The organism is Ochrobactrum sp. PL_is501, assembly GCF_055816895.1.
This window is the reverse complement of record NZ_JBVPGR010000024.1, coordinates 1-57369: the sequence shown is the minus strand read 5'-3', so window position 1 is coordinate 57369 and position 57369 is coordinate 1. Positions and strand designations below refer to the sequence as shown.

At 55.5% G+C, this 57369-nt stretch carries 55 protein-coding genes and 2 pseudogenes (1 of these 57 only partly in view); 37 read left to right on the top strand and 20 right to left on the bottom strand.

Translation table 11 applies throughout. From position 1 onward, the window contains the following. The 5 genes from AC0TOF_RS02590 to AC0TOF_RS02570 form a co-directional block, all read right to left on the bottom strand. On the bottom strand, positions 1 to 2891 hold the 5' portion of the coding sequence (locus AC0TOF_RS02590) for an efflux RND transporter permease subunit (protein WP_473767105.1). 289 nt of this gene lie to the left of the window's left edge; 2891 of the gene's 3180 nt are visible here — the first part of the coding sequence; it begins with the start codon at positions 2889 to 2891; its stop codon lies beyond the left edge, outside the window. Then, the gene (locus AC0TOF_RS02585) at positions 2888 to 4147 is read right to left on the bottom strand and encodes an efflux RND transporter periplasmic adaptor subunit (protein WP_473767104.1); all 1260 of its coding nucleotides are present in this window, start codon (positions 4145 to 4147) and stop codon (positions 2888 to 2890) included. Before AC0TOF_RS02585 ends, AC0TOF_RS02590 begins: the two co-directional genes overlap by 4 nt. 476 nt (positions 4148 to 4623) lie before the next feature. Then, positions 4624 to 6162 carry a multicopper oxidase family protein gene (locus AC0TOF_RS02580; protein ID WP_021586653.1) on the bottom strand — a complete coding sequence of 513 codons (1539 nt, stop codon included), beginning with the start codon at positions 6160 to 6162 and terminating at the stop codon, positions 4624 to 4626. A 106-nt stretch (positions 6163 to 6268) separates the two neighbouring features. Then, a complete protein-coding gene (gene copM / locus AC0TOF_RS02575; RefSeq protein WP_021586652.1) occupies positions 6269 to 6667 on the bottom strand; it encodes a CopM family metallochaperone in 399 nt (132 codons plus the stop codon). Positions 6668 to 6680: 13 nt separating this feature from the next. Further along, positions 6681 to 6902, bottom strand: a complete 222-nt coding sequence (locus tag AC0TOF_RS02570) for a heavy-metal-associated domain-containing protein (RefSeq protein ID WP_021586651.1) — start codon at positions 6900 to 6902, stop codon at positions 6681 to 6683. A 160-nt stretch (positions 6903 to 7062) separates the two neighbouring features. On the opposite strand from AC0TOF_RS02570, the gene AC0TOF_RS02565 reads away from it, so the two are divergent. From AC0TOF_RS02565 to AC0TOF_RS02460, 22 genes are all read left to right on the top strand, one after another. Then, positions 7063 to 9621 (top strand): heavy metal translocating P-type ATPase, encoded by a 2559-nt coding sequence (locus AC0TOF_RS02565; protein WP_473767103.1) that lies wholly within the window; start codon positions 7063 to 7065, stop codon positions 9619 to 9621. Between the two features lie 54 nt (positions 9622 to 9675). Further along, entirely contained in the window at positions 9676 to 9939 is a 264-nt protein-coding gene (locus AC0TOF_RS02560; RefSeq protein WP_473767102.1) for a glutaredoxin family protein, read from the top strand. Positions 9940 to 9950: 11 nt separating this feature from the next. Then, positions 9951 to 10967, top strand: coding sequence for a 2Fe-2S iron-sulfur cluster-binding protein (locus AC0TOF_RS02555; RefSeq protein WP_021586648.1), 1017 nt, complete (start codon positions 9951 to 9953; stop codon positions 10965 to 10967). Between the two features lie 19 nt (positions 10968 to 10986). Then, the gene (cueR, locus tag AC0TOF_RS02550; protein ID WP_031346677.1) at positions 10987 to 11499 is read left to right on the top strand and encodes a Cu(I)-responsive transcriptional regulator; all 513 of its coding nucleotides are present in this window, start codon (positions 10987 to 10989) and stop codon (positions 11497 to 11499) included. A gap of 2 nt (positions 11500 to 11501) precedes the next feature. Next, positions 11502 to 11714 carry a hypothetical protein gene (locus AC0TOF_RS02545; RefSeq protein ID WP_021586646.1) on the top strand — a complete coding sequence of 71 codons (213 nt, stop codon included), beginning with the start codon at positions 11502 to 11504 and terminating at the stop codon, positions 11712 to 11714. Between the two features lie 596 nt (positions 11715 to 12310). Next, positions 12311 to 13345: a cation diffusion facilitator family transporter gene (locus AC0TOF_RS02540; RefSeq protein WP_375851938.1), complete on the top strand. Its 1035-nt coding sequence runs from the start codon at positions 12311 to 12313 to the stop codon at positions 13343 to 13345. A gap of 14 nt (positions 13346 to 13359) precedes the next feature. Then, positions 13360 to 13674, top strand: a complete 315-nt coding sequence (locus AC0TOF_RS02535; RefSeq protein WP_021586644.1) for an ArsR/SmtB family transcription factor — start codon at positions 13360 to 13362, stop codon at positions 13672 to 13674. A 352-nt stretch (positions 13675 to 14026) separates the two neighbouring features. Next, positions 14027 to 14239, top strand: coding sequence for a helix-turn-helix domain-containing protein (locus AC0TOF_RS02530; protein ID WP_031346675.1), 213 nt, complete (start codon positions 14027 to 14029; stop codon positions 14237 to 14239). Between the two features lie 152 nt (positions 14240 to 14391). Further along, positions 14392 to 14655, top strand: a complete 264-nt coding sequence (locus tag AC0TOF_RS02525; RefSeq protein WP_230349584.1) for a DNA -binding domain-containing protein — start codon at positions 14392 to 14394, stop codon at positions 14653 to 14655. 115 nt (positions 14656 to 14770) lie between these two features. Beyond that, positions 14771 to 14983, top strand: coding sequence for a transcriptional regulator domain-containing protein (locus tag AC0TOF_RS02520; RefSeq protein ID WP_021586641.1), 213 nt, complete (start codon positions 14771 to 14773; stop codon positions 14981 to 14983). A gap of 19 nt (positions 14984 to 15002) precedes the next feature. Further along, positions 15003 to 15584, top strand: a complete 582-nt coding sequence (locus AC0TOF_RS02515) for a DUF2285 domain-containing protein (protein WP_021586640.1) — start codon at positions 15003 to 15005, stop codon at positions 15582 to 15584. 144 nt (positions 15585 to 15728) lie between these two features. Then, positions 15729 to 16010 (top strand): helix-turn-helix transcriptional regulator, encoded by a 282-nt coding sequence (locus AC0TOF_RS02510; RefSeq protein WP_021586639.1) that lies wholly within the window; start codon positions 15729 to 15731, stop codon positions 16008 to 16010. A 16-nt stretch (positions 16011 to 16026) separates the two neighbouring features. Further along, positions 16027 to 16899, top strand: a complete 873-nt coding sequence (locus AC0TOF_RS02505) for a replication initiator protein A (RefSeq protein WP_031346670.1) — start codon at positions 16027 to 16029, stop codon at positions 16897 to 16899. Between the two features lie 231 nt (positions 16900 to 17130). Beyond that, a complete protein-coding gene (locus AC0TOF_RS02500; protein WP_021586637.1) occupies positions 17131 to 17610 on the top strand; it encodes a DUF2840 domain-containing protein in 480 nt (159 codons plus the stop codon). Continuing rightward, positions 17607 to 18167 (top strand): S26 family signal peptidase, encoded by a 561-nt coding sequence (locus tag AC0TOF_RS02495; RefSeq protein WP_473767101.1) that lies wholly within the window; start codon positions 17607 to 17609, stop codon positions 18165 to 18167. The genes AC0TOF_RS02500 and AC0TOF_RS02495 overlap by 4 nt, the downstream gene beginning before the upstream one ends. A gap of 35 nt (positions 18168 to 18202) precedes the next feature. Next, positions 18203 to 18529, top strand: coding sequence for a DUF736 domain-containing protein (locus AC0TOF_RS02490; RefSeq protein ID WP_473767100.1), 327 nt, complete (start codon positions 18203 to 18205; stop codon positions 18527 to 18529). Positions 18530 to 18576: 47 nt separating this feature from the next. Further along, positions 18577 to 19542 (top strand): lytic transglycosylase domain-containing protein, encoded by a 966-nt coding sequence (locus AC0TOF_RS02485; RefSeq protein WP_473767099.1) that lies wholly within the window; start codon positions 18577 to 18579, stop codon positions 19540 to 19542. Then, the gene (locus AC0TOF_RS02480; RefSeq protein ID WP_473767098.1) at positions 19539 to 19787 is read left to right on the top strand and encodes a hypothetical protein; all 249 of its coding nucleotides are present in this window, start codon (positions 19539 to 19541) and stop codon (positions 19785 to 19787) included. Before AC0TOF_RS02485 ends, AC0TOF_RS02480 begins: the two co-directional genes overlap by 4 nt. Beyond that, positions 19784 to 21553: a relaxase/mobilization nuclease domain-containing protein gene (locus AC0TOF_RS02475; protein WP_230349589.1), complete on the top strand. Its 1770-nt coding sequence runs from the start codon at positions 19784 to 19786 to the stop codon at positions 21551 to 21553. The genes AC0TOF_RS02480 and AC0TOF_RS02475 overlap by 4 nt, the downstream gene beginning before the upstream one ends. Positions 21554 to 21700: 147 nt before the next feature. Beyond that, on the top strand, positions 21701 to 23713 hold the full coding sequence (locus AC0TOF_RS02470; protein ID WP_031346668.1) for a conjugal transfer protein TraG: 2013 nt from the start codon (positions 21701 to 21703) through the stop codon (positions 23711 to 23713). A gap of 9 nt (positions 23714 to 23722) precedes the next feature. Further along, positions 23723 to 24142: a CopG family transcriptional regulator gene (locus AC0TOF_RS02465; protein ID WP_021586631.1), complete on the top strand. Its 420-nt coding sequence runs from the start codon at positions 23723 to 23725 to the stop codon at positions 24140 to 24142. A 390-nt stretch (positions 24143 to 24532) separates the two neighbouring features. Further along, entirely contained in the window at positions 24533 to 25333 is an 801-nt protein-coding gene (locus tag AC0TOF_RS02460) for a hypothetical protein (protein WP_473767097.1), read from the top strand. A gap of 280 nt (positions 25334 to 25613) precedes the next feature. Here AC0TOF_RS02460 and AC0TOF_RS02455 read toward each other — a convergent pair whose 3' ends face one another. After that, on the bottom strand, positions 25614 to 26306 hold the full coding sequence (locus tag AC0TOF_RS02455; protein ID WP_473767096.1) for a CerR family C-terminal domain-containing protein: 693 nt from the start codon (positions 26304 to 26306) through the stop codon (positions 25614 to 25616). Positions 26307 to 26368: 62 nt separating this feature from the next. Next, positions 26369 to 27730, bottom strand: coding sequence for a M24 family metallopeptidase (locus tag AC0TOF_RS02450; protein WP_473767095.1), 1362 nt, complete (start codon positions 27728 to 27730; stop codon positions 26369 to 26371). Between the two features lie 315 nt (positions 27731 to 28045). Between AC0TOF_RS02450 and AC0TOF_RS02445 the strand changes: the two genes are divergently transcribed. Next, entirely contained in the window at positions 28046 to 28948 is a 903-nt protein-coding gene (locus AC0TOF_RS02445) for an IclR family transcriptional regulator domain-containing protein (RefSeq protein ID WP_082465617.1), read from the top strand. Positions 28949 to 29353: 405 nt separating this feature from the next. After that, complete coding sequence (locus AC0TOF_RS02440; protein ID WP_473767094.1) at positions 29354 to 30334, top strand: N-carbamoyl-D-amino-acid hydrolase; 981 nt, start codon at positions 29354 to 29356, stop codon at positions 30332 to 30334. 335 nt (positions 30335 to 30669) lie between these two features. Here the strand turns inward: AC0TOF_RS02440 and AC0TOF_RS02435 are convergent, their stop codons facing one another. The 5 genes from AC0TOF_RS02435 to AC0TOF_RS02415 all read right to left on the bottom strand — a co-directional run bounded on the left by AC0TOF_RS02435 (position 30670) and on the right by AC0TOF_RS02415 (position 35918). Then, the gene (locus tag AC0TOF_RS02435) at positions 30670 to 31137 is read right to left on the bottom strand and encodes a GNAT family N-acetyltransferase (protein WP_077684154.1); all 468 of its coding nucleotides are present in this window, start codon (positions 31135 to 31137) and stop codon (positions 30670 to 30672) included. Positions 31138 to 31780: 643 nt separating this feature from the next. Next, positions 31781 to 32941, bottom strand: coding sequence for an MFS transporter (locus tag AC0TOF_RS02430; RefSeq protein WP_077684153.1), 1161 nt, complete (start codon positions 32939 to 32941; stop codon positions 31781 to 31783). Positions 32942 to 33795: 854 nt separating this feature from the next. Beyond that, positions 33796 to 33930, bottom strand: a complete 135-nt coding sequence (locus AC0TOF_RS02425; protein WP_473767093.1) for a hypothetical protein — start codon at positions 33928 to 33930, stop codon at positions 33796 to 33798. Positions 33931 to 34119: 189 nt separating this feature from the next. Beyond that, the gene (locus tag AC0TOF_RS02420; protein ID WP_473767092.1) at positions 34120 to 35532 is read right to left on the bottom strand and encodes an MFS transporter; all 1413 of its coding nucleotides are present in this window, start codon (positions 35530 to 35532) and stop codon (positions 34120 to 34122) included. A gap of 23 nt (positions 35533 to 35555) precedes the next feature. Further along, the gene (locus AC0TOF_RS02415; RefSeq protein WP_021586621.1) at positions 35556 to 35918 is read right to left on the bottom strand and encodes a DoxX family protein; all 363 of its coding nucleotides are present in this window, start codon (positions 35916 to 35918) and stop codon (positions 35556 to 35558) included. Positions 35919 to 36070: 152 nt separating this feature from the next. Here AC0TOF_RS02415 and AC0TOF_RS02410 point away from each other — a divergent pair, with 152 nt between their 5' ends. The 4 genes and pseudogenes from AC0TOF_RS02410 to AC0TOF_RS02395 form a co-directional block, all read left to right on the top strand. Next, positions 36071 to 36679: a TetR/AcrR family transcriptional regulator gene (locus AC0TOF_RS02410; RefSeq protein WP_473767091.1), complete on the top strand. Its 609-nt coding sequence runs from the start codon at positions 36071 to 36073 to the stop codon at positions 36677 to 36679. 18 nt (positions 36680 to 36697) lie between these two features. After that, a complete protein-coding gene (locus AC0TOF_RS02405) occupies positions 36698 to 37102 on the top strand; it encodes a hypothetical protein (RefSeq protein ID WP_473767090.1) in 405 nt (134 codons plus the stop codon). An 85-nt stretch (positions 37103 to 37187) separates the two neighbouring features. Beyond that, positions 37188 to 37907, top strand: coding sequence for an alpha/beta fold hydrolase (locus AC0TOF_RS02400; RefSeq protein ID WP_473767089.1), 720 nt, complete (start codon positions 37188 to 37190; stop codon positions 37905 to 37907). Between the two features lie 50 nt (positions 37908 to 37957). Further along, positions 37958 to 38041, top strand: a pseudogene (locus tag AC0TOF_RS02395) (IS6 family transposase); the annotation flags it as partial. A 748-nt stretch (positions 38042 to 38789) separates the two neighbouring features. On the opposite strand, the gene AC0TOF_RS02390 reads toward AC0TOF_RS02395, so the two are convergent. The 4 genes from AC0TOF_RS02390 to AC0TOF_RS02375 form a co-directional block, all read right to left on the bottom strand. Next, positions 38790 to 39926: a porin gene (locus AC0TOF_RS02390; RefSeq protein ID WP_473767088.1), complete on the bottom strand. Its 1137-nt coding sequence runs from the start codon at positions 39924 to 39926 to the stop codon at positions 38790 to 38792. A 594-nt stretch (positions 39927 to 40520) separates the two neighbouring features. Next, on the bottom strand, positions 40521 to 41726 hold the full coding sequence (locus tag AC0TOF_RS02385) for an MFS transporter (protein ID WP_473767087.1): 1206 nt from the start codon (positions 41724 to 41726) through the stop codon (positions 40521 to 40523). Between the two features lie 53 nt (positions 41727 to 41779). Continuing rightward, the gene (locus AC0TOF_RS02380) at positions 41780 to 44974 is read right to left on the bottom strand and encodes an efflux RND transporter permease subunit (protein ID WP_473767086.1); all 3195 of its coding nucleotides are present in this window, start codon (positions 44972 to 44974) and stop codon (positions 41780 to 41782) included. A 1-nt stretch (position 44975) separates the two neighbouring features. After that, entirely contained in the window at positions 44976 to 46217 is a 1242-nt protein-coding gene (locus tag AC0TOF_RS02375; protein ID WP_473767085.1) for an efflux RND transporter periplasmic adaptor subunit, read from the bottom strand. 31 nt (positions 46218 to 46248) lie between these two features. Here AC0TOF_RS02375 and soxR point away from each other — a divergent pair, with 31 nt between their 5' ends. The 3 genes and pseudogenes from soxR to AC0TOF_RS02360 all read left to right on the top strand — a co-directional run. Further along, positions 46249 to 46731 (top strand): redox-sensitive transcriptional activator SoxR, encoded by a 483-nt coding sequence (soxR, locus tag AC0TOF_RS02370; protein ID WP_473767084.1) that lies wholly within the window; start codon positions 46249 to 46251, stop codon positions 46729 to 46731. 87 nt (positions 46732 to 46818) lie between these two features. After that, positions 46819 to 47298 (top strand): nuclear transport factor 2 family protein, encoded by a 480-nt coding sequence (locus AC0TOF_RS02365; RefSeq protein WP_473767083.1) that lies wholly within the window; start codon positions 46819 to 46821, stop codon positions 47296 to 47298. A gap of 58 nt (positions 47299 to 47356) precedes the next feature. Next, positions 47357 to 47458, top strand: a pseudogene (locus AC0TOF_RS02360) (IS6 family transposase); the annotation flags it as partial. A gap of 430 nt (positions 47459 to 47888) precedes the next feature. On the opposite strand, the gene AC0TOF_RS02355 reads toward AC0TOF_RS02360, so the two are convergent. Beyond that, the gene (locus AC0TOF_RS02355) at positions 47889 to 48527 is read right to left on the bottom strand and encodes a LysE family translocator (RefSeq protein ID WP_473767082.1); all 639 of its coding nucleotides are present in this window, start codon (positions 48525 to 48527) and stop codon (positions 47889 to 47891) included. Between the two features lie 93 nt (positions 48528 to 48620). Between AC0TOF_RS02355 and AC0TOF_RS02350 the strand changes: the two genes are divergently transcribed. After that, a complete protein-coding gene (locus AC0TOF_RS02350; protein WP_473767081.1) occupies positions 48621 to 50009 on the top strand; it encodes an aminotransferase-like domain-containing protein in 1389 nt (462 codons plus the stop codon). A gap of 62 nt (positions 50010 to 50071) precedes the next feature. Here AC0TOF_RS02350 and AC0TOF_RS02345 read toward each other — a convergent pair whose 3' ends face one another. Genes AC0TOF_RS02345 through AC0TOF_RS02335 form a run of 3 tightly spaced genes read right to left on the bottom strand, consistent with a single transcriptional unit; the run spans position 50072 to position 51414 of the window. Then, positions 50072 to 50698, bottom strand: coding sequence for an ATP-dependent Clp protease proteolytic subunit (locus tag AC0TOF_RS02345; RefSeq protein ID WP_021586613.1), 627 nt, complete (start codon positions 50696 to 50698; stop codon positions 50072 to 50074). Between the two features lie 45 nt (positions 50699 to 50743). Continuing rightward, positions 50744 to 51103 carry an SRPBCC family protein gene (locus AC0TOF_RS02340; RefSeq protein ID WP_022567484.1) on the bottom strand — a complete coding sequence of 120 codons (360 nt, stop codon included), beginning with the start codon at positions 51101 to 51103 and terminating at the stop codon, positions 50744 to 50746. Next, positions 51100 to 51414 carry an ArsR/SmtB family transcription factor gene (locus AC0TOF_RS02335; RefSeq protein WP_022567485.1) on the bottom strand — a complete coding sequence of 105 codons (315 nt, stop codon included), beginning with the start codon at positions 51412 to 51414 and terminating at the stop codon, positions 51100 to 51102. Before AC0TOF_RS02335 ends, AC0TOF_RS02340 begins: the two co-directional genes overlap by 4 nt. A 293-nt stretch (positions 51415 to 51707) precedes the next feature. On the opposite strand from AC0TOF_RS02335, the gene AC0TOF_RS02330 reads away from it, so the two are divergent. The 5 genes from AC0TOF_RS02330 to AC0TOF_RS02310 form a co-directional block, all read left to right on the top strand. Next, positions 51708 to 52232, top strand: coding sequence for an RNA polymerase sigma factor (locus tag AC0TOF_RS02330; RefSeq protein WP_031352352.1), 525 nt, complete (start codon positions 51708 to 51710; stop codon positions 52230 to 52232). Positions 52233 to 52383: 151 nt separating this feature from the next. Then, positions 52384 to 53298, top strand: a complete 915-nt coding sequence (locus AC0TOF_RS02325) for a FecR family protein (RefSeq protein ID WP_235817941.1) — start codon at positions 52384 to 52386, stop codon at positions 53296 to 53298. A 208-nt stretch (positions 53299 to 53506) separates the two neighbouring features. Next, positions 53507 to 55981: a TonB-dependent siderophore receptor gene (locus AC0TOF_RS02320; RefSeq protein WP_407975874.1), complete on the top strand. Its 2475-nt coding sequence runs from the start codon at positions 53507 to 53509 to the stop codon at positions 55979 to 55981. Positions 55982 to 56113: 132 nt separating this feature from the next. Next, positions 56114 to 56995, top strand: coding sequence for an iron-siderophore ABC transporter substrate-binding protein (locus AC0TOF_RS02315; protein WP_473767080.1), 882 nt, complete (start codon positions 56114 to 56116; stop codon positions 56993 to 56995). Next, positions 56995 to 57369: siderophore-interacting protein (locus AC0TOF_RS02310; protein ID WP_473767079.1), on the top strand; the 375-nt coding region annotated here is incomplete at its 3' end. The genes AC0TOF_RS02315 and AC0TOF_RS02310, both read left to right, overlap by 1 nt.

Sequence of the window (57369 nt, the reverse complement as noted above, 5' to 3'; positions counted from 1 at the left end):
TCATCTTCCTTCGCTCGCGCGAACTCCACGATCAGGATCGCATTCTTGGCGGCAAGACCAACCAGAACGACGAAACCGATCTGAGTAAAAATGTTGTTGTCACCACTGGTTAGCCAGACACCGACAATTGCTGAAAGCAGAGCCATCGGTGCGATCAGCAGCACAGCGAATGGCAACGACCAGCTGTTATACTGAGCAGCAAGAATGAGAAAAGCGAGTAGAACAGAAAGCGAGAATATATACATTGCCGTGTTTCCGGCCTGTTTCTCCTGATAGGCAAGCTCCGTCCACTCGAAGGCCATGCCGGATGGCAGGGTTTCCGTCATGATGCGTTCTATTGCGGCTGTTGCCTGCCCGAACGAATAGCCGGGTGCCGGACCACCGCTTATATCTGCCGATGGGAAACTGTTGTAATGCATGACCCGATCCGGGCCCGAACTATGCTTGATCGTCAAAAGGGCAGATAACGGAATCATTTCGCCTGTTGCGTTTCTCACCTTCAGGCGACCGATATCCTCCGGCTGCATCCGGAAGGGGGCGTCCGCTTGGACGACGACACGATAGGTCCGGCCAAAGCGATTGAAGTCATTCGCGTAAAGCGAGCCAAGATTGACCTGCAGCGTTTCGAATATGGTGTTGAGCGGCACGCCTTGCGACTTGGCTTTTACCCGGTCGATATCCACCTGAACCTGCGGCGCGTTCACCTGGAAGCTTGCGAGCATGCCCGCTAGTTCCGGTGCCTGCATCGCCTTGGCCATGATTGCCCCTTGTGTCTCGGCGAGCGCTTCAAACCCAAGGCCCGCCCTGTCTTCGATCTGAATTTTGAATCCTCCGGTCGTGCCGAGACCCGGAACCGGCGGGGGCGGGAATATACCAGCAAAACCATCAGGTATCTGGCTGAATTTGCCCATCAGGCGGCCTGCGATGGCGAAGGCGGACAAAGAAGGGTCCTTGCGTTCATCAAAGGGCTTGAGCATGGTGAACATAACGGCAGCGTTCGGGATATTGACCATGCCGTTGACCGAAAGGCCTGGGAAAGCGACGACACTTTCCACACCGGGTTCGGCAAGTGCAATCTCAGACATTTTCTTAACCACCGCCTCGGTCCTGTCGAGCGAAGCTCCCGTCGGCAGCTGTGCAATACCGACGAGGTAATATTTGTCCTGAGCTGGAACAAACCCGCTGGGTACAGTCTGGAACCCCATCCATGTCATGCCAAGCAAACCAGCATAGACGAGCAGGACGAGCGTGCTCAGCCTCACGGCGCGGCGCACAGACCAGACATAAGCATTCGAAGCACTGTCGAAGAACCGGTTGAAGAGCCTGAAGAACCAGCCGAACAAACCATCAATCACCCGTGTCAGGAGGTCACGCTTCACCTCGCCGTGGTGCGGCTTCAAGAGCACGCCGGCAAGCGCGGGAGAAAGCGTGAGGGAGTTGATCGCCGAGAAGATAGTCGAGATTGCGATCGTGAGGGCGAACTGGCGGTAGAACTCACCTTGCAGCCCTGACAGGAATACCGAGGGAATGAACACGGCCGACAGGACGGACGTAATGGCAATGATCGGCCCGGTCACTTCGTCCATGGCCTTGCGTGCTGCTTCCTTTGGCGTTTCGCCAAGCGCGATATGACGCTCGACATTTTCGACGACGACGATAGCGTCATCAACGACGATCCCGATGGAAAGCACGAGACCGAACAGTGACAATGTGTTCAGCGAGAAGCCGAACATGTACATAAGCGCGAATGTACCAACCAACGACACAGGGACCGCAACGAGCGGAATGATCGAAGCCCGCCATGTCTGAAGGAAAAGCACGACGACGATCACGACCAAAACGATGGCTTCGAGCAGCGTTATGACTACGGCCTCCAGAGACGCCTTGACGAAGACGGTGGGGTCGTAGGCAATGCGGTATTCTATGCCCTCGGGAAAGCCTTTTTGCAGTTCTTCCATGGTGTTGCGAACAGCGCTCGCCACGTCGAGGGCGTTGGCGCCCGGGCTCTGGACAATCTGCATTGCCAGCGCCGGCTTGCCGTCGAGAAGACTGCGCAGCGCGTAAGCGTCTGCGCCGAGTTCGATACGGGCAATATCGCGTAAACGGGTTATCTGGCCATCGCTGCCGGTCTTGACGACGATGTCGCCGAACTGCTCCTCGTTGGAAAGCCTGCCAAGCGTGTTGACCGTGACCTGGAACGCAGCCGAGGCGTTTGGCTGCTGGCCAATCGAGCCTGCGGCTACCTGGGCATTCTGCTCCTGAATTGCCGCCACCACGTCCGAAGCGGTCAGACCACGCGCTGCCACCTTGGCCGGATCGAGCCACACCCGCATGGAATACTCGCCAGCACCCCAGACGAGTACGTCACCCACACCTGACAGGCGCGCAAGCTGGTCGCGCACCTGTAAGGTGGCGAAATTCGACAGATAGAGTGGGTCATAGCGATCATCGGGTGATACCAGATGAACCACCATCAGGATATCCGGCGAGGTCTTTTGCGTCACCACACCGATGCGCTGAACCTCTTGCGGCAGACGCGGAAGCGCGCGCGAGACACGATTCTGCACCTGAACTTGCGCCATGTCAGGATCCGTGCCCTGCTGGAATGTCACAGTCAGCGTCATGCGCCCATCGGTCGCCGCCTGCGAGCTCATATAGAGCATGTTCTCAACGCCATTGATCACCTGCTCCAGCGGCGCGGCAACCGTTTCTGCAATCACTTCGGGACTGGCGCCTGGATAACTTGCGGTGACTTGTACCGTCGGCGGGGTCACCTGCGGATATTCGCTCAATGGCAGTTTCAAGAGCGTCAGGCCACCGCCGATCAGCATCAATACGGACAGGACGACCGCGAAGATGGGACGGTCGACGAAAAAGCGTGGGATATTCATCGACGTGCCTCCTGCGATGCAGCCGCCGCTCGGTCACCATCGACGGATTGGCCCGACAACATCGAAACTGTTTGCGGGTCAACTTGCATTCCGGGGCGAACCAGCCCCTTGATAATGATTTTCTCGCCTGGCGTGAGGCCGCTGGAAACAACGCGCAGACCATCGATCATTGGCCCCAGTTCAACCGGTCGGTACTCGGCCTTGTTCTCGGCACCGAGAGCCAGAACGTAGCGGCGCCCCTGGTCGGTACCGATCGCCTGTTCGTCGATGAGCACGGTCTGAGCCGGTTCGGCGGTAACGAGCTTCACCCGCGTGAAGAGGCCTGGTGTCAGCCGGCCATCTAGGTTCTTGACTACTGCCCTGGCGCGGATCGTGCCCGTACTCCGGTCAACACGGTTGCCGAGAAAGTCGAGTTCGCCGACATTTGGGAACCCCATATCGGTCATCAAGCCGACCTGCACGGGAAGCCTGCCGCCAACCGTCCCCGAGTCTGATTCGCGTGCACGAGCGACGAATCCGAGATAGGTGGCTTCGTCGATATCGAAATAGACATAGAGCGGATCGGTCGAGACGATCGTGGTGAGCAGGGTCGCAGCCCCTGCATTGCCACCGGTGACGAGATTGCCTTCCGTAACAAGAACACGGTCAACGCGCCCGGCAATCGGTGCCGTGACGCGCGTGAACGACAGATCAAGTTCCGCGGCCGCAACAGCAGCCTTGGCGATTTCCACCTGGGCCTGGCGCTGACGGCGTGCTGCCTGCGCGTCATCGAAGGTCTTGCGCGACACGGTCCCATTCGGAGCCAGTCTTTCGGCACGCCGGAAATCGATTTCGGCCTGGTCGAGCAGAACCTTTGCCTGCTGCAACTGGGCCTCAGCTGCATCCAGGGCGACCTGGAAGGGTCTCGGATCGATCTGGAAGAGAAGATCGCCGGGTCGAACGAGGCCGCCTTCGGGAACGCTAACGGCGTCGATTGCGCCGCCGACGCGCGGTCGCAGCTCAACCGCGCTGATGGCTTCGGTATGGCCGGTAAACTCCACGGACGGCGCGACCTTACGCGTGATGACTTCGGCGACAGGGACCTGTGGGGCAGGCATTTGAGCCGATTGCGCAGTGGCTTGTGATACGGCAGCCGACGAAACAAGCGCCAGTAGATTTTCGGCGTAGGGTCTAACCTCGTCGCGATAGACAGTGCCAAGAGTACCACCGGCGATGACCGCTCCGGCCAGGAACAGGGTGGTGGCTTTGCTACTCATTGTCGTTCTCCTTCATAAGGGCACGCCACCGGACAGCGTGAGACGGCGGTGACTTTTTGGAAGGTGCAGCTTCCAACCATGGGAAGGTCAAGGCCCGAGGAATAATTTTTCAGAAGGAGCTCTTGACGTGATTCATCAAGGGTTTGATCCGGCCATCAGCAAAGCTGATTTCTCCGATGCGCTCGGGTCGGGAGGAGTTCGGCTCAGCTTAGTAGGAACAGCATGCGGAACGCCTCAGCTGCCGGAAATCCGCTAAGGAAGCGTGACCGGCGGCTTTCCCGAATCAAATAATCAATGGCTTTCGGCGGGCACTAGGGCGCGAGAAGGCAAGCCTTCGTCTCGGCGCCCCGCGGCGGAATATGTGCCCCTGAAAAGCAGGAGCCGGCGGTGCGACGCCACAACAGAGCCATGTATCCGAATTAGCGCGCCGCGATTATTTTCGCGGCGGGCCTTTGTTTCATGTGCCGATCCAAAACTTAGGCTCGAACGTCAATCGTACCCATCATTCCGAGCTGTTCGTGCTCGAGGATATGGCAGTGATACATGCGTGGTCCCGGCAGATCTTGGCGCAGCAGAATCCGAACCGTCTCTCCGGCCACGATGTTCACGGTATCCTTCCACGCGCGATAGGTTGGTCTGGTGACCTTTCCGTCCTTCTCGTGCTCGATTATCTGGAACTGCGTCCCATGCACATGGAAGGGATGGTCCATATCCGCTTCGTTGACGACTTCCCAAAGTTCGACTTGTCCGACTTTCGAAACTACGTCTATGCGGTTCATGTCGAAGCTGGCACCGTTGATCAGGAACTTCATCTTCATGCTGTCGGAAGACATCGACATATTGGAGTGATCCATGCCCTGCATCGACATGTTACTATGGTCCATACCGCCCATGGATTCCGTCAGCACAAAACGACGCGTGACAACCGGATTCTCAAGAGCTTCGATGGTGCGTAGCTTTGCCGGCAACGGAGGTATTGCACTTGCCGGCGCATCTGATACGTGTGCCGTCAACAGGGTCATGTCGGCCTCGATCGGCTTACCTGGCCCCATCCAGCCGCGCTCATATTCGAGCGTCGTGAGCATGGCCATTCCCGGCTTGTCGAAAGAAACAATCAACTCAACGCGTTCGGCCGGCGCGAGCAGCAGCTCATCGACGGCGAAAGGGGCTTCGATTAGGCCACCATCCGTTCCTATGACGGTCATGCTCGCATTCTCGAACTTAAGCCGTAGGAATCGCGCGTTCGTCGCGTTGAAGAGGCGCAAGCGACGCTTCTCTCCAACTGCAACAGCCATCGTGGGGTTCTTCTGCCCATTAACGAGCACATGATCGCCAACGCGGCCGTTCATCAAATCAGCCATCGTGCTTTCCGGCATTGTTCCGTCGGCGGCGAGCCTCAGATCGGTGAGCATGAGGAGCGTGTCGCCATACTCCGCCGGGATGGGATCGTCCTTTGGCTTGACCAGAAAGACGCCAGCGAGACCGCGATAAACCTGCTCGGCGGTCAAACCATGAGGATGGGGATGGAACCAGTAAGGTGCCGCACTGCCTTCCGGCAGATCAAACGCATAAATTCGGTTACCACCCGATACCACCGGGTCCATCGGATTGCCATCCTGGTCGGCCGGCACCGGCATGCCATGCCAGTGAATCGTCGTAGGTTCGCCTGGAATTCCGTTCTTGAAGCTGATCTCGACTTTGTCACCCTCACGTGCTTCGATAACGGGATTGGTGCCATTGTAGAGAAGCACAGGCGTATCGAGCCCTTCGGCGAACCGCATGGTGCCTGGTTCTGCTGCGAGATTTACCTTAAATACGCCCGGTGCGGCCGACCGATTGGACAGGCGTGGCAGCTCCTTGAGCGGATGTCCCTCCGGCAAAACCGGATTGGCGTTGGTGGGAGGCACGGCGTGATTACCGTGGCCATCCATGCCGCCCATATCGTGCTTTTGAGCTATTGCAGGCCCGGCCACGACGAGGCCCCCAAGACTTGCCAGAAAAGTACGCCTTTGCATCGATCGTCTTCCTTTCGGTCGTTTGACAGTCAACGGCGACGCCGTCCAAGCATGTCTTATGCATTTTTCATGGGGGAAGGCGGCTCCTGAGAGCCGCTCCCGGTTGTCACTGGCCGCGTTTTGCCAGCCATTCGCGCATCATGGCGATTTCGCCTTCCTGGGCAGTAATCACGCCCTCGGCGAGCTTACGGACTTCCGGGTCCGTTCCATGTTCGAGCACGACACGCGCCATATCGATCGCACTCTGGTGGTGCGGGATCATGCCGCGCATGAAATCCTCGTCCGCATCACCCGTGAACTCTATGGCCATATTGGCGTGCATCTTGTCGTTAACATCTTGGTAGGCGCGAATGACAGGATTGTCGGAAGGCGTGCTTGCGCCGTGACCGGCATGTTCACTGCGGTTCATGGTTGCTCCTTGTTCGCCAATCTGCGATTGCGCGTAGGCGAGACCGCCGGCAACAGCTAGCGCGCCGGCGATAAAAATCGGGGTGAGTTTATTCATGGCTATGTTCTGATCATAAGGGTCTCAAGGCCGTGCCCGGCGTTTTTGCGGTCGCGGGATAACCGGCTTCATCAAGGACCTGCTGAAGTGCCGCCAGGGTAGCAGTCGTCTCGACCACGACCGTGCGCGCCTCGGGATTGGTCGTGACCCTGGCATTCGGATCAATCGACAGGATCGCCTGTCTAACGGATTTTGCGCAGCCGCCGCAGGTCATGTCTTCGATTCTGAGTTCCATGCGAAATCTCCTTGTCTTGCTTTAACGTTGCCGAATGTGGGGCTTCCAACCATGGGAAGGTCAATAGCGATTTTTCTCCTTCTCATCTCTTGACCTTCCCATGGTTGGAAGCCGCATCTTCTGTCCGAACTGGAATTAGGGACAAGAAAAGGAGGCGGCTATGAATGCCCCCGTTCAAGCAACAGACCTATCTGGAACGATATCACTCCCCATCGAAGGGATGACCTGCGCTTCCTGCGTGGGTCGTGTCGAAAGAGCCCTCAAGACCGTGCCCGGCGTCGCCGATGCGATCGTCAATCTGGCAACGGAAAAAGCGAGCATCACAACGAACAAGCCGGTTGATCCAGCCACGCTCGTCAAGGCCGTGAAGGATGTAGGGTATGAGGTTCCGGAAAGTTTCAACGCGCCAGCGTCGACCTCGCTTGAGGTAACGATCGAGGGTATGACCTGCGCCTCCTGCGTGGGTCGTGTCGAAAAGGCTCTCCGGGCCCTGCCTGGTGTCACCAACGCCATCGTCAATCTGGCAACCGAGAAGGCCACGGTCCAGGGAACTGCCGACGCCGCTGTGGTAGTGGCAGCAATCGAAAACGCGGGCTTTGACGCCAAGGTAATCGTCGCGGGATCGGGGGCCGCCCAAGTAGAGACCGATGATCGCGCCGCGAAGAAGGAAGCAGAACGCCGCGAATTGACCCGAGATTTCACCCTCGCAGCGGTGCTGACGGTGCCGGTCTTCATCCTGGAGATGGGCTCACACGTCATCCCGGGCATGCATGACCTGATCGCCTCGACCATCGGCATGCAGACGAATTGGTACATCCAATTTGTGTTGACAACCATCGTCCTGTTCGTTCCGGGCATTCGCTTTTACGACAAGGGGCTTCCGGCACTTGGGCGGCTCGCCCCTGACATGAACTCGCTGGTCGCAGTCGGCACGCTGGCCGCTTACGGCTATTCGCTGGTCGCGACCTTCGCGCCCGGCTTCCTCCCCGCCGGAACGGTAAACGTCTATTTCGAGGCCGCCGCGGTGATCGTGACGCTTATCCTGCTCGGGCGGCTGCTCGAAGCGCGCGCCAAAGGCCGGACATCCGAGGCGATCAAGCGTCTCGTCGGCCTTCAGGCAAAAACGGCACGTGTGCGCAGGAACGGCAAGACGGTCGACCTGCCGATCGGTTCGGTCGTTTCCGGCGATATTGTCGAGGTTCGGCCCGGCGATCGCGTCCCGGTGGACGGCGAGGTCATCGAAGGCGAGAGTTATGTCGACGAATCGATGATCACCGGCGAGCCGATCCCGGTCTCCAAGAAGCACGGCAGCGAGGTGGTTGGCGGCACGGTCAACCAGAAGGGTGCCTTCGCCATCCGTGCGACTGCGGTCGGCGGCAACACCGTGCTGTCGCAGATCATCCGCATGGTCGAGGAAGCGCAAGGATCGAAGCTGCCGATCCAGGCGCTGGTCGACAAGGTGACCATGTGGTTCGTGCCGGCGGTCTTCGCCGTAGCGGCCCTGACCTTCGCTTCCTGGCTCTATTTCGGGCCGTCGCCCGCGCTCACTTTCGCGCTGATCAATGCCGTCGCCGTGCTGATCATCGCCTGCCCGTGCGCCATGGGCCTCGCGACACCGACCTCGATCATGGTGGGCACTGGCCGGGGGGCGGAGTTAGGCGTGCTCTTCCGCAAGGGTGAAGCGCTACAATTGCTCAAGGACGCAAGGGTCGTCGCGGTCGACAAGACGGGCACTTTGACCGAAGGCAAGCCGGCGCTCACCGATCTGGAACTAGCCATCGGTTTCGACCGGGCGGATGTCCTCGGTCTAGTGGCGTCCGTCGAGGCGAAGTCGGAGCATCCGATTGCCCGTGCGATCGTGGATGCAGCCGCAGGGGAGGACATTCCGCTGCCGGCCGTGTCGAACTTCGAATCGGTGACGGGTTTCGGCGTTAAGGCCCTGGCCGGTGGCAAGCGCGTCGAGATCGGCGCAGACCGCTACATGACCGAACTCGGCCATGACGTGGCAGGCTTCGCCAAGGCTGCCGAACGTCTCGGCAATGAGGGCAAGTCGCCGCTCTATGCGGCGATCGAGGGCAAACTCGCGGCGATCATCGCCGTGGCCGATCCGATCAAGGAGACGACGCCTTTGGCGATTAAGGCGCTGCACGATCTCGGCCTCAAGGTTGCGATGATCACCGGCGACAACAAGCGGACGGCCGAAGCTATTGCCAAGCGCCTTGGGATCGATGAGGTGGTGGCGGAAGTCCTGCCGGACGGCAAGGTCGACGCGGTGCGTCGTCTCAAGGCTGAGCATGGCAAGGTTGCCTTCGTCGGCGACGGCATCAATGACGCTCCGGCGCTGGCCGAAGCGGATGTCGGTCTTGCCATCGGCACCGGAACGGACATTGCCATCGAGGCCGCCGACGTGGTGCTGATGTCGGGGAGCCTGCAAGGCGTGCCGAACGCAATCGCACTGTCCAAGGCGACGATTGGGAACATTCGGCAGAACCTGTTCTGGGCCTTCGCCTACAACACGGCTCTGGTCCCCGTTGCCGCCGGGCTGCTCTATCCGGCCTACGGCATCCTGCTGTCACCGGTCTTCGCCGCCGGCGCCATGGCCCTGTCGAGCGTCTTCGTGCTCGGCAATGCGCTCCGGCTCAAGACCTTCCGCGCCCCCGCGCTGGTGGAGAGCGGTGCTGCCCCGCACTATCGGCCGGAACTCGCACCCGCGAAATGAGATATGCGGGCCTGCTCCGGCAGGCTCGCCAGATCTGAAGAAAAGGAATGAACGATGACCAATACGAAGAGCCCATCGGTGGTGCTTTACACAACGCCAACCTGCCCCGACTGCCATGCTGTCAAGCGGTGGCTTGCAGACCAGGGCGTTCCATATGAAGAGCGGGATCTGTCAGATCCCCAGATAGCCGAAGAGGCGAAGGCGCGCACCGGTGTGCGTGTCGCCCCGATCACGATTGTCAACGTACAGGTCTTCTACGGAACCTTTGCCGACCAGAAGCCTCGCCTGGCGGAAGCCCTGTCATTGGGCACTGCCTGAGGGAGATTGCCATGGCAAGACAGATCGAAATTCGGCAAGCAGCGCGCACCATCACCGTCCCGGCTGGCCGCACCATTCTCGAGACGGCGCTGGAGGAAGGGATCGCATATCCTCATGGATGCCGCTCGGGCCGCTGCGGCTCATGTAAGTCCCGACTGCTCAGTGGCGAGGTTGACCTCCTGCCGCACACGCGGTTTTCCCTGACGGATGAAGAGCGAAACCAGGGCTTGATCCTAGCGTGTCGGGCGCAGCCGCTCACGGACTGTACGGTCGTGTGGCTCGACGAGGATGAGGAAAAGCTTGATCTTCCCGTTCGCACCTATCGGACCCGCGTTGTCGCCATCGATGACGCAACCCACGACATCCGCCAGATCAGGCTGGAGATTGAATCGGGCGAGACCGTCGCGTTCAAGGCCGGCCAGTATGCGCAGGTAACGTTTGCCGGTGTGCCGGCCCGCGACTATTCGATGGCGAACCAGCCTGGCCGATCCTATCTCGAATTCCATATCAGGCATGTGCCCGGCGGAGCCACGAGCGAACACGTCGCCACGTCGCTCAAAGTTGGCGACAAGGTTTCGGTTCGCGGGCCGCTCGGCAATTCATTTTTCCGCGAACAGCATACCGGTCCAATTCTGGCGGTCGCCGGCGGGTCGGGCCTGGCTCCGATCAAGTCGATCGTCGAAATGGCGCTCGCCGTTGGCCAGCGTCAGCCGATCCATCTCTATTTTGGGGCGCGGACGGAGCGCGATCTCTATCTGGTCGAACATTTCAGTCTTCTGACGAGCACCTACGACAATCTCCAGTTCATTCCTGTGCTCTCGGAGGTGAGCCGATCCGATCACTTCCGAACCGGCCTGGTAACGGATGCGATCGTGAGTGATATTCAGGATCTCGATGGCTGGAAGGCATATATGGCGGGACCGCCCGCCATGATTGACGCTGCCGGTGTCATGTTTCGCGAACTGGGTCTGCGGAGCGAGGACATGCACGCGGATGTGTTCTTTACGCCCGAACAACCGACCACATAAAACCATAAAGGACAGGATGATGAATATCGGCAAGGCCGCGGCGGCTTCGGGCGTTTCAGCCAAGATGATCCGCTATTACGAATCGATCGGATTGATCCCGGAGGCATCCCGAACAGATAGCGGCTATCGGGACTACTCCGAAAAGGATGTGCATACATTGCGCTTCATCAGGCGTGCACGCGATCTCGGCTTCTCGGTCGAAAAAATGACCGAATTGCTCGCCCTGTGGCGAGATCGAAGCCGTGCGAGCTCGGACGTCAAGTTTGTTGCACTTGAGCATGTCGAAGAGCTTGAGCGGAAGGCACGCGAACTCCAGGAGATGAGCATGACGCTCAAGCATCTGGCCGAAAATTGTCGTGGTAATACCCGACCGGACTGCCCCATCATCGACGAACTCTCGGCGGATGGTAAGTCGGACAGGACGCTCAGGACTCACCGTCGTTCTGGAGCGACGGGTAACAAGTTCGAGCACCTCGGGCCCGTTGTTTCGGCACTGGCAAAAAGAAGCAGCTATGGAGCCAGGGAGCAGTAGCTATGATCGTCGCCGGCGAAATCCTGCAATTGTTCAAACGGGCCTGTTCCGACGGCGACATGGAAGTTGCCGAGAAGCTTTTGCAGACCCTTGAACTTATTGATGCGCGAGAGACTGGTGCCGCAGTTTCTCACAAGTCACTGTCTGAAGCTTATCTGACGATCGGTAAGCTTCCTGCGCACCAGAGGAAATGCCCGCGACCCAATAAGGCATGATTTGTCCGGTGAGATCCAAGGATGGATGAGCCAGGAACGGGATGGGCCATTGCCGACTTTGCAGGTCAACAGCTGCCGATGTGTCGCGGATCACAATGCGGAGGCGCCGGACGTCGAACCTCAGTGGCGGCCGCCCCCCTCCTGGTATCGCATCGGTACTCTTCAACGCTTCGCAGCAAATCGGCGTTGCGTTGGAGCTTTGGCCGTCCTTTCGACCATTTCCAACTCGGTCACGGCGAGCAGATCGCCGGATGCACCCGGTGCGCTCTGACGCGCGCGAGGCCAGCGACAGCGATGTGGAGAGAGATCTGCCATTGATGCACTGATCTTCGGCTCGTCCTGCGCTTATAGTCTGGAGCTGCCCTCGTGATTGCCGCGGTCATTGCGGCGTTGCTGGTCAATTCCAAGAGGGACAGGTTTCCCTCGACCCCATCCGGGACCATTGAGTGGATGGTGATCAAGCCTACCGGCGCGATACGGTGACACACTGCCCCGCCGTAGACCCTACCCGCTGGGGCGGATTGCTAGCGGAGCAGTTGACATATAACATATGAACATCTATTCATGTGTTATATGTCAAACGGATGAGCCCTGAAATGTCCCATTCACACAGCCATGGTCATTCTCACGATGACCATTCTCACGATCACTCCCATGCGCCGACCGTCACGAGCGATAATGAGCGTAAGGTTCTTCTCTCGTTTTTCCTGATTTTCACGTTCATGATTGTGGAGGTGATCGGCGGTCTGATCTCAGGATCGCTGGCGCTGCTGGCCGACGCAGGACATATGTTGAGCGACGCGGCTGCGCTGGCGCTAGCCTATGCGGCCTTTCGGTTCGGACGGCGCGAGGCCGACTCCAAGCGAACCTTCGGTTATCTGCGTTTCGAGGTCCTTGCCGGTTTCATCAATGCGATCACGCTGTTCGCGATCGTCGTCTGGATTGTCTATGAAGCTTGGCAGCGCTTCCAGGAACCGCACGTGATCTTGGCGGGACCGATGCTCGGCGTTGCCATCGCCGGCCTTCTCATCAATATTCTGGTGTTCTGGATTCTGACGCGCGGCGATAGCGAGCACGTCAACATCAAGGGCGCCGCCCTTCATGTCATGGGTGACCTGCTCGGTTCCGTGGGTGCGGTTTCAGCAGCCATCGTGATCTCTTACACGGGTTGGATCCTGATCGATCCCATCCTGTCGGTGGTTGTCTCCCTGCTGATCCTGCGCAGCGCCTGGGGCCTTCTCGGCAAGTCGATCCATATCCTGCTCGAAGGTGCACCCGACAACGCGACGCCCGAAAAGATTCAACGTCATCTCGTCGAAAATCTCCCTAGCGTGGCGTCCGTAAGCCACATCCATGTCTGGTCGATCACCTCCGGGCGGACCTTGGCCACGATGCATGTGCGACCGGCTGCCGATGTCGATGCTCGCTCGGTCGTGCGCGGAGTCGAGAATGAACTGAAGTCACAGTTTACGATCGAACATGCGACTATCGCTATCGACTGGAATGACGAAGCGGAAGCATGCAGCCTGTCCCAATTCCCTGTCCCGACGGGCCACGCGCATGGGGATGGACACGACCATGATGGGCGTAACCACGACCGTGACAATGGCCATGAGCACGTCCACGCCTAACAGGAGTATGAGCATTGAAACAAGCCCCATCCTTGACGCAGCACGACGTAACCGTATTGGCAGAGACTTTCCGCCTGCTGGGCGATCCCACAAGACTGAGAATTCTGCTCTTTTGCTTGCCAGGTCCAAGGCCTGTTGGCGAGATTGTTGAGAATCTGGAGTTATCGCAGACGTTGGTCAGCCATCATTTGCGGCTGCTCAGAGGTGCAAGGCTCGTCAGAGGGGAGCGTCGGTCAAAGCAGGTCTTCTACGAAGTGGCGGACAGCCATGTAAGCGACATGCTGATCGACATGGCGTTCCATATCCACGAAGACCATGCTGATGACTAGTCTAGGTAAAATCAGCGGAGCCATCCGAAACACGATGTGAATTCGGCACCTGTGCCCTTGGCTCCGCACGGCTAACTCATCGCCTCGCTTCGTTTCTGAGCCGTAAAGATTGAACTCGGCGCGAGGAGGCGCGGTCTTGCCGCAGATTGCCCGATCCTTTCCGCAAACCCCGGTTTCAGCCACCGTCAAACCGGATCGGCGGCGTCCGCGCCTAGACGGCGCGAACGCCGCTCGCCGATCTGAGACCGGCTCGCGAATCCACACACAGGTTTTTCAACCGGCCACTTTCCCTTTTCCGGAATCACCAGTATATTGGGTGGAAGTGCAATAATCTGTCGGTGACAGCTTTCCCATGATCTTACGGGAAAGAGTCGCCAAGAACCTGCGTCGGTTGAGACATGATCGATCCATGTCACAGGAAGAACTTGCCCACCGCGCCCAGCTCAACCGCAACTATGTCGGCATGCTTGAGCGGGAGGAATACGCTGTTTCCGTCGATACGCTCGAAAAGCTCGGCGCAGCACTCGACGTCGATCCGATCGAATTCTTCCGCAACGATCCCTGAGAGACCCGCAAGGGCAGACCTATACTTTTTGCTAAGACGTTTCAGCGATAAGGTTATTCCGCAATTGCGGATATCGCCGTCATGAAACTGTCGCCCTGCGAACGGATAAAATACTGGCCCGTTTTTAGCGTGGCTTTCGGCGAAGAGGCTCCGTGAACAAGCCTTTAAGGGACGATGGACCACCCTTGACTGATAGGGTGAACGCCTACGATGAAGCTCATCTGGCAACTTATCTTCGTCTTCTGGATGCCGAAGAGGAAGGCGCTGACTGGCGCGACGCCGTGCGCATTATCTTCGGTATCGATGTTGAAGCCGACCCGGAACGCGCCAGACACATTCACGAAACGCACCTTGCCCGCGCTCGCTGGATGACCGAGATCGGCTATCGTCACCTTCTCGTAACACGCTTGCAATAGCCGTCTCGGCCGGTTTCATTGGAGACCGTTTGTATTCCAATTATGTGTATTCCGGCTCCGGAAACTTCGCCAATACTCCCACCATCCCAAGGTTGAGTTTCCCAAGGGGAGTGGCATGGAAGCATTGCAGGACTGGACTTCGCCACGGTTCGAAGAAGAACTGCGGCATCTTGGACGCGGTGGCATGACCTTCGAGTTTCTCCGCCGCAACAAACGATATCGTGAAGATTACAGGCAGGCGCGCAACAGCGCGACCTCCGGCAAAACGAAACAGGCCGAAGCCGAACAGCGCTTGTGCCAACGATGGGGCGTCACCTTTCCTGGCTGATCCATCTCACCCGGCCCCGGTGGCGCGACCGCTCTGGCATCCGCGGTTTTTTCCCGCAACCGTCATCATCGAACCCGCGTCAACGGGCTTCCATGGTTGCCCGTTGCTCGATCCGTTCGCTCCAGACTTTGCCGGGCATATGACGGCGGACGGATTTCATGCGGTCGTCAGGGATAGACACGGCGATCATTATGTCTGGCTTCCATGCGGACGCCGGATCATTAATGCCGCCATCAAGATGCCGCCTGACGAATATTACACCGAACGTGAGCAATGCATCCGTCGCTTGGTCTCCTGGATGAGTGGCAGGCTATCCGGACCGTTGCCATACTGGCTACGCTTTTCCCGCTACCAGCTCCACAGGTTGAGCCTGATGCTGCGCGTATGGGACGGTGTGGAAGCAGGCGCATCGCGTCATGAAATCGCCAGCGTCCTTCTCAACACCGAACTTCGCAAGCTGCGTTCCATCGACTGGAAAAACACGCCTGAACGCAGACGCGTCGCCCGCCTTTTCGGCGCTGCGCAGGAACTCATCGACGGCGGCTATCCACGCCTGCTTTGCCCCATCCAGAAACTTCCCGACCATCCGCGCCGACGCTAAGCGCGGCCATTCTTCGGCTTTGTTGTGACCTGCATGGGGGACATTTGCGGGGGCGATTATTTTGTCACTCCTCCGGGCGGCATGATTTTCGCCATCCTCGCAACAGAACCGCCGTCACGGCGGAGACTGCGAAGGAGGCCCGCAATGCAACAGAAGACTGAAGAGAATTGGCCGCGTTTCGTGCGCACCGTGGAGGCTGCCCGGCTTCTCGGCCTGTCTCCCCGGACGCTGGAAAAGCACCGTTGCGACGGAACCGGCCCGATCTATCACAAGCTCGGCGGCCGCGTCGTCTACACCGTCGCCGATCTTCAGGCATGGATTGATGCGGCCGCCCGTCTGTCAACGTCCGAAGCCGCAGCACCGCGATTGCTGCAAGCGCCGAACACAGGCGCTGCCGTCGACCTTGCCGCTGATGCGGCGTGCTGACTGGATGCCGCCGTTCATGCCCGCGCACCGGATATATCAAGGACAACAGCTCGAACTGTTCCGGCCATGCGGCGGTGACATTGCCGCCCGCGATGCGCAGGATCTCATGGCATGGCCTTTCTTTTCGCTCGCCAAGTCCCGCCGCGTGACGCCGATCGACTTCCGCATGGGGGACATATCGATCCGGGTCGAGGCGACGGCCGAACACGGCATGGCGACGATCTGGGACGCCGATATTCTCATATGGGCCGCGTCGCAGATCGTTCAGGCGCGCGACAACGGTTTGCAAACCTCGCGTTTCATGTTCGCCACGCCTTACGAAATCCTCTCCTTCATTGACCGCGACGATTCCGCCCGCAGCTATGAACGGCTAAAGGCGGCGCTCGATCGGCTGCAATCCACTACGGTTGTCACGTCGATCCGCCAGCCGTCGGAGCGGCGGCGACATCGCTTCTCATGGATCGCCGAATGGAAAGAGCAACTGGATGCAACCGGCCGGCCGCTCGGCATAGAACTCATCCTGGCGGATTGGTTCTATGCCGGCGTCATTGACGACGCCCTGATCCTCACCATCGACCGCGCTTATTTCGATCTGACCGGTGGCCTCGAACGCTGGCTTTACCGTCTCGTGCGCAAGCATGGCGGCCGCCAGACATGGGGCTGGAGCTTTGATCTCGAACACCTGCATCTCAAGTCCGGTTCGCTCTCGCCGCTCAAGCATTTCGCCTACGATCTGCGCTCCATCGTCCAGCGCCAGCCGCTTCCCGGCTACCGGCTGGAACTTGTCACCGATCCGGACGGCCGCATCCGCCTGACCTTTCAACCGACGCCAACCGATCCAATGAAGGCCGCGCTGCGCCTGCCGCGCCGCCGCCCGATCAGATTGTGAGCAACCTGTGGACAGACCCGTGCTATCGAGGACCGCAAGGCCCGTGCTATCAGGGACCGGAAACCCGTGCTATCGGGGACCGAAACCGGGTTTAACCATCCGGATTCTTTCAGCAATCCGCGCTCCTAACATTGCTAACTCAGAATCCTTCGGATTCTTCCTAACGCGACCCGCCGAAAATCGCGGTTTTTGGGGAACATTCGCGCAGCCGTTCAGCCGGAGAACCTGCCCATGAACGTGGGCGCTTCATCGCCCCGCACGCTGGTTCATCTGACATGGCGCGAAAACCGCATCGAGCAGCGCATCCACTTCGGCCGGATCGCCGAAGAGCAGCGCATCGACCGTCATCGCCGCGTTGTCGGCTTCGATGCCGGCACAATCTTCGCCTTCGTCAGATGGGCCGCGAACGATTACGGCACCGTCGTTTCCCGCATCGACATTCTGCGCGCAGTCGCTCCCGGTGAGAACTACCAGACTGTGCCGCTGGTCGATCCCGGCGGCGAAATCCTTCTCCGCACTCACGGCTGGCCGAAGGTCGAGAAGGTGCTGCACGTCATCGACGCGATTGAGCGGAGCGGCATCGATCCGGCCGACGTCGCGCCGGATCACTGGCGGCACATCCATAACCGTCTCACCGTCAACGAGCCGTTCCGGGCCTACGGCCGCGAACAGCATCGCGCATGGATGTTGCGGCGGGAGTTTCAGCCATGACCGCCCGCTGCATGACGCTCCTCGCAATGCTGGCCGGCACGGCGCTGATCGCGCTGCCGGTCTGGAACCCGCCCGCTGTCCGCGTGATCTGGAACGCATCTGCCAGCGTGCCGGTCGGTCTCTACCGGATCGTTCCCGCCAACCATCTCGATGTCACCGATCTGGCCGTCGTCATGCCGCCCGACGATCTGGCCGTCTTCCTTGACGAGCGCCACTATCTGCCGAAGAGCCTGCCGCTTCTCAAGCGCGTGCTGGCGCTTTCCGGAACGACCGTCTGCCGCAACGGCACGGAGATCACCGCCTACGGCATGACCTACGGGCAGGCCCGCGAGCGCGACGGCCAAGGCCGGCCGCTGCCCGACTGGCAAGGCTGCCGGACGCTCCACGCCGGCGAAGCCTTCTTCATGAACTGGGACGCGCCCGACAGCTTCGACAGCCGTTATTTCGGGCCGCTTCCCCTCACAACCGTCGTCGGTCGGGCAATCCCGCTCTGGACCACTGACGATCCCGATCCGGTCGTGGAAACTTTCCGCGAGCCGGTTTCCGACGAGCCGTGAACGGCTCGCTTCTTCAACAGCAGGAGTTTTTCGCAATGGCCCAGATAGGCACCTTTACCCGCAAGGCCGATGGATTTTTCGGCCGCATCCGCACGCTCACCCTCGACGCCGAAGTGACCATCCATCCCATCGATGAGACGGACGCCGAAAATGCGCCGAGTCATCGCATCTTCGCCGATGGTCTCGAAGTCGGCGCGGCATGGGATCGAACCGGCGAACGCGCAGGCGCGTATCTCTCTGTCACCATAGACGATCCTTCCTTCGTCAAGCCGGTCCGCGCCCGCATGTTCGAGTCCGACACCAAGAAAGACGTCTGGAATCTTCACTGGACGTGCAAGATGCGGTGCGACGGTGAGGCGTGAACCTCATGCGCTGCCATCCTTCCCGCGAACTTTCAGGCTCACTCCCCTTGATCGATCGAACGCCGATCACTCCCCTCGACCCGATCGCCTATCGGGCGGCCGTCGCGCGCAGTGGCGGTCAAGGGCGACGGACTGTTTTCCGGAGAACGGACACGTCTTGCGACGATGCCCGTCCGGAAAATGTTGGCCGGCGGCGAAGCCTTGCCCTTGGCCAGAGCGAGCACGATGGCAGGCTGATGGGCAATCGGGACGGTGGACCATGCGCCGCCGTTCCGGCGATCATGGCGCTGCTGATTGCAGGCGCCACGATCGTCACGCTGCCATGCGCGGCAATGGCCGATCCTCTGCGGAACGAAACGCAGACGACGCGCACGGCCACCGCCGTCGCATCGTCTGATCCTTGGGCCTCTCATATCGCGGAAGCGGCGAAACGCTTCGCCATTCCCGAACGCTGGATACGTGCCGTCATACAGGCAGAAAGCGATCATGATCCGCACGCCATCTCGCCAAAAGGCGCGATGGGCCTGATGCAGATCATGCCTGCGACATGGCAGGAACTGCGCGCCCGACATGGCCTTGGCGATGATCCCTACGATCCTCGCGACAATATTCTGGCCGGCAGCGCCTATATCGCGGAACTGCACGACCTCTATGGTTCGCCGGGCTTCCTCGCCGCCTACAATGCCGGTCCCGGCCGCTATGAAAAGCATCTCGTGACCGGCGATCCATTGCCCGCCGAGACGGTCGCCTACATGGCGAAGATCGTGCCGCAGATCGACGCGGACGCCACCGTTGCCTGGCGCACGGCTGATCGTCCGGCGCGCTCCGAATGGTCTGTCACGCCGCTCTTCATCGCTCGCGCAGCGGTTGCCGGTGGCGGCGGCGATACGGCGGCTGATCTTACTTCCGATGGCCCATCCAAGGCCGGCACGATCACCGACTTGTCGGCGCTCGCACCGCCGTCCTTTGGCCTGTTCGTGCACCGGTCCGATGGGCAGGAGGCGCGGCCATGAGTTTCGTGGTGCCGGGTGGTCTACCGAGCGTCATCGTAACTCATGCGGGATGGCGGGGAGGGGCGGCGGCAACGTCCGATGTAAGGCAAGATAAAAGGCCGCACATCGCGGCTTGGACGGTCGGTTGTTTTGATTGGCTTTTTTCCGGCTTTCCGCACATCGCGGGCTATAAGTGCGATGTGCGCACTCAGAATTTATCGAATATTTTCAACGAATCCTTCACCTCGGAGCGAGTGACCCCATGAGCCGGGACGACGATTTCCGCGTCCGGCCTGGACGCATCCGCACCAGCAAGGCCCAGCGGGCAAGGCCGTTTGTCGCGCAGGCGCTCGCCGCCGCGCAGAAGGCCGGCGGGCATGTTTCCCGGACTGGCAAGATCACGTCCGGCAAAGGCCGTGGGCCGAACTTCGCTCGCGGCCGCGTGGCAAGCGTGCGCGCCAATCGTCTCATCACCAACCGCACTCATTTCTGCACGGTGAAGGCGCGCATTGTCCGCAACAAGGGCGACCGTAGCCCGCTTGCCCGTCATCTCAGTTATCTCCGCCGCGAGGGCGTCACCCGCGCCGCGAACGAAGTGAGCAATGGGGAGAAATACGAGAAGGCCCGCATGTTCGGACCCGAAACCGACAATGCCGACGCAAAGGAATTTGCCGATCAGTGCAAGGACGACCGGCATCATTTCCGGTTCATCGTCTCGCCGGAAGATGCCGCCGACATGGAAGACCTGAAGCGGTTCACGCGCGAGCTGATGGCGCAGGCGGAAAAGGATCTCGGCACCAAACTCGAATGGGTGGGCGTAGATCACTGGAACACCGACAATCCCCATGTGCATGTCATCGTGCGCGGCCGCACCGACGACGGGCAAGACCTCGTGATAGACCGCGACTATATCAAGAGCGGATTGCGCGACCGGGCGCAGGATCTCGTGACGCTGGAATTGGGACCGCGTACCGAATTGGACATACGCCGTTCGCTGGAACGACAGATAGAGGCCGACCGCTGGACACAGCTTGATCGCCAGCTTCTTCGTGACACAAACGAGCATGGCATCATAGATGTTGCTCCGTCTCCGGATAAGCAGGCCGACGATTATTCGATCCAGAAAGTCGGCCGGCTTCGTCACCTCGAACATCTCGGCCTGGCTGAAAGCGTCGGCCCCGGCCAATGGATCATATCCGGCGAGGCCGAAGCCACCTTGCGCGAGCTTGGGCTACGCGGCGACATTATCAAGCGGATGCACCGGGCCTTGACGGAGCGGGGCATCGAGCGCGGCGCTGCCGATTACGTGCTGTCCGGCGAGGCGCATGGCGAGCCGGTCATCGGACGGCTGGTCGAGCGCGGTCTGGACGACGAGTTGCGCGGCACGGCCTTCGCCGTGGTCGATGGTGTGGACGGCCACACCCACCATATTCGTCTTCCCGATATTGAAGCCGCCGGGGACAGCGCGCCGGGTTCGATTGTCGAACTGCGCTCTTTCGAGGATTCGAGAGGCGAGCGCCGCGTTGCGCTGGCGGTTCGTTCCGATCTTTCCCTTGAGGCCCAGACCACGGCCGACGGCGCCACATGGCTCGATCGTCAGCTTGTCGCCCGCGATGCTGTCGATCTCGGCGGCGGTTTCGGGCTGGAGGTGCAACAGGCGATGGAGGCGAGGGCCGAACATCTGATCGAAGAGAGGCTGGCACGGCGCGAGGGCGAGCGGGTTATCTTCGCCCGCAATCTTCTCGGCACGCTCCGCGAACGTGAACTGGACGCACTCGGCGAAAAACTCTCGCATGAAATGAACATGCCGTTCCGCGAAGCGACCGCAGGCGAGTATGTCGCCGGCACCTACAGCCGGCGTTTCACGCTCGCATCCGGCCGCTTCGCGATGGTCGATGATGGTCTCGGCTTCAGCCTCGTGCCGTGGACGCCTTCTGTCGAGAAGCATATCGGCCAGCACATATCCGGCGTGGCTCGCGCCGACGGCGGCGTGGATTGGAACTTCGGCAGGAAACGCGGGCTTGGCCTATGAGAAAGTCAAGGATAGCACACCGCAATGCGCAAGTATTTTTTCGACCGCCTTCGCCTGACTACGATACCGGCGTTCAATCATGTTGAAATCATTTTGGAAATTCCTTTTCCCTCAACAACAAACCATGTTCGGAAGGGAGTTCCCGTCTTGTCGGCTACGCGCGTGCTTTGGGGGCAGATCACCATTGTTCTGCTGATCGTGCTCGTTGCGGTCTGGAGCGCAACACAATGGACGGCATGGCGGCTTGGCTTCCAGCTCCAACTTGGCTCGCCCTGGTTCGAGCTTGTGGGCCAGCCCATCTATCCCCCGCCCGCCCTGTTCTGGTGGTGGTATTTCTACGACGCCTATGCGCCGAGCGTCTTTCTCGAAGGCGGAGCCATTGCCGCGTCGGGTGGTCTGATGGCAATCGCGGTTGCCATATTCATGTCGATCTGGCGGGCGCGGGAGGCACGGGACGTTCGCACTTTCGGTTCTGCTCGATGGGCCAAACGCGAGGAAATCGAAGAAGCCGGTCTTCTTGGCAATGACGGTGTGGTGCTTGGCTGCTATGAAACCGAATATCTTCGCCACAATGGAGCCGAGCATGTGCTGGCATTCGCTCCGACCCGATCCGGCAAAGGGGTAGGACTGGTGGTGCCCACGTTATTGACATGGCCGGGATCGGCCATCGTTCACGACATCAAGGGCGAGAACTGGGAACTGACGTCCGGCTTCCGCGCCAGACATGGCCGCGTGCTGCTGTTCGACCCGACCAATGCAGCTTCTTCCGCCTACAATCCTCTGCTGGAGGTGCGCAAAGGAGAATGGGAGGTTCGCGACGTGCAGAATGTCGCCGATGTGCTCGTTGATCCTGAAGGCTCGCTGGAAAAGCGGAACCATTGGGAAAAGACATCTCATTCGCTTCTTGTCGGCGCGATCCTGCACGTTCTCTATGCCGAGCAGGGTAAGACGCTGGCGGGCGTCGCTGCCTTCCTCTCCGATCCGCGCCGCCCGATCGAATCTACGCTGTCCGCCATGATGACCACGCCGCACCTTGGCGAGAAGGGACCGCATCCGGTTGTCGCCAGCGCCGCCCGCGAGCTGCTGAACAAATCGGACAATGAGCGCTCCGGCGTCTTGAGCACCGCCATGAGCTTTCTTGGGCTGTATCGAGATCCGGTCGTCGCGGCCGTCACCAGCCGTTGCGACTGGCGCATTGCCGATCTTGTCAGCGAGGAGCGACCGACCACGCTCTATCTGGTCGTGCCGCCGTCCGACATTTCCCGTACCAAACCGCTCGTGCGCCTTGTCCTCAACCAGATCGGCCGGCGATTGACGGAAGACCTGCATGCGAAGGATCGTCGCCACCGGCTGCTGATGATGCTCGACGAGTTTCCCGCACTCGGCAGGCTCGACTTCTTCGAGAGCGCGCTTGCCTTCATGGCCGGTTATCAGACCAAGGCGTTCCTGATCGCGCAGAGCCTCAACCAGATCGAGAAGGCATATGGTGCGAACAATTCCATCCTCGACAATTGCCATGTCAGGGTGAGTTTCGCGACCAATGATGAACGTACTGCCAAGCGCGTCTCCGACTCGCTCGGGACCGCGACGGAAATGCGCGCCATGCAGAACTATGCCGGACACCGCCTTGCTCCGTGGTTGTCGCATCTGATGGTTTCTCGTTCCGAGACGGCGCGGCCGCTGCTTACCCCCGGCGAGATCATGCAGCTCCCGCCCGACGACGAGATTGTCATGGTGGCGGGCATTCCGCCGATCCGCACGAAGAAGGCCAGATATTTTGATGATGCTCGGTTCAGGGAGCGCCTGCTTGCCGCTCCCGCCAATGCAAATGCCGGATTTGCATCGAAGGCGGATGACTGGTCGGAGTTGAAGCCGATCTCAGCCCCGCCGGTTGGAAAAAGTAGGGGCACGGCCAAGGGCAAGCCCGCAAAGGAGGAGGCGGACAAGCAGGACGACGATTCAGCCAATGCCGGCCTGCGTCGCGAACCCGGCCTTGAGCCACACAAGGACATTGCGCCGGAGCCGGAAAAGTCCTCATTCAACGAGTTCGATCCCGACATGGACGAGCCGGAGCGTGATGCCGTTACCAGTCGGGCGCTTGCCCGCAACATGCGCCAAGTCGCACGGCAGATTTCGATGAATCCCGGCGACGGGTTGTAGTTGTAAGCCATGCCCCCACGCCCCGACAAGAAACAGCGCCTTTCCGTCTATCTCGATCCTGATCTGAAGCGCCGCCTTGCGGATTTCGCGGAGCGGCGAGGGCAATCGGATTCTCTCATTGCCGAAGCTGCTATTGCCTCCTTCCTGTCACCGGATGCCGACGAGCGGAAGGAAGCCGCAATCGGCAAACGTCTCGACCGGATTGATCGCAGCATCCAGCGGCTTGAACGGGACGTTGGTATCGCCAATGAAGCCTTTGCCCTGTTCATTCGCTTCTGGCTGACTTCAACGGCATCGCTTCCGGATACGGTCCAAGCCGCAGCCCGTGCCAAGGGCGGTGAGCGCTATGATAAATTCCTTGTTGCGCTCGGTCGCAGACTCGCCAATGGGCCGAGGCTTAGGCAGGAAGTGCCGGAAGAAAGAAGTTGATCGTGGGTGCAGGCCGTGCTGAGCGCTTTTCTCAACCATTCAGACAGTGCCTAGCGGTGGCCGTGGCATATGGATATGAGAGCAATTCGAGCGGTTCAGTTTGACTCGTAGCCGCGCGAATTGATTGCTTGTATTGTTGAACGCCGAATCTCCCAAGAAGGTCTAAGCATCGCGGTCGGCGGAAACATGCATACAGAATGTGACATCCAATGTGCGGCCCTTTGGTTTGTGACCCTATCATACGTCTATGAGGTTTCCTGCCGCCGATCACACCGCGATTCATGAGATTCTGAAATCATTATTGACCTCAACGATAGTTGAGGAACTATACAGTCGCGAGGAGCAGCTTGCTCTTTTTCTGAAGCGTCCGCAGGGCATGATCAAAGGGACATGGATGGCCTTTCCCGGTCTCGGAAAATCGAAAGAAATCCGCGACGTGATCGCATATCTCCGGCAACACTGGAACTGATTGAACGAATCACTCAAAAGGGGCGCAACCACAGCAGTTTCTACAATGCTTCTTCTTTGTCGAATGTGCCATTGCTCCAACGAGATAGAGAAACAGTGAGAATGGCTGAAGATCATAGCATTACTATAACCTATGCGCCGAACGTGGATCAGATACCGGACTATGTTCTGGGCTTTGAACATCAGGCCTATCAAAATTACCGGATGATGTTCGATCGGTCGTGGGATCGGCATTTCTGGTGGATCAGAACGAACCTTTCCTTTTCGTCCGCGGTTGTTGCCGGCCTCATTTGTTCTGTAACGTTGGCATTTATCCCCGGGGTACGGGCCAGCCTTGATTATTGGATTCTGGCGCCTGCGCCTCTTGTCGCAATTGCTGTATGGCTTGTCCTGTGGATCGGCTCGAAAAAGTCAAATCGCGAATATAGTGAAACCATAGCGCACTGGAATATCGAACAGGAGCTTGCCTTCTCTCCTCACTTCGATGTCAAAATTGGACCAACGGGCTTCAGACAGGTCACACGAATTTATACGATCGAGTTGAGTTGGGCGATGTACCATCATGCGATCTTGCAGCCAGACAATCTGGTCCTGGTTTTTCAAGGCACTGTCGCGGTAATTCCAAACAAAGCACTACCCACAGCTCCCCAAGATATTGTCAATCATATCCATTTATGGTCGGCGGCCCAGCAAAACGAAATAAGGCCGTTAGCGTCTCTATGAGAATGGTCCTCGACTACGATTTTGACGTACTATCCTAAAGATGGACAAAAGGCCCACCAACCAGGAAAACGCTCTCCGCCGCTCCTGATCGCAAATAACAGTTCCGTAAGTCTGGCTACGTCGAAATGCAACGGCGTCGATCCCTATGACCGTGAGCTCATCGTTTTGACCTACAATGCCGATGCTGCGGTGTGTCGTTGCTTACAATGGTCTCGCGGAGTTTTTTCGTTAGTCCATGTAAATGATTGAAAGTCGGGCGGTTCCTCTCAATAGAAATCGATCAAATGGGCGGAATCTCTTTCGGTCGGTCGGATTTCGCGGCGCTTAGCGACATGTCTGAGATTACCGATGCAATTTCCTGCACGCTTTGCTGTGTTAGTTGCACGCTTTGGGTCCGCGTCAAAAAAGTTTGTTGAGCGACGACAAACGACAAAACCTGTCCGATTAGGGCGTGAGTTTTAATGATCGTTACCGGATCATCAGCTTGAGTATTATTCAATCGGGCAACCGTCGCGCTGATTGTCGTGTGTAATGGTTCGATGAACCCTTTGAAAAGTGTATTGAAGTTCTCGGTCGGTTTGAGCTGCTCTCTGACAATCAGGGCGGTGCGGTTAATGGAACGGCCTGGCGACAAAATTAAAAGAGTAAAGGCATGGATCAGGGACCGTAGTCCGTTCTCGCAATCTACTCCAGACTTAACGTCGATCTCATCCGGCGACGATATCAACAGTCCAGTCTGCGCCAATCCTTCTGCGATTTCACCCGCTATTTCAGCAATAACAGCCCTATAAACGCCTTCCTTACCGCCAAAATGATAGGGTATGGCAGACTGATTTACACCCGCAGTTTCAGCCAGAACGCGTGTGCGCACACCCTCAACGCCAAACTCGGCAAACAAATGCAGCCCAGCCTCGATCAATCGTGCACGCGTGGCTTCAGAGGAGTTGGTTGAAACCGTATCGGATTTGTTCATGGACAGTGATTTCAAGAGATTAAGGGCAGATAGTCGTAATACGACTATCTGCCTACGATGTGTCAACCTGCTCTCATTACATTGGTCGAATTTTGATTGAGTTCAATACCGCCATCTTTTCCGACCAGCACCGTGCCACCCAAGTTCGCTAAATGCCTGCCAAATGCGCAATTGGTCTCGAAAGCGAAAGACATTCCTTCTTGTAACGGCAGGTCTCGCCATGTTGTCGGAAGGCGTCCGATAGATCCATAGGCTGCAGCCTCCGGGAGTGACTCCGGACCGGGTGCGGAGCCAAAACCGATCGGCCCGTAAGGGTTAATGCTGTGGATGAGCGGATGAACGTGCCATCCGCCTGATGCGAGCAGGGGCACTTCCATAATGTCCACAACCTCTCCGAATGTCCGTCCCGGGCGCAATGCTTTCAGTCCTTCTTCATAACAGGCTCTGGCGACGGCGGCGGCGCGCTCAAAGTCGGGATGTGCCTTTCCGACAGTAATCGCGGGCTGGTGCTGCGTTTCATACATTCCATAGAACGCGAAAACCTCAGCAAGTACCACGTCCCCTTCTTCAATCATTCTTGGTGGTTGAGCCCTGTAAGTCCAGGCAGCGGGACCCCATCCTATGAATTCCCGGCCGGATCCAAAGAGTATTTCGGCGGTGAAACCTACATTGCGCAAACATTCTGCGGTTGTTGCTGCCACAATATCCGCTTCATTTACGCCGGGTCGGGTCGCAGCTCTCATCGCTTCACACATCTTCTCCCCAATCCCGGCAGCATGGCGAATAAGGGACAGCTCCTCTCGGCTGTGTGCTGCTGTAAGCATGAAATATTCACGATACACCGGCTTAAACTCTGCCTTGGGAAACGCCTCCTTTACTGTGCTCCAGATGCCGTACGGAATTGCGCCGTCGAAATAAAAGGGCGGGTATGGCTCGAGGCCGATCACTCCAATCTTCCCGGTCAACCCGATGCGGTTAAGGATTGAGACGAGATGGGCGCCGTTTTTGCCCACATAAATTTGTTCAGGTTCAAGCCATTGCTGATCACCTCGAAGCCGGGCCTGCATATGGTCCGAGACGGCCATCGGTGCGAAGGCAAGCACTATTGGCGGCTCATCGCCCTTGAATATGACGATAGAGCCCAATCGGTCATTGGTGAAATAGCTATCGGGAGAGAAAGGTGCCGGCGCGGAGGATTCCCGATCACCGTAAACGATGAGGCCATCGACGCCAGCCACATTCATAATCTTGCGAGCGATGTTCCAGCGTCTGTCGCGTTCGGAAAGCGAAAGACGCGGTGCATCTTGAAGGTAGGAAGGTAATGAATTTTCTGGTGAAGGCGACGAATGAGAAGTTGCGTTCGCGGTTTGCAAACCGCTTAACGCAGCTGCTGCAGACATTCCTAAGAGATCACGGCGGTTCATGGGTTCCTCGTGGAAAAAAGATTGACGTGGCTTGATTAATTCATTTGAATGAATTAATCAACAATGAAGGTGAAAAGGCCCTTGCGGTAATGCGAACGTGAGGCTGTTATCTGGAAGTGGAAATGCGTGGATCAGTTCGGCGGTAGCATTGCCACATCTGTTGGGATGACCGTTGAGAAAAATTTGGTCGATGATACTAAAATTCTTTATGTAGAATATCGTATTTTAGGTAGAATGCTGAATAGCGCCGGCGTTCGATCAGTGTTGTTCGGGTTGTGAACGTCAAATATCTATCTCGTCTTCAAGGTTCTCAGCATGACATCTTCGCGATCACCTGTGGCCACTGGACCAGGTTCTACTTCGCGGGCGCCTGAAGAGCTCAGCCACGACGGTAGCCACTGGATAGTCACAGCCAATCCCGGTGGAAGGCGCAAGCTGGGCCTCGGTCTGGTGCCGGCTCTGGATAAGGCTATCGCGGTCATAGAGTATCTAAACTGGCAGCCGAGCGACCAGACAACACTTGCCAATATCTCCTCTGCGTTGGAGATTACCAAGAGCCATTGCCATTCGATCCTGAAGACTCTTCAGGACCATGGCTGGCTGCGGTTTGATGAGCGCGCAAAGACGTATACCCTGCATCCTGGGCTTCTCGGCAGCGTGTCGAAGCTGCTGGCGGTTCCAACGATCGAGATCATCCGGACCGAAATTTCTGCTTTGGTGTCTGCCTTTCACCTTCCATGTGTGGTTTCGCAACCCATGCCGGACCATACATTTATGCTCGTTGACAAGATTCATGAACCGATGCGTATGGAGGTCTCTCTACCGATCGGATTTCGATATCCGCGAGATGCCTCTGCACAGATGCGTGCCTATCTGGCCTGGATGCCGGAGGAAAAGATCCGGCACTGGTTCGAAGATTGGGTACCGGTCCAGTACACTACTTCATCGTTGATGACGGAAATTGATGTCTTTGCTGAACTGCAAGCGACGCGCCTGCGAGGGTATGCAAGAAGCTGCTCTGAGTTTACGGACGGACTGATGGCGCTTGCGTTACCAATTTTCGGCAAGAATGGCGATGTGGAGTTTATAATCAACTGCCCGGCACCAATGGAAGTTATGAGTGCGCTTGAGGATGACGTGGCAACTGCGATGAGGCGGGCTGTGCAGCATATCCATCAACAGACTCTGGCTCGTCTGCCGTGCGATTTCGTCAAGTAAACAAGCGAAATTCCAAGGTCACTTCGGCTAGACATAATATAAGTGCCGCAATCCCATCGGGCATGCGCCAGCATTTTTGTGTTCCCGCTCCGGCATCGTCAAGGCATGGGGTGGTCCAGTAATGCATGCGAGGTGTGAAAAGTGCTCCAATGTGACATTTCGGCTGATGAGCTTTGTTTGTAATCGTCATCGTTGTTGAAAACGAAAATTCTCTTGACAGGAAAACATCAGAAGATTCTATTATTTCCTATACAGAATATAATTCTATATAGAGAACGGGAGACGAATAAAAGCAGCGGGCACAGGTGATGTGCAGAGCGATCTCTCCGGTCGCACAGAAACCCATGAGCTTCGAATAACAGATAATTCAAGTCACGATCATAGCCCTACAACGGAGCAAGCAGAATGACGCGTGTCCTTAGGATTGCAGCAGCACAAATGGGCCCGGTCAATTCCGGCGAGCCCCAGACTGAAACAGTTGGTCGGTTATTGGCTCTCCTTGATCAGGCGGCGGATAAAGGGTGCGATATCGCGGTCTTTCCGGAACTGGCACTGTCGACCTTTTTTCCCAGATCGTATCTTCTCAATATTTCCGACGCGGACGGTTTTTACGAGCACATCATGCCGAGCACGGATGTGCAGCCATTGTTTGATTATGCCAAACGTCGCCGCATTGGCTTCAGCCTTGGTTATGCAGAGATTGCGAATGATGGTGAGAATACGCATCGTTACAACACCCAGATCCTTGTCGACAGGGATGGCCGCATTGTATCCAAGTATCGAAAAGTGCATCTGCCGGGGCATACCGATCATCGACCCGATGACCCGTTTCAGAATCTCGAAAAATACTATTTCGAGATCGGCAATTTAGGCTTCCCAGTGGTAGATGCCTTCGGCGGTCGGATAGGCATGTGCATTTGCAATGACCGTAGGTGGCCCGAAACCTATCGCATGATGGGCCTGCAAGGAGTTGAGCTGATCACGCTGGGATATACGACACCAATTTATAATCCACGAGCAAAGCAATCCCCCGAACTGCGCATGTTTCAGAGTAGGCTGTGTATGCAGGCCGGCGCTTACCAAAACTCTACGTTCGTCGTGGGTGTCGCCAAAGCCGGCAAGGAAGATGGCGTCGACCTGATGGGGGGATCATGCATCATACATCCGGATGGTCGCGTTATCGCCGAGACAACCGGGCTGGATGATGAGATAGCGTTCGCGGATTGCGATTTGGACGATTGTGTTAATGGCAAGATGGAGGAGTTTAATTTCGAGCGCAACCGACGGCCTGAACTATATGATGGCCTGCTCACACCTCACGAGAGCATTCCGTCACCGGCAGATATCTTGAAGGCTTCGCGACCATATCGGTCAACCAATCGGTGAGGAGGCAAGCTCATGAAGGGCATAGCCCGCGCTGAGTGGTCAGGGAACATTGCTCGATACTGCCGTGGATCTCAGAGGCTTTCGAGCTCGTCGTAACTTAGCGACATTGATGGTTGATTTGAGTGATCCAAGCGACAGGACGTGCTATGGACTTTCCGAAGCCGAAATGAACTTTGATCGCAAAAGCGCCGGAACGGCTTTCAGTCGTTCGGATCAGTGGGAAGAATGTGGACATAAACAGCATGCGAAAAAGTATATCTCAAAGGGAGAATGGGAACAGCCATCTGTCGCAAAAATCCCGCCTCTTGCGACAAACCTATGTGACGTAACAGGTTTCAAGAATTCCTCGATAATTCTAAGCGCCGCTCCATAATGATAGTTTGTTCATCACCATGATAGCTATCGCGGGTCGCCACGAAACCGAGCTTGGAATAGAAGGATTCCGCAGTAATAGACGATGGCACTGTCAGAACGGCAATTCCACTAGCGCGCGCGGTCTGTACAATCTCAGCCATCAACTGAGTTCCGACACCCTGCCCATGATTGGCAGGGGACACAAAAACGGTACGTACTACTTTACCATCGAGGCTCGCTGTCCCAACGATCTCCCCGTTTCGAATCGCCACAAAGACCGTCCGATTCTTGATTAGCCGCCGCACAGCAACAGCACTAAAGCTTTGTTCGACACGAGCGATAATCTCTGGAGAATAATCGTTTGCATTAGTCTCGCGTAGGGCAGAGATGATAACGGAGCTGATGTCTTCGGCATCTGCCTCATAAGCTGAGCGGATAGTAGTTTTCATATTTGCAGTTCTTTCTTGGTCCCAAAAATCTCAAAATCTGCGACAGGGACTAAAATCAGTTCTATAGCAGGCTTTATAAACTTCGCAAAAGAGTCGGTGAAATATGATAAAAAACGGAACTATATTTGGTTCAACCCGTCCCTCTTTCACTTGAGCGGCATAGGATTTGCGATTCACCTGTTCGCGATGTTTTCCTCCGCAGCCGGATACTGAAAATATTTAACAGCAAAGGCCTTGATCATCCATCTCGTTACTGCACCTATTAGGTCATGACCAAGTCTTAGCCTGTGAAGATCGCGGCAAAGCCAGATTCCAAGTTCAGGTGTTTCGAACTGAAGAGTATGTACTCCGACGATACTAGGAATCGCCCATCGTCCCGATGACGGGCGACAAAATGTAGCTCAAACCTCTCTTCAATCGCGGGAAGCCTAATGCGCCATGCATCAGCGAAACTGCTTCGGGTGGTGGTGGTGGTTCCCAAGCCATAAACCGGGTGATTTCTGGAGAAATGCAAGCGAAAACCTCGCTTGCATCTTCTGGTTTGAAAGGACGGATGGTTGTTCGAGTCGTCGATATTCAATGGCTCGCATAAGGGGGCCTTGTGAGTTGTCACAAAACTCTCAAAACTTCACAGTAACAGGCACTAGGACTTCTGCGAATCCATGATGCGTCTGTCTGCGATGGTCAAAATCACCGCAATAGTCAAGGTGACGGCAAACACCAGCATAGTTCGGGCCGATCCTGCGATTTCAAACTGCATGGCCGCGAGGGGCAGAACCGCGAGGATCGTCAGATTATTGAGACTTTCCGAAACCGCCAGCACCTGACCTTTGTCGTCTTCGCTTCGAGTGGCGAGCATTGAAGTGCTGGTTGGTGCGGCAAGTCCGAGCGCAAAGCCCCAAACGGTAAGGCACGCCAGTCCACCCTCCAGCGGCAATGGCGCGATCATGAACGTGCCAATCGCCATGATCAGAATTAGTAACGCGGCCATGAGCGTTCGCTCGTCTCCTCGAAAGAGGCGGACAGCCCGTCCGACCCCGAGATTGCCGAGCAGAAGTCCTAGGCCGAATGCGGAGACTGAGATGCCAACGATTCCAACGCTGAGGTCATGACGCTGTCGTAGCACCTCGCCGGCGAGCAGGAAGCCTGCGACGGCCGTACCGTTCCAAAGTCCTTTCGCGACCAAAGGCCGTGTAATGCTTCCCTCTGTGATCCAGCTAAATTGCCGCCTGTTTGTTTCGGAATGGCGGACTTTGCGTTCCGGGATCGCACGCCGGGCAACGGCGAATGTCGTCAAGCACCCGGCAGCAGTCGTAAGGAAAGGTGCGCGCCAATCGAACGCTTCCGTCAGGATGCCTGCAATCACGGGGCCAGCCACAATTCCGGCCGTCATTCCGACCATGACCGCACCCATGGCGCCGGATTGCCGATGCACGTGGATAATGTCGGCCACCAACGCAAAGGCCGTGGGGATGAGCGCCGCCGATGCCAAACCGCCGAATATCCGCAACGCGATAGCAGCGCCGAAACTGGGTGCTACCGTTAATGCGAGCCCATCGATCGCGAACAGAACAAGCGAGATCAGCAGGAGGCGGCGGCGGTCGATACGATCAGATAGAAAGCCGAAGATCGGCGCCGCAACGGCATAGGAGAGGGCGTAGCTGGACACGAGCCAGGAGGCGTGTGCCGGTGTCGTATCGAAGGCGGTTGCCAAAGGCGAAAGCATTGTCGAAAGCATGAATTCGGTTGCTCCAACAAAGAAGACCGTGAGAGCAAGGGCAGGTAAAAGGAATCGTGAGGGCACGATTGTCCTCCTTGAGTAATAAAGCTGGATGAAAACCGGCGCACGATATTCGCGAGCGGATTCGTGGCATCGGAGCAAAATGGGTTGGGAAATTTAGAAACGTCTTCTAGTGACGCGGGAGCAATGCAGGTCCATGGCGGGGCATTGCGATGCGAGTCCAGTAATCAAACTCGCCGGAACCATATAAGTCCAGATATTCATTAGCAGGATGACAGAAAAATCTCAATTCAGTTTTGTTCTGTCCTCCGATAAAACGGTTGAAACTAGAAGAGCATTGCGGCGGATTTTCCTAAAATCCCGGGACAAATAACGGCGATTGAGTGGAGCGTGATCGCAAGCCGGACTGCATTTGGACTACCGGGTTGACGGACGAACTGGTTATCGGAAACTTCATAATGGCGTCCTCGATTGGGGAGAGACCACCCGTTGCGTCAACCACATCGTTCGTCTCGGCAGACTAGACGCAATGAAGGCGTAGATCGGCTAGCGTCGACCTGTTTCCTACGGCGGCAACTCATCGGTCATGGTCGACGACACTTCCGCCTGGCAGTTCAATGTCGATGCACCGGACAGGGCATCTGTGGGCAGACATCACCTACAGTGGGCCTCGCCCCAATCAGGAAACCATGAGGGTCCCAGCGAGAGCATTTTGCCTGAGGCAATGTCAGCTCAATTCCTCGGTTCGCGTGATAACTCAATTAGAACCTGAAGAAGTCGATAAGAATGCATTTGCTTCGCCGAGAAATCTGGGCAGGAGCCATTCATTCTACATTCGTCCGTTTGCTGAACTGAAGTGCCCTTATGAGTAGAAGGGTCAACACGAGGAAGCCCGATATCCCCTGCAACAATTCTGGCTAGCCGGGACCGAGACTGCTTGAAGCTGCGAGCTTTTGCCAGAGGGCACCACCGAAAACCACGTCAATGAGCAGGACGATCAGAAGTGTTAAGAAAACTGGATCGGAGATTACGCGCTTGTCGTTCTGCGTCATCGGCCTTCATTCCTATTGGGTTTGAGCATTGAGATGAATCGAATTTTACAACTAAAACCAATAATTAACGCCCGGTCTGGCTAGAGATGAGGCTGCTGTTGCGAGCGGGCGTCCAGACTGTCAGACGGGGTATGATTTTATGACAATAGCCCTCCGCCGGACGGAAACCACCGGCGAAGGGCACAAGGTTTACCGCCTTGTTGCGATACCGGCTGTGAGGATGCCAGTCAGGGTAAGGAGTGCGATTCCCAGGATAACATAACGAGCAGCGTCGATAACGTTTTCGCCCCCAGCGGCCATCAGCGTTCCAGAAAGAGCCGAAGTAATAGAGAACGCAATGAGCTGAGTAGTGGTAATAGCCGCTGCCGCTTTTGCTCCTTCCGCGGGATCATCTGTAGCGCTCATGGCAGCGACGCCGAGCAGTGGCCATGCCAGTCCGATGCCCGCGCCGGCGATGGTTAGAACGGCAGCCCAGATCGCGACCATGGCAAAATCGGTTCCCGGGACCTGCAGCAGCCCGTAGGCAATGAGGCCGCCCGTCAGGAGGAGTGGACCCAAACGGATGGCACGCCGCTTGCCGGCATCCGACGAAATAGAAACGACGAACAACTGCGCGATGACCCAGGCGAGAGAAAGGACGGCGCCGAGAAGACCGGCCACAAGGGGCGTAAGGCTGGCGATTTTCTGTGCGAACAGCGGAATGAAAGTTTCTACCATCACACCGGCACTGAGTGTGGCAACCGTGATGTAGACCCATTTCAGCGAATTGCCGCGTCGATAGGTGATGTGTGGCAGGATCGTCTCGCGGGAGCGTCGCTCAACGATGACGAACAGCATAAGAAAAACCAAACCTGCTCCTATCATAGTGAAAGTAGGCCATCCAATTGGAACGATTGAACTGAGACTGATAGAGACGATTGCCAGGATGAGGGGAACAAGTGAAGCAACGGGCACAGCCGTACGATGCCCGGAACCTTGCATGCCGCCGAAGGAACGCTGAGCGAGTATCGCGAAGGCAAGCGCCGCAAACGCAAGAGCGCCATAAGCCCAGCGCCATAAACCAAACTCGGCAAAAACGCCGCCGAGTGCCGGACCGAACAGCGTACCGAGGCCCCACATCGCCGACACAGCACCGGTTGCGCGTGCCCAGTGACGCTCGGGCAGCGCCGACCGGATGACCGCGTAACCGAGGCCTGCCAGCAGACCGCCGCCCAAGCCCTGTACGACACGACCGAGGATCAATAGTTCCATGCCAGGGCTAGCGGCGTTTCCTGCGGCTCCCACGGCAAATGTAATAAAGCCCAGAACATAGGCCGTTCCTGCCCCCTTCCAGTCGAGGAGACGGCTTACGAAGAGCGAAGCGACGATGGCGGCGACGACGAAAGATGTTGTTACCCAGGCATAATAATACTGACCGCCAATATCTGCCACGATCGACGGCATCAGCGCTGCCGTAAAATAGAGGTTCATTGCGTAAAGGAGAACGCCGCTGGCAAGAACCGTGAGGATGGCAAGATTGCGTCCGGAAAGAAGGTCAGCCCATGTACTGTTATCAGATCCGGTATTTCCATTGGCGCCTGCAGGGGTTGCTGGTCGTGTCATATCGTAGCTCCGAGAGTAAAGGTTCAGGCGGTCTTGTCGCGCGCGGGCATGTTGAGAACGGTCACGAGGAGAGAAACGGCAAATACAACGATAGGCGCCGCGGAATGGTCGTAGTCACCATGGATGAGTGTGGTCAGGGTTGCCGCGGCCATTACAATGGCACCGAGAGCTGCGCCGTAAAGGCGGGTCCTGTATCCGACCAGAAGCAACGCCGCGCAAAGCTCCAGAAGGGCGGTCAGATAATGGAACCAGTCCGGATAGCCCCACCGGGCATAGGCAGCGGCATTATCGGGTGAAAGGAAGGTGTTGCCGTAAGCGCCGAACAGGAAAAAGGCAGCAAGCAACCATGCCACGACAGCTTTGAGCGATAGGATGGTTTTATTCATAATACCCCACTTTCAGCGGAAGCGATCGCGCCGGTTCGAACCAACTGGACGAGCGGCGTCTTCCATAATAGATTGAATGACCATTCTAGTTATTTGAGAACCCAACCGATCGTCAAGATAGATAGATCGATCGCTCTATTTAAGGAGGTTATATGGGCCGCGTACGCGTACCGGAGCAGCATGAGGGAAAGAGGAAGGAGATATTGGAGGCAGCCCACCGCTGCTTCCTGCGATATGGGCTGCAGGGCGCCTCGATCTCGATGATCTGCAAGGAAGCGGGGATGAGTCCGGGCCACCTCTACCACTATTTCCCCAGCAAGGATGCGATCATCGAGCAGATGGCCGACGAATATCTCTCGACGCTGCACACCTATTTTGATCGACAGCAGGAGACAAGGGATGTGGCGACGGTGTTGCTTTCAGAAATCTGGAGCATGGCAAGCTGGGACGACACGGCGCATTGCCGTATTCTGTTTGAACTTCTGGCTGAGGCCGGGCGTAATGATCGGGTGCGCGATATCCTTGCAGATAATACCAAATCCGTACGGCAGTTGCTGGCGCAGACTCTGAAATCTGGTCAGGAGGGTGGAAAGGTCGATCCAGGTCTCAATCCCGATGATACCGCGGCCATGTTGATCGCTATAGTGGATGCTGCCCCGATGCTGCCCTTGATGGTTCCCGGCATTAGTTTCGAGGAGAGCAGAAAACTCATCACTACGATGGTCAGGAGATTTCTCAGTCCCGAAGTCGCGGAAACGTAAATTCAGGCAAGAGACTACATGAAATCTTTCTTTCTAACTCTTGTCGAGACTGTCGTTGATGGCTTTGCTGGTGTGGGCCGAGCGGAAACGCGCCATGAAAAAAGGCTGCATCGGATGCTTGTTTTGGTTGTTATCTGTTTTCTGATCGGCCTGATTGTCGTGGATCATTTTTATGGCACGGAGGATGCGGCTGGTCGATTCTGCGAGAAAAACCAGTCCACATATGAATCAGTCAGCGATTGCATGATCCGTCATGAAAAGATTGCAGGCGCTTTGAGAACGATCGGAGAACTGGATCAAAGCAGCGTCAAGGCATGCTCGCATGAGCATGGTGATGATCTTTATTCTGTGTGGAATTGCGCTTTACTTAAGGATGGAACGAGAGTTTCCGAGCGGTACCGCATGCCTGGCGAGGGTGATTGATGCATCGCGATGATAATTCGCAGATGGTCTGCTCTAAGCACATTGCAAAATCCGGATTACCGCTGTTACTGGGGTTGATTTAGAAATGGCATCATTTGTTCTTATCCATGGAGCATGGCACGGCGGCTGGTGTTGGCAACGGCTTGTTGACAGGCTTCGATCGGAGGGGCACACCGCCGTTGCGCCGACCTTGTCGGGACTTGCCGAGCGTGCCGATCTCCTGTCAGCGCAGATCGATCTGACGACCCACACAGAGGATATAGTTTCGCAAGTCCGCGCAAGCGGTTGTCGCGATGTTACTCTGGTGGCGCACAGCTATGGCGGTTTCCCAGCGGTGGCTGCCGTGGGGCGCCTTGGAGAACTGGTCTCACATCTCGTGCTTCTGGATGCTTTCTTGCCGGAGGACGGTGAAAAATTGCTGGATCACGCGCCGTCTCTGATCGACATCTATGCCGCCAAGGTTTCTGAAGACGGGAACTGGCATATTCCACCACTTCGCTCCGCCGAGTTCGGCGTGACGGAAGCTGATCAGGCATGGGTTGACGGGAAGCTGACGCCACATCCGGCGGCAAGCTATTTCGAACCGGTGACGCTCAACCCGCTTATGGTCCCTCGCAAAACATATATTCGCTGTAGTCAGGCAGACGGAACATTTCTGGCTCGTTCAATATCACGGGCGTTAAGCGGCGGCTGGCATTATGTTGAGATTGACGCTCCGCATGACGCCATGATCTCACATCCGGATATTGTTGCTTCGGTATTGATAGAAAGTAAACGATGCGCTGACCCCACCTTGGCTGGATAAAAGCGAATTGGCGTATCGAGCTTCAATCACAGAAGAGAGCTATGGCCTAGCCAATGATGGGCTTCAAAGCATTTCATTCAGCCTTCGCCACAATCGCAGGCATTGAAGTGGCCCACATGATCCGCAAAAACTAGTTCGCCAACGATAACCGTTCGCCATTCCTAGAGCATTTCCTATTTTGATTGAATTAGTAGAAATGCTCTATCTGTTTGTTTTTACGCATGTCTTTATCCCGAAACCGGTTCCCACTTTCGGGAGACATGCTCTAGTCTTTGCGGAGCTCGCAGCAAAATTGCCACCAGAGATAAGGCCGTTTTTAACCATCTGAAAATGTGCGACATAGCCTAAAACTTGGCATATCCGTAAACGGAATCGAGTTGCTCGCAACATAGGCAGAAACAATATCAGCAATCCGTCCGGGCAGTTCTGGTTTTCACCGTTCATCATCGAAGCCCCAGTTTTCATGAAACTCCGAATGCAGCTATTTCAACACATTAATAACAGTGAATAAAACATGTGATTGCAATAAACCGGATGGTTTGTCGCCAGGGCCGCCGTGACACTTTCAAAAGAAACTGGTCACCATGTACAAATTGTCAATCAGACGAATGACACGCCATATTGCAAGGCTGGAATTCTAAGCCGGACTTAACAGCCGAAATTGGATCAATGGCTGCCATATTACTTTTGGCAAGGTGAATACATAATAAAATATAAGTCAATATTAAAAAAACAAACAGAGGTCACGATAATATGGCCTCTGTTTGCTGTGATGAAGTTTGACTGGAGATCAAAGTATCACATGCAATATAATATATTCCTTTATCTTGCAGTCAATGTTATTTTCATTTTGCTTTCAACTAGACTTTCACTCTTGTGTGATTAGAATGAGCGCTGAAAGCGAACCATGCCCTCCCAAGCGTCTTCACCCTTGAGTTCAGAGTGCTTGTCGTCCCACTTGGTGTACGAAACTTCCGGAGTGATGGTGAAGCCCGGAACCAGCTGGTAGGCAACATTTGCTGTTGCAGCGAAGGTTTCTGCATCTTCGTAAGCGAGCTGAACATTGAAGGTAGCCTTTTCAGTTGCCTTGAACGCTGCGCCGCCCCAAACGGCCCAATCACCGCCCCAAGTGCCGTAGAACGAGTCAATTCGGCGGATACCGCGCCAGCTGCCGTCAGCATACTGTTCCGTAACGATATAGTTGTCATCGTTGGACTTGTAGCCGCCCATGACCCAGACCGAGAGGCGATCGGTGACGTTAACGTCAGCGCGAACCTTACCAGCCCACTCTTCGTTACGAGCATCGTAAGCTGCCACACCGACGATTGAACCCCATCCGCCGGCATACTTCAGGCCGCCGACGACGTGCGGCATGTAGTCCTTGATGGTTACGTCGATATCGGAGTCGCTGTTGCCGCCTTCTTCAAACGACAGGATGGCCGAAAAGCCGTTGCCGCCGGTGAAAGTGTAACTGACGAGATTGGTACGATAACCACCGCCGAGGATGACATCATCGTTAATGACATCACCATAGTACCCCGGAAAGGTTTCGAAAGCTGATTCATCAAGACCGATGCGGAAGCCACCGAGCTGGATATAAGCATAACGCAAAGACGAATTGGTTGAACCGCCACTGTAGCTGTATTCTTGCCCATCACCATCGCCGCGCCAATCAAAACGCAGCTCCGTGAATGTCTTCAGGGTGCCAAGTTCTGTTTCCGAAGCAGTCGAGAAGCGGACAGTTGCGCGGGCTTGCTTGTCCCAGGTATCGCGCTCTAAATCGTCACGGCTACGCGCATAGGAATTGTCACCGCCGGCGGCGTCGTAACGGACGTAGCCATGGATGCGCAAGCATGTTTCGGTGCCCGGGATGTAGAAGTAGCCAGCGCCGTACGCATCGCAGACACGGACATACTCAACGGCTTCTGGTTCCGGCGCAACAATGACATCCGCAGCTCGAGCCGCAGGCGTGGCCAACAGTACGGCAGATGCGCAATACAAAACATTTCGAAGTGTCATGAAGATTTTCTCCAATGGGATTTTGACGATTTATAATCCTCGCGCACAGGAGCAATCGCAACCGGAATAATGCCGTGACTTATGTTTTTAACCTAATGTTGCAATACCGTCACCAATTATTAGGCATTTAATAATTGTAATTTATATTGTTACAGAGAACACAATCTGGCTTGAATGTATTCAAGTATCACAATTTTGTTACTGTATATAAAATGATCGTTACTTAAATCACCAGTCTTGTGATGTAGCTGCGCCAGAATCTTGTCATACCGCATGGATGCCATTTGGTTTGTTTCACACCGTGTTGATTTTATTGAGAAATGACCCGGCGGGGATGTGGACGAAAACTCGCGATACATCGTGACATAGCGCAACTTATGTTACTGGCGCGCCATCACCCTAATCAAATTCAACTATCGCAAGCTTCTCTGCAGTCCGCCACCAACGCCGACGTTTGTGGCCCAATATCTCCATCCGCTTCGCCTACCTCAATCTCAAGACGCGGCATTAGCGACGTCGCTAAACATGTTTCTTACGTTACGAGGCCTTCATCAACCTAAGGTGGCAGGAGAACCGCTGCCTCCCAAACTTTGATTATCTGCGAATGTAGCGGTATCGGCTGTCACTCTGGATTGTAATACTTAGAATTATTCCGATCGCTGCGAAGATCGATACGGGCAAAATGACGGCTGCCCACCCAAGATACGCGATACACCACCCCGCTATCGCCGGACCTGCGAGCAACCCGAGATTGTTGCCTTGCATGACGAACCCCATAGTGGCACCTATCAAGTTTGTCCGGGGAGCGAAAAGTGGTGCCTGTGATAAAATGACTACAGGTATGAAACCACCCAAGAGAGGGAACAAAAGACAAAGTACGAATACCAATACCGTCGGTACTGCGCCAACAAAAATACCAAAAGTGCACAGAGCCATAGAAGCAAAGCCAATCAACAACAGCGTTCTGGCGGCGACACCATGTGCGAGCAATCGGGCACCGATTGCGTTTCCGATACCACTGATACCAACGGCGATTGCACTCAAAAGTCCGGCATTCTCGCTCGTCTGCTCTAACTGGCTGGAAAGATAGGTTGGCAGGAAGCCAAATAGCGTAAAGAAAATAGCGGTATATGCGCAGAAAACTCCCCCGAGGAGCCATGGTCCAGAAGATCTGAATGTATCTCCAATATCCTGTAGTACCGACCGGGGTTTCTTATCGCCATCGTGCTTGCCTTTAAAGAGAAGCGCAATAAAAAGCGCATAAAGAAGGAGAACTGCTGCGTTTCCAATCCAGAGACCTCGCCATGTAACGAGATCCAGCATCGGAGACGTGAGCATTATAAGTGTCAAACCAATTGGCATGAACGGCGCCCAGACAGACATTGCCTTTTGGCGAGATTGGCTGGTCACAACAAGCGCAATCAAAGCCGGGGCAGCAACCACAACAGCAAGAAAACCAACCCCTTCGAGGATACGGCCCCCAATAAGATTTATTGTACATGAAGCGAAGGCACTCTGAAGAGAACCCGCCGCGAGCACAATCAATCCGACGATTAACATCCGTTTGGCGCCAACCCGGTCTACAATGAAGCCCGCAACACTTCCGCCCAACGCTCCAATAAAAGCAAAAGCTGAAATGAGCCACGAAGCCGTTGCCAGATTTATCCCAAAATCACTCTGCAGAGCTGAAAGTGCAATGGACACTTTACCCAGCTGGCAGGCAGCGAGGACCCCAGTGCCTACGATAATGATTACTGTTCTCCAATCGTTGGTCCGATAGGAAGCCTGAACGCCAATCATGTTGAACTCCGGTCAGTTTCTAAAGAAAACGGGAAAATTGCGTTCAGATCGAACTACTGCCCAGCGGTCGCAGCGTCGTCGTTTTGCGGAGAACCGGGCCTCTCGTTCACTTCAGACGGCTGCAGTTGGGCACCGGAAAGACGGCGCATGACAACGTAGAAGACCGGAGTCAGGAACAATCCGAAGAGCGTAACACCCAGCATCCCGGCGAAGACGGTCACTCCGGTGACTTGACGGACCTCGCTGCCAGCCCCCTCACCTAGCAGCAAAGGAACCGCTCCCGCGATGAAAGCAACGGACGTCATGATAATGGGGCGAAGGCGAAGGTGACAGGCCTCCAGTGCCGCCTGGACGGTGGACTTGCCCGCCATTTCCAGTTCTCTTGCAAATTCGACGATGAGAATTGCATTTTTACATGCGAGCCCCATAAGTACGACAAGGCCCACCTGCACAAACACGTTGTTATCTCCGCCACTTAGCCAAACCCCAACCAACGCAGCGAATATGCACACTGGAACAATGAGAATGACCGCAAACGGCATCGACCAACTCTCGTAAAGTGCAGCGAGGACGAAGAAAACAAGTGCTGCCGCCAGGGGAAATACCAACAAGGCGCTGTTGCTTTGTGTAACTTGCTGGTAGCTCAAATCAGTCCATGACATTTCAATGCCCGGCGGAAGGACACGCTCAGCAATTTCTTCAATCTTTGCAATGACCTCACCCGACGACAGTACGCGAGAGTCGGCATCGCCAATTAAATCGGCAGCGGGATAACCATTGTAGCGAATGACAGGATCCGGTCCGAACGCAGACTTTATGTTAATCATCGCCGCGATGGGAACCATGTCGTCAGCCGCATTGCGCACACGAAGATTACCAATATCGTCGACCTTTTGACGGAAATCGCTGTCCGCCTGTGCAACCACGCGATATACACGGCCGAAGAGATTGAAGTCGTTCACATACATAGACCCTAGATAGGTTTGCAGAGCGACATATATATCTGTCAGTTCAACCCCGGCTGCCTTTGCCTTCGTACGATCAACTTCGATTTCGAGCTGCGGGATGTTCGCCTGATAGGCGCTGACGGGAAATGTCATACCGGGTATCTGGACAATGGCGGATTGCATGATATTGACGGCATCCTGCAATGCCCCATATCCGAGACCGCCCTGATCTTCGAGATAGAGTGAGTAGCCTGAACCATTACCAAGCCCCTGAATTGGGGGTGGAAGCATTGCATAAGAAAACCCGTCTTGAATGCCGTCTGCAAACTTATGATTCAATTCCTGCACAATCTCTGAAGCGCTTTTCTGACGCTCATCGAAATGCTTGAGAACAATATAGGAGTTGGTAGTGTTCGGTGTATTGGCAAGTTGCAGTGCGTTGAAACCTGCGAATGCCGAAATGACATCAACACCCTCAACTCCCTTGGCTATGTCTACCATCTTTTGGGTGACGACATCGGTACGTGACAGCGACGAGCCTTCAGGCAATTTGGCTCCGGCAAAGAGATAGAGTTTGTCCTGGGTCGGAATGAATCCGGACGGCACTGTATTGAAAAGGACCCCGGCACCAGTCAGCAAAATAGCATAGGCGGCAAATACGACGCCCCGATGTCGAATGGAATAAGCGACTACATCCTGATATTTATCAGAGCTCTTGTGGAACAGGCGATTAAAACCACGAAAAAACCAACCAAAGCCAAAATGAATAATCCGGGAGAGCCAGTCATTGTGCTCCGCATGCGGTTTCAGGAGCTTTGCCGCCAGAGCCGGAGAAAGTGTCAGCGAATTAATCGTTGAAATAACAGTCGAGATTGCAATTGTGACGGCGAACTGCTTGTAGAACTGTCCTGTCACGCCGGACAGAAACGACATAGGGACAAAAACGGCGCAAAGTACGAGACCAATTGCGATGATTGGCCCGGATACTTCGCGCATTGCCTGATGGGCAGCCGCAATCGGCGTCATCCCCAATTCTATATTTCGCTCTACATTTTCAACGACAACAATAGCGTCATCGACGACAATACCTATAGCGAGGACAAGCCCGAAAAGCGTCAGAGTATTGATCGAATATCCTAGAAGATAGAGACCTGCAAATGTACCAACGATCGAAACGGGTACGGCGATCAGGGGAATGATAGATGCACGCCACGTCTGCAGGAACACAACCACGACCAGCACCACCAGCACAATAGCTTCAATCAGCGTGTGTTGCACGGCCTGTATCGATTCTCGGACAAAAACCGTCGGGTCCCATTCGACCCTGTACGAGACGCCTTGGGGAAGATTCTTTGTCAGTTCATCCATTTTTGCATAGACCGCATCGGCCACGGCCAATGCGTTGGCATCAGGGGTCAAGAAGATGCCCATCACAGCTTGGTTGTGTTTATCCAGATAACTGCGGATGGTGTAATCCCCGGCGCCCAGCTCTATTCGCGCGACATCCGCCAGCCGCACCACCTGGCCGTCAACCCCGGTTTTCAGAATGATTTGTTCGAATTCCTGTTCACTGCGCAATCGTCCGCGAACATTGATCGAAACGAGAAAATTGTTCCGGGGGGAAGGTTCCGCCCCCAGTTGCCCTGCGGAAACCTGTATATTCTGTTCACGGATAGCAGAGATAACCTCTGCGGCAGTAAGGTCCCTGGCGGCGAGTTTATTGGGATCGAGCCAAATGCGCATTGCATAGTCGCCTGCGCCCATAAGCTGCACGTCACCGATACCCGGCAGGCGGGTCAGTTCATCTTTTACATTTAAAAGCAGATAATTGCGTAAATAAAGCGCATCCCGGCTACCATCCGGAGAATAAAGCCCAGCATACATGAGAGGTGTTGGCGATGTCTTCTGTGTCGTCACACCAAATTGCCGGACTTCTTCCGGCAATCGAGAAAGAGCCTGACTGACGCGATTTTGCACCCGCACTGCCGCCATATCCGGGTCGGTTCCAGGACGGAAAGTTACCACAATCTGCAGACTGCCGTCAGAGCCTGCAATGGATTTCATATACATGATGCCTTCAACGCCGTTGATCGCCTCTTCCAGAGGCTGGGCAACCGATTCAGCGATTTCCTTGGGGTTAGCCCCTGGATAAGTGGCTCGCACGACAGCGCTTGGCGGAATAACTTCGGGATACTCTCCTGACGGAAGCAATGGAATGGTGATGAGCCCGGCAGCGAAGATCACGATCGACAATACAATTGCAAAGATCGGTCGATCGATAAAGAAACGGGAAAAATTCATTTCATTCGCCCGCTTCTTTAATTGCTGCTTCGCTCGAAGCCTGTTGCTGGATGAGATCACCCGCACTGACTTCCATGCCGGGATAAAGTATTTTCTGTGTTCCAGTCACCACTATACGGTCGCCAATATCAAGACCAGAATCAACAATTCTTCGGTCTCCGATGAGTCGACCAGTGACTATATCTTTTCGTATCGCTTTGCTATTGGCATCGACGGCGTAAACATACTTCCGGTTCTGGTCGGTCAATATTGATCTATCACTCACCAATAGAGCCGGGTTTTCGTTGATGTCGCCCAGTCGAACCCGTGCATAAAGACCCGGGATCAGAAGATTTTGAGGATTCGATATCTTTGCGCGTGCGCGAATTGTACCGGTTCCCGGATCGATCTGATTATCGATAAATTCAAGCGCTCCCTGAAACGGGAACGCGTCCTGATCGGCAAGCCCCACAACAACGGGATTCCGGGACTGACCAGGTTGTCCGAAATCCTCTTTGTAACGAAGGTAACTTTTCTCATCCAGGTCGAAATAGACATATACGGGGTTCTGGGAAACGATGGTCGTCAGTCTCGTTTGATCAGCTTGCGCCAGATTACCGATGCTAAGAAAAGCCCGGCTAACGCGCCCGGCAACAGGTGCCCGGATTTCAGTGAACTCGAGGTTCAGCCTGGCCGTGGATAATCTGGCCCTTGCCTCGTCGACATCCGCGCGTTTTTGCGCCAGTTCAGCGTCAGCACTATCTGCCGCATCCCGGGAAACTACATTCTTGTCAACCAGGGATCGAGACCTTTTTGCCCGCAACAGAGCCAGTTGCGTAGCCGCCTCTGCCCGTTTGAGGTCAGCTTCTGCACTGGCAACCGCATCACGGTAGGGGCGTGGATCTATTACAAATAGCAGGTCTCCCTCTTTGACTTCCCCGCCTTCATCAAACGCAATCTGCTGAATATAACCGCTAACCCTGGGCTGGATCGCAACAGCTTCAATAGCAACTATTCGTCCATTAAACTCGTCCCAGTTCCGAACCCTTTGCGACGTCACAGCTTCGACTTCCACCTTGGGTGGAGGCACGGAATCCTGGCTTGTTGCCTGAACGTCGTTACAAGCAGAAAGCAGACCTACTGCTATCGAGCCGGCAAGAGCCCGCCACGCTTTCGATCCAACCATGATTATTCCTCTTTTGGCCAGCGCCATAATGAATTCAATGTTGCATTCGATAAAAATTAAAGCTAACTTCAACTTCATGTCAACATCACAAATTGATGAGGGGCGCAAAATGCAGATCAACGATAGCCGCTTGCTTTCCATCAGCCAGGTCACCCAACGGAGCGGAGTGCCGGCATCAGCACTAAGGTATTATGAATCTCTGGGGCTGATCTCGTCCGTAAGAAGCGATACGAAACACAGGCGTTTTCATCGGTCAGTCTTACGCCGTATCGCAATCATCGTGTTCGCCCAGAAGATCGGGTACTGCCTCGATGAAGTCAGCGAACTGCTAAAGCTCATTCCGGACGACCATGTACCGACCGACCAAGATTGGGCGAAGCTAACGACCGAATGGAGAGCGAGAGTGAGAGCGCAAATTGCCGAGTTACAGCGTCTCGATATCAGTCTGGACGAGTGTATTGGCTGTGGCTGCCTCTCCGTGCGTAAGTGTAAACTTGCAAATCCGCACGATTGGAGAGGGGAACAAGGAGCCGGCCCCCGAAGATGGATGGCCGACGCGGTTTCTGACCCACAAGAACGGATTGTTGATTGATCAATCAACATAGCCACGACGTTTTTTGCGCGTTCAGCAATGTAGGACGGAAATATCCCGGCTCATTCTGAAAAAGTGGGTATAAAGATGCTTTTTGTTTCTTCTGTTCGAAAACTTCAGTGGGTTCTTATTGTACTCATCGTGGCAATGACGGCACCGACAACTGCGATGCAAGAGGACAACAATAGGGTCGAATTTATCAGAGGGTACCTTGCAGCCTGGAACGCCCACGCTCCAGATGCGGTTGTCGCCGCCTTCTCTAACGATGCAATTTATTACAATACGAGTATCGACGAACAACGCAACGCCAAAGACACCGTCTACAATATGATGATTGCCTTGCTTTCAATCGCGCCAGATATACGCTGGACGATGACTGGCCAACCTGTTGCGACCCAAAACTCGGTTGCCTTTGAATGGGTAATGGAGGGATTTTCCGCCGGTGGTTGTCCAGATAAGGAACGGATCATAAAAGGTGCTTCATTTGTGACATTCTCAAACAATCGTATCGTGTATTTTGCTGATTATTATAACGATGCCCAGTTTGAACAGATGATAACCAAATAGGTTTCCTATTCAGATAAAATTCTCGGAACCGATCCCGCTTCCGAGTGAAGTGCTCTGGGTGGCATTACCAAGTTATTTTCCGCGGTTGAAGGGCTTTCGATTTCCGCGTGAGATTGTTGCCTATGTGGCATTTGCCTATCACCGGTTTGCAATTCTAGGATAATTCCGGCTTGGGCGGTACTCAGACGTTTCAATAAAGCGGTAGGTCACTTCCAACAAGATGATGGCTTATCCCAACGACGAGGCGGCGGCTAGCGCTGCCGAAGCAACTCACCACCTCCTCATGCTTGTAAAGAAGCGCGCGGACATGTGGAAGAAAAGCTTCTCCGTCCATCAATAGCGCCCATCTTTCTCATATCATGGACCGGTGCTTATTTTCACAGTTCTTAGAACTGTCTACGAAATCGGAATGATACTGGATGAGAAAACTGTTCGATCCCCTTGCAGACAAGCTCACCCCTTGGGCGCGCTTATTGCACATTTTACAGGGGTTCTCATCACTTCGACGATTGTTCTTTTGCTTTCTTTTATGCTGGTTCGGTTGTTGGCGGCTTTAATGAAGTAAAACGGCTTCAATGCGATCTGAAATATCAGGACCTGACCACAATCGGATAAAGAGACGCTACCAAAAGCGTGGCCATCGAGATGTTGAAGAGCTTCAGCTGGGCGGGTTTGGTCAGGAAAGATCGAAGACCGACTCCGAAGCTCGCCCATATTCCAACGCATGGGGCATTGAGCAAAGCCATAAGTGTTGCCATAGCCAGAACCGATACCACAGAAGGGTGTGGCGGCAGATAGGCGGCAACGGCGCCGAGAGCCATCACCCAAGCCTTCGGGTTAACCCATTGGAAGGCTGCGGCTCCCAGAAAGCCCAACGGTTTGCCCGCTTTGCTGTCGGAATTATCCGGCGTGCCCGATCGGGCTATCTTGTAAGCCAGATAGACCAGATATGCTGCACCAACCCAGCGTAACACAGCGTTCAGCATGGGATAGAGATCGAAGACTGCGCCCAAACCCATTCCCACGACAATAACCATCGCAGCGAATCCCAGGCTGATTCCCAGGACGTGTGGCACTGTTCGCCGGACCCCGAAATTCACACCGGAAGCCAGCACCATCATATTGTTCGGTCCGGGTGTGATTGATGTGACGATAGTATAAATGCTCAGCGCAACAACAGTCTGTATCAGCCCAAGGTCGGAATTGATCACGTCCGGGAAATTATACATTTGCCGTATCCTTCTTCTGACGGGATATATAGAACGTGACACACTTTTAAAAATAGCATTAAAGTGTCATGATACACTATTGAGGCGGTACGGATGCGCAAACGGTCCCCCTGGCAGCCACGATTGGCCGACGGTACGGCGAATGCCGCTGAGCGTTTGATGCAGGCAATGAGCGAAGATATTTTTGAGGGACGCTTGACGAGCGGCGACCGGCTGCCTGCTCATCGGGATCTGGCTTGGAAACTGGGTATCGGCGTCGGTACAGTCACGAAAGCTTATGCCATGCTGGGGAGGCAGGGGCTCACGCGGAGCGTTAAGGGGCGCGGCACCTTTGTCGCGACCAGAGCGGCGCGTTCCGGCCCTCGCGTCGATCTATCGATCAATACGCCGCCCGCAATGATCGGGGAGCGGCTCCTGGCACGCACGCTCACGACGATCGCTCACAAGATCGATGCCGCTCACCTCAACCTCTACGCACCGCTGGCGGGTCACGAGGAACATCGACGGTTGCTGGCCCGTTGGCTAGAGACTTTTTCGCTTGCCGTCGATCCGAGACAGGTCATCCCGACAGCCGGTGCGCAACAGGCAATTTCGCTGGCTTTCGATCTCGCATGCGGACCCGATGGTGTCATTCTTACCGAACGGTTGACCTACCCCGGAGCCATTGCGCTGGCCCGCCATAGAGGCTGTCGCTTGCGTGGAATAGAACTTGACGAAGAAGGCATGATGCCGGACGCGTTGGCCGCGGCCCTGGACGAAGAGGCGTCTGTTCCCTACCGGGCGGTCTATGTCACGCCGACCCTGCACAATCCAACCACCGCCACAATGGAGCGCGCTCGGCGGCAGGCCATCGTCGAAATCTGCCGGCGGCGGAGCGCCGTCATTATCGAGGACGGTGTATACGCAATGGACGTCGATCCCGGGCTGCTTCCTCTTGCCGCTCTTTCGCCGGAACACGTTGTTCACGTCGCCAGCCTTTCCAAAACACTCAGTCCGGGATTGCGCATCGGCGTTCTCACTCTGCCGCCTGGAATGGAAGAACGGGCAGAGGCTTTCTTGAGGGCGCTGCCAATAGGGCCGTCGCCGCTATCCATGTCGGTGATGGAGGACTGGCTTGTGAACGGTGTTGTCGCATCGGTCAGACAGGCGATCAGCATCGAGACCCGCCGTCGCACAGCGCTCGCCGCGTCGCTGCTTGGACAGGAGACTTGCCACGTTCACCCTGCGGCGCTTCACGCCTGGCTGCCGATGTCTCGCAGCAAGGCGGAGCAGTTTGCGCTAACGGCCTCCGCCCTCGGCGTGATGGTGACTGCGCCGGACAGCATCGTCGTCGATCCTGATGATCAAGCGACCGGGATTCGCTTATGCTTGGGCGGCCCTTCACCGGACGATCTGAAAAGGGCGCTTGTCGTGCTCGCCGATCTGATCGTCTCGTCGGAATCCATATCGTCTCTCTCCGCAGTCCGGACGCCGCAGCGCTGACGGAAGCGCTGCATCTTCTACACCAGGTGTCCACAAATATTGATGCTGGTGACGTAGGGATTTCAGGTCACCGGCGTGGTTGTGACAGACGGCTCCTCCCGGTATTGCAGAACGCGGTCGATTAGTCCCCATTCAAGTGCTTCTTCTGCCGTCATAAAACGATCGCGGTCCATGGCGCGTTCGAACTCTTCGTAGCTGCGTCCGCTATGTTCGGCATATAACCGGGTCATGCGTTGTTTGATTTTCAGGATTTCCTCGGCGTGGATGAGCATGTCCGACGCCTGCCCTTGAAAGCCGCCAGAGGGCTGATGGACGAGTATGCTGGCATTGGGCAACGCAGCGCGGTGGCCCGGTTCGCCCGCCATCAGCAGGAACGATCCCATGGAGCGCGCCGTTCCCATGCACAGCGTATGCACAGGCGCGCGGATGTAGCGCATGGTGTCATACATGGCGAGACCGGAGGTCACTACTCCGCCTGGCGAGTTGATGTAAAGATTGATCGGCTTCTTAGGGTTTTCCGCTTCAAGGAACAGCAATTGGGCACAGACCAGAGCTGAAACGGCATCGTTTACCTCGCCGTTGAGGAAAATGATGCGTTCTCGGAGAAGGCGGGAGTAAATGTCGAAAGACCGCTCCCCTCGGCTGGATTGTTCTATGACCATAGGGACGAGTTGCATCGCTTCGCGCATCGGCGAACTCCAATCTTCAAGAATTTGTGAGGAAACCTCGCCGTGTCAGGCGGCGAGCAAGAAGGGACGGCTGTTATTGTTGGCAGCAGCCTTAGTCGTCTGGTCGAATCTCACAACCGTCTGTTCGTGGATGACCTGCAAGGTTGTTCCGCCGGCCGCATTCGGAGCGATCCTGAACGTCACCGTGCTTTCAAAAAATGGCGGGGTGCTGTCGCGCATCCTGTAGCGGACTTCCTCGCCGGGCGTAACGGAGGCCGCCTCGGGATCGGCCAGCGCCTCCTTCGGCAGCCATTGTTCCCGAAACTCCGGAATGCTGATCGCCCGCCAGACCTTTTGCGGCGGCTCGCTGAGTTCATACTCGAGTTCGATGCCGTTTCTCTGCTCTTCGGTCTTTGTTTCGTTCATTGGTCCATATCCTTCAGCAAGACCTTGAGAGCTTCAATGCGCTGAGGCCAGTAGGCGTGATATTTCGCCAGCCACTGCGCGATAAGAGCGAGCCCTTCCGGGTCGATCTCATAATTCACGAAACGCCCTTGACGCTGTTCCCGCACAAGCCTGGCGCCTCGCAGAACCGCCAGATGTTGAGACATCGCCGGCTGGCTGATCTCCATGCCCTCACGCAAGGCGCTGGCATGCATGCGGCCAGCCGCCAGCTTCTCGTAGATCGCGCGGCGGGTCGGATCGGCCAAGGCTCGGAATATATCGTTCTCGATCATGCCAATACATAAGCATACACTTATGTGATTCGCAAGACTGTCCTGGGGCAGGGAGGGCTAGTTTATTGATGCGGTGATTAGTCCGCTCTTTGCGCGTTTTGCGATAAGGTGAAAGGTTGGACCCGAAAATGCATCGTTCGCTTGCTGTTATCGCGAAACTTGACTTTTATACCCCACTTTGTAGTTTTCGGGTGCGACCGTTTCGGTAGTGGTGATCTTTCATTCTTCTAATCGGCTGAAAATTGGTATTTCGACGATTAAAAGGCGGCATCGTTCAGTAGAGTTCAGATTTCATGACAACGTCCACGACCGACATCCGCGACGATCTTATGTCGGTTTATCTCCGGCATTGGAAGGTATTGCGAGGTCTCCTCAAAAAGCGCTTTGGTTCGCATGAGCTTGCGGAAGACGCGTTGCAAGAGACCTGGCTTCGTCTCGCCGGCATGCAATCCGAGCCGTCTGTTCAGGACAGGCAGGCATTTATTCTTCGTGTTGCGGGTAATATCGCGATTGACCTTGTCCGCAGGGAAGGCCGTCATAGCTCACGTTGCGTCAGCGATGAAGCTTTGCTTAGGGCCATCGCGGATAATTATCCTTCGCCCGAGACTTTCGCGGTTGATCGGGATCAACTCCGCTTTCTGGCCGTAGCTTTGGCCCAGTTGACGACTAAAGCGCGGACCGTGCTTCTCTTAAGCCGCTGTGATGGACTGACCCACCGCGAAATTGGTCAGCGCCTCAATATTTCGGATAGCATGGTGGCAAAATATCTCGCGCAAGCTTTGCGTCATTGCCGAGATCATTTCCGTGCGTCTTCATGATTTTTATCGCCATTTCGGTATATCATCGCCTTGCTCGTTTCGTCCTAGATAACGAGGGCACATTTTTGCAGGCGGATTTGCCGGTGCAAATCCCATAAGCGAAGACCGACCGATGACTTCACGCGGGAAACAGAAACAAGTGGATGTCGCCTTGAGCGATGAGGCAATTGATTGGCTCGTCGTACTGAGTTCTGGTCGGGCAACACAAGAAGATCATGCAGCTTTCGATGAATGGCGTCAGACAAGTCCAGCGCATGAATTGGCCGCGCGCGAAGCAGAGACCATCTGGCATGGACTGGGTATTGTTGGCGACGAAGCTCGTCACGAGGAAAAAAAGGCCAGGCAAGCCAGGATACCGCGCCGGGCCTTCCTTGGTGCCGCTGGGTTGGCCATGCTTGGTATCGTCGGGGAACGGCTGGGAATGTTCGCGGCTGGTGGGTTCGCTGACTATTCCACACGTGTTGGAGAACTGCGTACAATCGCGCTGCCCGATGGTTCGTCGGTCCAGTTGAATGCAAGTACAGCTCTTTCGGTTGACTTCACAGAACAATCACGGGTGCTCAGCCTCTATGAGGGACAGGCAACATTTACAGTGGCGCGTGATCATAATCGACCTTTCATTGTCAAAGCCAGAGGTGGAAGAACCCGAGCGGTCGGAACGGTCTTCGATATAGATATTCAGTCCGAAGCGGTCGTCGTAACTGTGGTGGAGGGAACCGTCGCGGTCATGTCTGACGCCGATTCTGAAAAGAGTGTGATGGCGAACGCAGACCATCGGGTTCGCTATTCGTCCGATTTACTGACCAAGGCCGAAGCCGTCGATTCCAGCCTCCAAACAGCATGGCAACGCGGCAAGCTTATTTTTGACAGGAAGCCGTTGGGCGAAGTTGTCGCGGAAATAAGGCGCTACCGCGCCGGGCAAATATTCGTTGCGAACGACCGGCTTCGCTCGCTCTCCGTTACCGGCGTGTTCGATCTGTCTGATCCCGATATGATCCTGCGGACCATCGAGGAAACCCTTCCGGTCCGTGTGACGCGGCTGCCGCTTGTCACGATCCTGCGATGAGCACTCCAACGTTCGAAAAACGCAGCAAGCGTTGGCGATAATTCGCACGAAACGGTAACTTGAATCAAAAAGTAGACTTTTTTCTCGTTTCATAGTGCAAGATCGCCTTTTTCATTTCGTCCTAGAAATCAGAGGCTGTTGAGAACGCGACTTTTCGTGGTCGTCGACATCCTGCAGAACGAAAAATGAGAAGGGCGGATAGCATCCGATGGGCGACGTGAGGAAACAGAAGCAAAGCAGATGCGGTTTCAGACATCTTGGAAAAGCGATACTGAAGCCATCTGCAGCAATTTTCTTGGCGACAGGATTGACTAAAGGACTGGTCGGTCCGGTTTACGGGCAAGAGTCCAAAATTCAGCAGGCTGCCACGGACATGGAGTTCAACATACGAGCGCAGGCGCTCGGCCCGGCACTCACCACCTATGCTGACAGGGCCGGCCTCAGACTGTTGCTTCCGTCAAGTGTTGTTGAAGGAAAAAGAAGTCCTGGTCTCATCGGAAACTATACGAGAGAGCAGGGGCTGGCTCGCCTTCTCGCGGGAACAGGACTGAATTACCGTTTCACAAACGGGAATACTGTGACCATTGTTGAGCCGCAATCTACCAGTGTCCTTTCTAGCGATGATTCTACTGTTCTTGAAACGATTGTGGTGCAGGGGCAGGGAGCGGTTACAGAAGGAACTGGCTCCTATACCGCTGATTGGATGAAAACTGCAAATGGCTTGGCGCTACCCCAGAGAAAAACGCCCCAGTCAACGAGTGTCATCACACGTCAGTTGATCGAAGATCGTGGAATGACAGCACTGCGGGACGTGATGGAGAACGCCACTGGTGTAACCGTCAATCAAACCGAGACGGATCGCCTGAGCTTCTATTCGCGCGGCTTCCAGATTGACAGCTATCAGTATGATGGTGTGCCGACAACGTTGGATTCGACATACCAGTACGGCGATGGAACACTCGATACAGTGATCTACGATCATATCGAAGTCGTCAGAGGAGCTACCGGATTGATGCAGAACACCGGTGAGCCGGGAGCTTCGGTCAATTTCATTCGCAAGCGGCCAACAAGCGAATTCAAAGGCTATATTTCAGGGCTTGCGGGAACAGAATCAAATTATCGAACGGAACTGGACGTAGGTGGCCCTCTCAACAAGGAGGGTACAGTTCGCGGTCGAATTGTGGGTGCATTACAGACCAGAAAAGATACGATTGATCTCTATAAGCAGGAAAAAAACGTTATCTATGGCGTCGTCGAAGCTGACATCACCGACGCCACGACTGTCACTATAGGCGGCAACAGGCAGGAAACCGATTCAACCGGAACCACCTGGGCCGGCTTGCCTGCATTTGATTCCACGGGGAAACTGATTGATTGGCCAAAAGGCTCCACGACCGGAACGCCATGGTCTGGCTGGAACACGATCGCAACCGAGGGCTTTATATCGCTTGATCATACGTTTGAGAATGACTGGAAGGCGCGCTTTGCTTTTAATCATTCTCGAAATGATTTCCATGCTCCCCTCATCATTATGGAAGGAAATCCCGACCCGGTTACAGGACTGGGTGTGACTGGATTTACGACGCTATACGACGGGGATCGCAGGCAGAATTCGTTGTCCGGTAGCCTGAATGGTGAATTCGATGCGTTCGAAAGAACGCATGAATTCGTCGCAGGCGTATTTGCTTCACGTACCAGTGGGCGGGTCGTTGAGCGCAAGCAAGTCGGAAAAGAGCATGAAGTCGGCAACATTTTTGAATGGAGTGGCGACTATCCGGAGCCTGTTTGGAAAGAGGAGCCCAATAACGTTCGAGACACCGAAACGAGGCAATTGGGAATTTACGGCGCAGCCAGATTATCGTTGACGGACAGGCTATCGTTCATCGGTGGGGCCCGACTCAATTATTGGGACGGCAAACTCGAAAGTTATTGGGAAAATTATGACTATAAGCACTCAGGAATTGTCACGCCATATGCTGGAATTACTTATGATCTGACAGATCAGTATACGCTCTACGCAAGCTATACGAATATTTTCAAGCCTCAGACCTATCAAGACGCATCAGGTGATTATCTTGATCCGGCCTATGGTCATAACTACGAGGTCGGCATTAAAGGGTCTCTGCTCGACGGGCGCGTTAACGCCTCATTTGCAGTGTTTCAGACGGATCAAAAGGACGTCGCCGAATATGTGACCTGGGATACGGAGCATCAGCGTGCCGTATATCGTTCTATTGATGGTACCACGACGCGCGGTTTTGAAATTGAGGTCGCTGGCGAGGTGTATGACGGCCTGAATCTGTTTGCTGGCTACACGTATCGCGATGCTCAGGACGATGATGGCAACGCCGTAAATACGTTTCAGCCACGTGGCTCGTTAAAACTTGGTGCAACCTACAGATTTCCGGATATGCTGGACAAGCTGACGGTCGGCGGATCAATGCGTTGGCAAAGCAAAACTAAAAACCTTGCCGATTATCTCGAAGCATCCCAAAGCATTGAACAGGATAGCTACGCAGTTTTTGATGCGATGCTTCGGTACGATTTCGATGAGAAGACATCATTGAATCTTAACGTATATAATATTGCGGATAAGAGATATTTCCGTACGATGGGCTTCTATAATTCTGTCTTCTATGGTGAGGGGCGAACAGCAACGCTTTCATTGAAGCGTGAGTTTTAACTTCCTATGCCACGTTCCCACTGTATCCGGCTTACTCGCCGCAAGATACTCGCATCTGGAACAAGTGCCTTCCTGTCAGTCGTTTTGGCGGACGGCTTCGAGGGGTTGGCAAGCCAGACATGGGAATACCCCGTGACGATTGAACATCGTCACGGGAGGACGACTATTGTGGAGGTTCCAAAACGGATCGTGACCCTTGGCTGGGGCGGTGAGGATGCTGTGCTTGCTCTAGGAAGGTTGCCCGTGGGAATGCCAGAATACTCTTCCTTTTCGAATGGCATTTTTCCGTGGAATGAACCTCTGCTCCAGGGGGTGATGCCAACCTTTCTTGGCGGCGAAACGGATTATGAGGCGATAGCCGCATTGCGGCCGGATATTATTCTTTGTGTCAGGTCGGGGGTGGATCGAGTTAGTTTCGAGCGTCTATCGAATATCGCGCCGACAATTCCTTTCAAATCTGCACCGTGGACAGCAGGCTGGGAGGAGGTCACTGAAATGACCGGGCTGGCATTGGGTTTAGGAAGGCGCGCCAAGGAGCTCATCAGTGAGACACAAGGACTCTTGCTTCGGGTTGGCGCTCAATACCCTGTTTTGGCGGGTAAAACTGTAGCCTTCGGTTCGTATGCAACGGGAGGGGATTCGGTCAGCATATATATGCCGACTGATACACGCGTTGCAACGCTAACCCGGTTAGGCTTGGATCTCGCTCCAGTCGTCAAGCGATTGGCGGCGACAGCGCCGGATAGCTGGGCCAAAGGAATTTCTCTCGAACGACCTGAAGATATCGACGCCGATATTCTTGTGATGTGGCTAGCGCCGCAGGCGCGGGCCGCAGCAGAGCAGAATTTACTTTTTAATCGGATTCCAGCGGTTCGACGCGGCTCCTGCGTCGTACTTGATTATCCTGGCGAAGCGTGGGGAGTGACTGCGCCGAGTGTTCTTTCAATTCCTTATGTCTTTCCGGCATTTGTGAAACGTTTGGCTGAGGCAGCCATGACTGTCGGGATGGATTGATGCTTGTGCATTATCATGAAGACTATTTCTTGGCCGATGTGCTGACGGCAGAGCGTTTGACTCCCTCCATGTATCGTATCGTAATTAGAGTACGGAAACACAAGCGCCTTATGCCGACCCATCATGCCGATGAATGGGTTCGTCTCGCCTTCCCGCCCACGCCGGGCGAGGCTGTAACGCTACCACAGCTCAAGAACGGTAAATGGGGACGCTTTGACAGTAGTCGTCCGTGTCCAAACCGTCCTTACACGGTGCGGCGCTGGGATGGCACGACCGGTGAGATGGTTATCGATCTGGTCGCACATGAAGGCGGAGTGGGAGCCAGTTGGGCCATAACGGCACGTCCTGGTGACATCGTGGGCATCTGCAACCCG

Excerpts from the sequence above, each read along its gene's own strand:
- AC0TOF_RS02585 (WP_473767104.1), bottom strand. The coding sequence starts at position 4,147 with ATGAGTAGCAAAGCCACCACCCTGTTCCTGGCCGGAGCGGTCATCGCC.
- AC0TOF_RS02580 (WP_021586653.1), bottom strand. The coding sequence starts at position 6,162 with ATGCAAAGGCGTACTTTTCTGGCAAGTCTTGGGGGCCTCGTCGTGGCC.
- copM (WP_021586652.1), bottom strand. The coding sequence starts at position 6,667 with ATGAATAAACTCACCCCGATTTTTATCGCCGGCGCGCTAGCTGTTGCC.
- AC0TOF_RS02570 (WP_021586651.1), bottom strand. The coding sequence starts at position 6,902 with ATGGAACTCAGAATCGAAGACATGACCTGCGGCGGCTGCGCAAAATCC.
- AC0TOF_RS02565 (WP_473767103.1), top strand. The coding sequence starts at position 7,063 with ATGAATGCCCCCGTTCAAGCAACAGACCTATCTGGAACGATATCACTC.
- AC0TOF_RS02560 (WP_473767102.1), top strand. The coding sequence starts at position 9,676 with ATGACCAATACGAAGAGCCCATCGGTGGTGCTTTACACAACGCCAACC.
- AC0TOF_RS02555 (WP_021586648.1), top strand. The coding sequence starts at position 9,951 with ATGGCAAGACAGATCGAAATTCGGCAAGCAGCGCGCACCATCACCGTC.
- cueR (WP_031346677.1), top strand. The coding sequence starts at position 10,987 with ATGAATATCGGCAAGGCCGCGGCGGCTTCGGGCGTTTCAGCCAAGATG.
- AC0TOF_RS02545 (WP_021586646.1), top strand. The coding sequence starts at position 11,502 with ATGATCGTCGCCGGCGAAATCCTGCAATTGTTCAAACGGGCCTGTTCC.
- AC0TOF_RS02540 (WP_375851938.1), top strand. The coding sequence starts at position 12,311 with ATGTCCCATTCACACAGCCATGGTCATTCTCACGATGACCATTCTCAC.
- AC0TOF_RS02530 (WP_031346675.1), top strand. The coding sequence starts at position 14,027 with ATGATCTTACGGGAAAGAGTCGCCAAGAACCTGCGTCGGTTGAGACAT.
- AC0TOF_RS02520 (WP_021586641.1), top strand. The coding sequence starts at position 14,771 with ATGGAAGCATTGCAGGACTGGACTTCGCCACGGTTCGAAGAAGAACTG.
- AC0TOF_RS02510 (WP_021586639.1), top strand. The coding sequence starts at position 15,729 with ATGCAACAGAAGACTGAAGAGAATTGGCCGCGTTTCGTGCGCACCGTG.
- AC0TOF_RS02505 (WP_031346670.1), top strand. The coding sequence starts at position 16,027 with ATGCCCGCGCACCGGATATATCAAGGACAACAGCTCGAACTGTTCCGG.
- AC0TOF_RS02500 (WP_021586637.1), top strand. The coding sequence starts at position 17,131 with ATGAACGTGGGCGCTTCATCGCCCCGCACGCTGGTTCATCTGACATGG.
- AC0TOF_RS02495 (WP_473767101.1), top strand. The coding sequence starts at position 17,607 with ATGACCGCCCGCTGCATGACGCTCCTCGCAATGCTGGCCGGCACGGCG.
- AC0TOF_RS02490 (WP_473767100.1), top strand. The coding sequence starts at position 18,203 with ATGGCCCAGATAGGCACCTTTACCCGCAAGGCCGATGGATTTTTCGGC.
- AC0TOF_RS02480 (WP_473767098.1), top strand. The coding sequence starts at position 19,539 with ATGAGTTTCGTGGTGCCGGGTGGTCTACCGAGCGTCATCGTAACTCAT.
- AC0TOF_RS02475 (WP_230349589.1), top strand. The coding sequence starts at position 19,784 with ATGAGCCGGGACGACGATTTCCGCGTCCGGCCTGGACGCATCCGCACC.
- AC0TOF_RS02465 (WP_021586631.1), top strand. The coding sequence starts at position 23,723 with ATGCCCCCACGCCCCGACAAGAAACAGCGCCTTTCCGTCTATCTCGAT.
- AC0TOF_RS02460 (WP_473767097.1), top strand. The coding sequence starts at position 24,533 with ATGGATGGCCTTTCCCGGTCTCGGAAAATCGAAAGAAATCCGCGACGT.
- AC0TOF_RS02455 (WP_473767096.1), bottom strand. The coding sequence starts at position 26,306 with ATGAACAAATCCGATACGGTTTCAACCAACTCCTCTGAAGCCACGCGT.
- AC0TOF_RS02450 (WP_473767095.1), bottom strand. The coding sequence starts at position 27,730 with ATGAACCGCCGTGATCTCTTAGGAATGTCTGCAGCAGCTGCGTTAAGC.
- AC0TOF_RS02445 (WP_082465617.1), top strand. The coding sequence starts at position 28,046 with ATGACATCTTCGCGATCACCTGTGGCCACTGGACCAGGTTCTACTTCG.
- AC0TOF_RS02440 (WP_473767094.1), top strand. The coding sequence starts at position 29,354 with ATGACGCGTGTCCTTAGGATTGCAGCAGCACAAATGGGCCCGGTCAAT.
- AC0TOF_RS02435 (WP_077684154.1), bottom strand. The coding sequence starts at position 31,137 with ATGAAAACTACTATCCGCTCAGCTTATGAGGCAGATGCCGAAGACATC.
- AC0TOF_RS02425 (WP_473767093.1), bottom strand. The coding sequence starts at position 33,930 with ATGACGCAGAACGACAAGCGCGTAATCTCCGATCCAGTTTTCTTAACA.
- AC0TOF_RS02420 (WP_473767092.1), bottom strand. The coding sequence starts at position 35,532 with ATGACACGACCAGCAACCCCTGCAGGCGCCAATGGAAATACCGGATCT.
- AC0TOF_RS02415 (WP_021586621.1), bottom strand. The coding sequence starts at position 35,918 with ATGAATAAAACCATCCTATCGCTCAAAGCTGTCGTGGCATGGTTGCTT.
- AC0TOF_RS02410 (WP_473767091.1), top strand. The coding sequence starts at position 36,071 with ATGGGCCGCGTACGCGTACCGGAGCAGCATGAGGGAAAGAGGAAGGAG.
- AC0TOF_RS02405 (WP_473767090.1), top strand. The coding sequence starts at position 36,698 with ATGAAATCTTTCTTTCTAACTCTTGTCGAGACTGTCGTTGATGGCTTT.
- AC0TOF_RS02400 (WP_473767089.1), top strand. The coding sequence starts at position 37,188 with ATGGCATCATTTGTTCTTATCCATGGAGCATGGCACGGCGGCTGGTGT.
- AC0TOF_RS02390 (WP_473767088.1), bottom strand. The coding sequence starts at position 39,926 with ATGACACTTCGAAATGTTTTGTATTGCGCATCTGCCGTACTGTTGGCC.
- AC0TOF_RS02385 (WP_473767087.1), bottom strand. The coding sequence starts at position 41,726 with ATGATTGGCGTTCAGGCTTCCTATCGGACCAACGATTGGAGAACAGTA.
- AC0TOF_RS02380 (WP_473767086.1), bottom strand. The coding sequence starts at position 44,974 with ATGAATTTTTCCCGTTTCTTTATCGATCGACCGATCTTTGCAATTGTA.
- AC0TOF_RS02375 (WP_473767085.1), bottom strand. The coding sequence starts at position 46,217 with ATGAAGTTGAAGTTAGCTTTAATTTTTATCGAATGCAACATTGAATTC.
- soxR (WP_473767084.1), top strand. The coding sequence starts at position 46,249 with ATGCAGATCAACGATAGCCGCTTGCTTTCCATCAGCCAGGTCACCCAA.
- AC0TOF_RS02365 (WP_473767083.1), top strand. The coding sequence starts at position 46,819 with ATGCTTTTTGTTTCTTCTGTTCGAAAACTTCAGTGGGTTCTTATTGTA.
- AC0TOF_RS02355 (WP_473767082.1), bottom strand. The coding sequence starts at position 48,527 with ATGTATAATTTCCCGGACGTGATCAATTCCGACCTTGGGCTGATACAG.
- AC0TOF_RS02350 (WP_473767081.1), top strand. The coding sequence starts at position 48,621 with ATGCGCAAACGGTCCCCCTGGCAGCCACGATTGGCCGACGGTACGGCG.
- AC0TOF_RS02345 (WP_021586613.1), bottom strand. The coding sequence starts at position 50,698 with ATGCGCGAAGCGATGCAACTCGTCCCTATGGTCATAGAACAATCCAGC.
- AC0TOF_RS02340 (WP_022567484.1), bottom strand. The coding sequence starts at position 51,103 with ATGAACGAAACAAAGACCGAAGAGCAGAGAAACGGCATCGAACTCGAG.
- AC0TOF_RS02335 (WP_022567485.1), bottom strand. The coding sequence starts at position 51,414 with ATGATCGAGAACGATATATTCCGAGCCTTGGCCGATCCGACCCGCCGC.
- AC0TOF_RS02330 (WP_031352352.1), top strand. The coding sequence starts at position 51,708 with ATGACAACGTCCACGACCGACATCCGCGACGATCTTATGTCGGTTTAT.
- AC0TOF_RS02320 (WP_407975874.1), top strand. The coding sequence starts at position 53,507 with ATGGGCGACGTGAGGAAACAGAAGCAAAGCAGATGCGGTTTCAGACAT.